At 43.1% G+C, this 57,671-nt stretch carries 40 protein-coding genes and 3 pseudogenes (1 of these 43 running past the window's edge); 17 read left to right on the forward strand and 26 right to left on the reverse strand.

Annotation, left to right across the window (positions count from 1 at the left end; translation table 11 throughout):
- Nucleotides 1-102: 102 nt before the first annotated feature.
- The 3 genes and pseudogenes from HMPREF1534_RS01615 to HMPREF1534_RS01605 form a co-directional block, all read left to right on the forward strand.
- A pseudogene (locus tag HMPREF1534_RS01615) lies at nucleotides 103-936 on the forward strand (discoidin domain-containing protein); the annotation flags it as partial.
- Between the two features lie 6 nt (nucleotides 937-942).
- Nucleotides 943-3,018, forward strand: coding sequence for a Sip1-related alpha-galactosidase (locus HMPREF1534_RS01610; RefSeq protein WP_005944758.1), 2,076 nt, complete (start codon nucleotides 943-945; stop codon nucleotides 3,016-3,018).
- 18 nt (nucleotides 3,019-3,036) lie between these two features.
- A complete protein-coding gene (locus HMPREF1534_RS01605; RefSeq protein ID WP_005944760.1) occupies nucleotides 3,037-4,590 on the forward strand; it encodes a sulfatase in 1,554 nt (517 codons plus the stop codon).
- A gap of 100 nt (nucleotides 4,591-4,690) precedes the next feature.
- Here the strand turns inward: HMPREF1534_RS01605 and rnc are convergent, their stop codons facing one another.
- Genes rnc through HMPREF1534_RS01590 form a run of 3 tightly spaced genes read right to left on the reverse strand, consistent with a single transcriptional unit; the run spans nucleotide 4,691 to nucleotide 7,128 of the window.
- The gene (rnc, locus tag HMPREF1534_RS01600) at nucleotides 4,691-5,605 is read right to left on the reverse strand and encodes a ribonuclease III (protein ID WP_005944763.1); all 915 of its coding nucleotides are present in this window, start codon (nucleotides 5,603-5,605) and stop codon (nucleotides 4,691-4,693) included.
- 2 nt (nucleotides 5,606-5,607) lie between these two features.
- Complete coding sequence (fabF, locus tag HMPREF1534_RS01595; RefSeq protein WP_005944765.1) at nucleotides 5,608-6,873, reverse strand: beta-ketoacyl-ACP synthase II; 1,266 nt, start codon at nucleotides 6,871-6,873, stop codon at nucleotides 5,608-5,610.
- Between the two features lie 18 nt (nucleotides 6,874-6,891).
- Nucleotides 6,892-7,128: an acyl carrier protein gene (locus tag HMPREF1534_RS01590; RefSeq protein WP_005944768.1), complete on the reverse strand. Its 237-nt coding sequence runs from the start codon at nucleotides 7,126-7,128 to the stop codon at nucleotides 6,892-6,894.
- 152 nt (nucleotides 7,129-7,280) lie between these two features.
- Between HMPREF1534_RS01590 and purN the strand changes: the two genes are divergently transcribed.
- Nucleotides 7,281-7,841: a phosphoribosylglycinamide formyltransferase gene (purN, locus tag HMPREF1534_RS01585; RefSeq protein WP_005944771.1), complete on the forward strand. Its 561-nt coding sequence runs from the start codon at nucleotides 7,281-7,283 to the stop codon at nucleotides 7,839-7,841.
- 201 nt (nucleotides 7,842-8,042) lie between these two features.
- On the opposite strand, the gene HMPREF1534_RS01580 is transcribed toward purN, so the two are convergent.
- From HMPREF1534_RS01580 to HMPREF1534_RS01540, 9 genes are all read right to left on the reverse strand, one after another.
- Nucleotides 8,043-10,322 (reverse strand): glycosyl hydrolase family 95 catalytic domain-containing protein, encoded by a 2,280-nt coding sequence (locus tag HMPREF1534_RS01580; RefSeq protein WP_005944773.1) that lies wholly within the window; start codon nucleotides 10,320-10,322, stop codon nucleotides 8,043-8,045.
- A gap of 523 nt (nucleotides 10,323-10,845) precedes the next feature.
- A complete protein-coding gene (locus HMPREF1534_RS01575; RefSeq protein WP_005944776.1) occupies nucleotides 10,846-12,999 on the reverse strand; it encodes an alpha-N-acetylglucosaminidase in 2,154 nt (717 codons plus the stop codon).
- Between the two features lie 33 nt (nucleotides 13,000-13,032).
- Nucleotides 13,033-16,185, reverse strand: a complete 3,153-nt coding sequence (locus HMPREF1534_RS01570) for a type 1 glutamine amidotransferase family protein (protein WP_005944779.1) — start codon at nucleotides 16,183-16,185, stop codon at nucleotides 13,033-13,035.
- A gap of 13 nt (nucleotides 16,186-16,198) precedes the next feature.
- Nucleotides 16,199-18,583 carry a hypothetical protein gene (locus HMPREF1534_RS01565; RefSeq protein WP_005944783.1) on the reverse strand — a complete coding sequence of 795 codons (2,385 nt, stop codon included), beginning with the start codon at nucleotides 18,581-18,583 and terminating at the stop codon, nucleotides 16,199-16,201.
- A 13-nt stretch (nucleotides 18,584-18,596) separates the two neighbouring features.
- On the reverse strand, nucleotides 18,597-20,195 hold the full coding sequence (locus HMPREF1534_RS01560) for an alpha-galactosidase D (protein ID WP_018451818.1): 1,599 nt from the start codon (nucleotides 20,193-20,195) through the stop codon (nucleotides 18,597-18,599).
- Between the two features lie 40 nt (nucleotides 20,196-20,235).
- On the reverse strand, nucleotides 20,236-21,375 hold the full coding sequence (locus HMPREF1534_RS01555; RefSeq protein WP_005944789.1) for an acyltransferase family protein: 1,140 nt from the start codon (nucleotides 21,373-21,375) through the stop codon (nucleotides 20,236-20,238).
- Between the two features lie 103 nt (nucleotides 21,376-21,478).
- Entirely contained in the window at nucleotides 21,479-22,972 is a 1,494-nt protein-coding gene (locus HMPREF1534_RS01550) for a RagB/SusD family nutrient uptake outer membrane protein (RefSeq protein WP_005944792.1), read from the reverse strand.
- A gap of 24 nt (nucleotides 22,973-22,996) precedes the next feature.
- Nucleotides 22,997-26,398 carry a TonB-dependent receptor gene (locus HMPREF1534_RS01545; protein ID WP_005944795.1) on the reverse strand — a complete coding sequence of 1,134 codons (3,402 nt, stop codon included), beginning with the start codon at nucleotides 26,396-26,398 and terminating at the stop codon, nucleotides 22,997-22,999.
- 252 nt (nucleotides 26,399-26,650) lie between these two features.
- Nucleotides 26,651-27,676: a FecR family protein gene (locus tag HMPREF1534_RS01540; RefSeq protein ID WP_005944798.1), complete on the reverse strand. Its 1,026-nt coding sequence runs from the start codon at nucleotides 27,674-27,676 to the stop codon at nucleotides 26,651-26,653.
- 146 nt (nucleotides 27,677-27,822) lie between these two features.
- Here HMPREF1534_RS01540 and HMPREF1534_RS01535 point away from each other — a divergent pair, with 146 nt between their 5' ends.
- The 3 genes from HMPREF1534_RS01535 to HMPREF1534_RS01525 all read left to right on the forward strand — a co-directional run bounded on the left by HMPREF1534_RS01535 (nucleotide 27,823) and on the right by HMPREF1534_RS01525 (nucleotide 32,439).
- Nucleotides 27,823-28,404 carry an RNA polymerase sigma-70 factor gene (locus HMPREF1534_RS01535; RefSeq protein WP_005944801.1) on the forward strand — a complete coding sequence of 194 codons (582 nt, stop codon included), beginning with the start codon at nucleotides 27,823-27,825 and terminating at the stop codon, nucleotides 28,402-28,404.
- 878 nt (nucleotides 28,405-29,282) lie between these two features.
- Nucleotides 29,283-29,771: a helix-turn-helix domain-containing protein gene (locus tag HMPREF1534_RS01530; protein ID WP_005944804.1), complete on the forward strand. Its 489-nt coding sequence runs from the start codon at nucleotides 29,283-29,285 to the stop codon at nucleotides 29,769-29,771.
- A gap of 52 nt (nucleotides 29,772-29,823) precedes the next feature.
- Nucleotides 29,824-32,439: a hypothetical protein gene (locus tag HMPREF1534_RS01525; RefSeq protein ID WP_005944807.1), complete on the forward strand. Its 2,616-nt coding sequence runs from the start codon at nucleotides 29,824-29,826 to the stop codon at nucleotides 32,437-32,439.
- A gap of 102 nt (nucleotides 32,440-32,541) precedes the next feature.
- On the opposite strand, the pseudogene HMPREF1534_RS01520 reads toward HMPREF1534_RS01525, so the two are convergent.
- Both HMPREF1534_RS01520 and pdxB read right to left on the reverse strand, forming a co-directional pair.
- Nucleotides 32,542-33,027: pseudogene (locus HMPREF1534_RS01520) on the reverse strand (PD-(D/E)XK nuclease domain-containing protein); the annotation flags it as partial.
- Nucleotides 33,028-33,128: 101 nt separating this feature from the next.
- Nucleotides 33,129-34,145 carry a 4-phosphoerythronate dehydrogenase PdxB gene (gene pdxB / locus HMPREF1534_RS01515; protein WP_005944813.1) on the reverse strand — a complete coding sequence of 339 codons (1,017 nt, stop codon included), beginning with the start codon at nucleotides 34,143-34,145 and terminating at the stop codon, nucleotides 33,129-33,131.
- A gap of 114 nt (nucleotides 34,146-34,259) precedes the next feature.
- Here pdxB and HMPREF1534_RS01510 point away from each other — a divergent pair, with 114 nt between their 5' ends.
- The 8 genes and pseudogenes from HMPREF1534_RS01510 (at nucleotide 34,260) to HMPREF1534_RS01480 (ending at nucleotide 41,668) form a co-directional block, all read left to right on the forward strand.
- Nucleotides 34,260-34,865: a DUF4254 domain-containing protein gene (locus HMPREF1534_RS01510; protein ID WP_005944816.1), complete on the forward strand. Its 606-nt coding sequence runs from the start codon at nucleotides 34,260-34,262 to the stop codon at nucleotides 34,863-34,865.
- A gap of 11 nt (nucleotides 34,866-34,876) precedes the next feature.
- On the forward strand, nucleotides 34,877-35,908 hold the full coding sequence (locus HMPREF1534_RS01505; RefSeq protein WP_005944818.1) for a glycosyltransferase family 9 protein: 1,032 nt from the start codon (nucleotides 34,877-34,879) through the stop codon (nucleotides 35,906-35,908).
- A 21-nt stretch (nucleotides 35,909-35,929) separates the two neighbouring features.
- Nucleotides 35,930-36,679, forward strand: a complete 750-nt coding sequence (locus tag HMPREF1534_RS01500; RefSeq protein WP_005944820.1) for a lipopolysaccharide kinase InaA family protein — start codon at nucleotides 35,930-35,932, stop codon at nucleotides 36,677-36,679.
- A gap of 6 nt (nucleotides 36,680-36,685) precedes the next feature.
- Entirely contained in the window at nucleotides 36,686-37,606 is a 921-nt protein-coding gene (locus tag HMPREF1534_RS01495) for a lysophospholipid acyltransferase family protein (protein ID WP_005944823.1), read from the forward strand.
- A gap of 2 nt (nucleotides 37,607-37,608) precedes the next feature.
- Nucleotides 37,609-38,718 carry a UDP-galactopyranose mutase gene (gene glf, locus HMPREF1534_RS01490; protein ID WP_005944826.1) on the forward strand — a complete coding sequence of 370 codons (1,110 nt, stop codon included), beginning with the start codon at nucleotides 37,609-37,611 and terminating at the stop codon, nucleotides 38,716-38,718.
- An 11-nt stretch (nucleotides 38,719-38,729) separates the two neighbouring features.
- A pseudogene (locus HMPREF1534_RS21310) lies at nucleotides 38,730-39,801 on the forward strand (glycosyltransferase family 4 protein).
- 108 nt (nucleotides 39,802-39,909) lie between these two features.
- Nucleotides 39,910-40,932, forward strand: coding sequence for a hypothetical protein (locus tag HMPREF1534_RS01485; RefSeq protein ID WP_005944832.1), 1,023 nt, complete (start codon nucleotides 39,910-39,912; stop codon nucleotides 40,930-40,932).
- Nucleotides 40,933-40,969: 37 nt separating this feature from the next.
- Entirely contained in the window at nucleotides 40,970-41,668 is a 699-nt protein-coding gene (locus HMPREF1534_RS01480) for a glycosyltransferase family 32 protein (protein ID WP_005944835.1), read from the forward strand.
- Between the two features lie 34 nt (nucleotides 41,669-41,702).
- Here HMPREF1534_RS01480 and HMPREF1534_RS01475 read toward each other — a convergent pair whose 3' ends face one another.
- The 7 genes from HMPREF1534_RS01475 to rffA all read right to left on the reverse strand — a co-directional run bounded on the left by HMPREF1534_RS01475 (nucleotide 41,703) and on the right by rffA (nucleotide 49,674).
- Nucleotides 41,703-42,488: a glycosyltransferase family 2 protein gene (locus tag HMPREF1534_RS01475; RefSeq protein WP_005944838.1), complete on the reverse strand. Its 786-nt coding sequence runs from the start codon at nucleotides 42,486-42,488 to the stop codon at nucleotides 41,703-41,705.
- Nucleotides 42,489-43,278: 790 nt separating this feature from the next.
- Nucleotides 43,279-44,340 (reverse strand): NAD-dependent epimerase/dehydratase family protein, encoded by a 1,062-nt coding sequence (locus HMPREF1534_RS01470; RefSeq protein WP_018451822.1) that lies wholly within the window; start codon nucleotides 44,338-44,340, stop codon nucleotides 43,279-43,281.
- Nucleotide 44,341: 1 nt separating this feature from the next.
- Complete coding sequence (locus tag HMPREF1534_RS01465) at nucleotides 44,342-44,971, reverse strand: lipid-A-disaccharide synthase N-terminal domain-containing protein (protein WP_005944847.1); 630 nt, start codon at nucleotides 44,969-44,971, stop codon at nucleotides 44,342-44,344.
- Nucleotides 44,968-45,699: a glycosyltransferase family 2 protein gene (locus tag HMPREF1534_RS01460; RefSeq protein ID WP_005944850.1), complete on the reverse strand. Its 732-nt coding sequence runs from the start codon at nucleotides 45,697-45,699 to the stop codon at nucleotides 44,968-44,970. Before HMPREF1534_RS01460 ends, HMPREF1534_RS01465 begins: the two co-directional genes overlap by 4 nt.
- Complete coding sequence (locus HMPREF1534_RS01455; RefSeq protein ID WP_005944853.1) at nucleotides 45,696-47,336, reverse strand: ArnT family glycosyltransferase; 1,641 nt, start codon at nucleotides 47,334-47,336, stop codon at nucleotides 45,696-45,698. The genes HMPREF1534_RS01460 and HMPREF1534_RS01455 overlap by 4 nt, the downstream gene beginning before the upstream one ends.
- A 96-nt stretch (nucleotides 47,337-47,432) precedes the next feature.
- A complete protein-coding gene (locus HMPREF1534_RS01450) occupies nucleotides 47,433-48,542 on the reverse strand; it encodes a TDP-N-acetylfucosamine:lipid II N-acetylfucosaminyltransferase family protein (protein ID WP_005944856.1) in 1,110 nt (369 codons plus the stop codon).
- Nucleotides 48,517-49,674, reverse strand: coding sequence for a dTDP-4-amino-4,6-dideoxygalactose transaminase (gene rffA, locus HMPREF1534_RS01445; RefSeq protein WP_005944859.1), 1,158 nt, complete (start codon nucleotides 49,672-49,674; stop codon nucleotides 48,517-48,519). The genes HMPREF1534_RS01450 and rffA overlap by 26 nt, the downstream gene beginning before the upstream one ends.
- Before the next feature lie 133 nt (nucleotides 49,675-49,807).
- Here rffA and HMPREF1534_RS01440 point away from each other — a divergent pair, with 133 nt between their 5' ends.
- Nucleotides 49,808-50,635: a glycosyltransferase family 2 protein gene (locus HMPREF1534_RS01440; RefSeq protein WP_005944861.1), complete on the forward strand. Its 828-nt coding sequence runs from the start codon at nucleotides 49,808-49,810 to the stop codon at nucleotides 50,633-50,635.
- A 76-nt stretch (nucleotides 50,636-50,711) separates the two neighbouring features.
- Here the strand turns inward: HMPREF1534_RS01440 and HMPREF1534_RS01435 are convergent, their stop codons facing one another.
- The 4 genes from HMPREF1534_RS01435 to HMPREF1534_RS01420 all read right to left on the reverse strand — a co-directional run bounded on the left by HMPREF1534_RS01435 (nucleotide 50,712) and on the right by HMPREF1534_RS01420 (nucleotide 56,405).
- Nucleotides 50,712-52,535: an LTA synthase family protein gene (locus HMPREF1534_RS01435; protein WP_005944867.1), complete on the reverse strand. Its 1,824-nt coding sequence runs from the start codon at nucleotides 52,533-52,535 to the stop codon at nucleotides 50,712-50,714.
- A gap of 24 nt (nucleotides 52,536-52,559) precedes the next feature.
- Nucleotides 52,560-53,186, reverse strand: coding sequence for a ribonuclease H1 domain-containing protein (locus tag HMPREF1534_RS01430; RefSeq protein ID WP_005944870.1), 627 nt, complete (start codon nucleotides 53,184-53,186; stop codon nucleotides 52,560-52,562).
- 33 nt (nucleotides 53,187-53,219) lie between these two features.
- Nucleotides 53,220-55,040, reverse strand: coding sequence for an arginine--tRNA ligase (gene argS, locus HMPREF1534_RS01425; RefSeq protein WP_005944873.1), 1,821 nt, complete (start codon nucleotides 55,038-55,040; stop codon nucleotides 53,220-53,222).
- Nucleotides 55,041-55,142: 102 nt separating this feature from the next.
- The gene (locus tag HMPREF1534_RS01420) at nucleotides 55,143-56,405 is read right to left on the reverse strand and encodes a peptidase U32 family protein (protein WP_018451824.1); all 1,263 of its coding nucleotides are present in this window, start codon (nucleotides 56,403-56,405) and stop codon (nucleotides 55,143-55,145) included.
- A gap of 71 nt (nucleotides 56,406-56,476) precedes the next feature.
- Here HMPREF1534_RS01420 and dusB point away from each other — a divergent pair, with 71 nt between their 5' ends.
- On the forward strand, nucleotides 56,477-57,460 hold the full coding sequence (gene dusB / locus HMPREF1534_RS01415) for a tRNA dihydrouridine synthase DusB (protein ID WP_005944880.1): 984 nt from the start codon (nucleotides 56,477-56,479) through the stop codon (nucleotides 57,458-57,460).
- Here dusB and HMPREF1534_RS01410 read toward each other — a convergent pair.
- A protein-coding gene (locus tag HMPREF1534_RS01410; protein ID WP_005944883.1) for a GIN domain-containing protein crosses the window boundary here: on the reverse strand, nucleotides 57,457-57,671 show its final stretch. Its footprint extends 727 nt past the window's final position; 215 of the gene's 942 nt are visible here — the last part of the coding sequence; its start codon lies off the right edge, out of view; its stop codon occupies nucleotides 57,457-57,459. The genes dusB and HMPREF1534_RS01410 overlap by 4 nt on opposite strands.

Here is a 57,671-nt window from a genome sequence, read left to right on the forward strand (position 1 = left end):
TGGCTTCACGAATAATCGGAAGCACGACTGAAACCCTTGTAACTCAATTCTATCACTATTTCTTTCCGCATTTCACTTTTTTGTAGTAACTTTGTGTATTAACTTTGCACCCGCTATGGAGATTTATATATGATTTGGTTTGATGGCGGAGCCGATGACCCACGAGGTGACGGTCCTGATGTAGAACCCATCGTCAATAAATACCAGCCAGACTGCCTGTTCTACCACAACATAGACCGTGCTGATTTCCGCTGGGGAGGTTCAGAAACCGGCACAGTGGGATACCCCTGCTGGTCCACTTTCCCGGCCCCCTGTTCACATCATAAACGTATTGAAAGCCAAAAAGACCAAATAGCCTTATTAAAACAAGGTGACCCCGAAGGAAAATACTGGGTACCGGCTATGGCAGACAGCCCCCTGCGTGGTGCCAACGGCCGCCACGAATGGTTTTGGGAACCCGATGACGAGAATAATATCTATCCATTGACAACGTTGATGGATATGTACGAAAAATCAGTGGGCCGCAACGCTACGTTAATCATCGGGCTGACCCCAAATCCCGATGGGCTATTGCCGGCAGGTGACGAACAGCGTTTAAAAGAATGGGGAGAAGAAATAAACCGGCGCTTTGGTACACCATTGGCGGAAACCCAAGGCCGGAAGCAACGGCTTACGCTGAATCTGAATGAAAAACAACCGGTCAACTACTGCATCATCCAAGAAGACATTGCCAAAGGCGAAAGAATACGCCAATACAAGATAGAAGCGAAAGTCAACGGAAAATGGCAGACAGTGTGCTCCGGCGAGTCTGTGGGACATAAACGCATTGCGCACTTCGAACCGGTAGAAACCACCGCCTTGCGCCTCACCGTAACCCAATCCGTTGCCGTACCCGAAATCAGACATTTCAGTGCCTATAACATAACCTTCAAATAAAAAATCATGAGAGAATATAAAGCAATATTCATTTGTATCCTGATTTGCAATGTATTTGTTTGTCCGAAATCCTTCGGGCAAACAGATTACACATATGAAAAAGGAAAGTCATTCAAGAACACAAACGCTTTGTCAATGACAGATACGATTGATTTAACTTCCATTTCTTCTCCCATACCCTATAAGAAATCCATACCCGGACAAACCCAGACTATTGCCTGTCCGGTACGGTTACCCGGGTACGTCCGAGGTATTTTCTTCAGCCGAGACTCCCGTCCGGGAGATTTTGAATGGCCCAACAATACCAACCGGCTCCTACCTTGGGTGTTCAACGATTTAAAAGAATTAACCGACACCCGCTATCCGGGAATACCTTCCAATGCAGCCCCATCTACGTTGGGAGATGCATTACTGCTGGAACTGACAAACGGAGAATACTTGTTTGCCAAAGCTGTTGCCGGCCGTAACAGTTTAAGCTGGCTGCAAGTAAACGATAACGGCTCTGTCACCCTATATGTATCCACCTTAGGAAAAGACTATCTGAAACCGGAAGTCCCTCTTCTACTCATCCGACAAGGAAAAGATATTTATTCAACCATTCGGCAAGCCTATCAAGCACTGATGAAAAATACAGAAACCGCCGACTTAAAAAGCCGTACAGCCAAGGAATATTTCGAAGCTTTCCGCTATCTCGGTTGGTGTACATGGGAACATTATCATGATGACATAAACGAATCCAAGATAATAAACGATATGAAAACGATAGAGGCATCCGGTATTCCTATCCGGTATGTACTGATTGACGACGGTCATCTCGCCCACAAGAACAGGCAACTGACCGGTTTCATACCGGATAAACAACGTTTCCCGTCGGGATGGGAAAAAATCATGTCATACAAAAAAGAAAATAAAATCAAATGGATCGGACTGTGGTACAGCCTTTCGGGATACTGGATGGGATTATCCCCCGAAAACGGATTTCCACAAGTCGTCCGACAAGCCCTATACCCACACGCCGGCAGCCTTCTGCCAGGAACGGACAGCACCCGCATCCGTTCCTTCTATCGCTACTACGTCAGCACCTTAAAAGAACAAGGATTCGATTTTCTGAAAGTAGATAACCAAGCTTTTACGCTGCCACTCTACATGGGAGGGCATGAAAGTATCCGCCAGGCAACCGACTGTAACCGAAGCCTGGAAGCCGAGACCCACCGGCAAAATATGGGACTAATGAACTGTATGGCACAGAACGTCATCAATACCGACCATACGTCATACAGCAACAGCACCCGTGTCAGCATAGACTATAAGAAATATGATGAGAATATGGCAAAATCACATCTATTCCAGTCTTATACCAATACCCTGTTACTAGGACAAACCGTATGGCCCGACCATGATATGTTTCATTCCTGCGATACCGTTTGTGGCACTTTGATGGCACGTTCCAAGGCCATTTCCGGAGGTCCGGTCTACCTGTCGGACGCCCCCGGGGACTTTATCAAGGAAAACATCTTTCCCTTAATTGACGAACAAGGCAAACTATTCCGCCCCGAAGCTCCTGCCGTACCTATGCCGGAATCTATACTGACCAATCCATTATGGAGTGGAAAAGCATATCGAGTAGCAGCTCCCTCAGGCAACGGAGCAATGACATTAATCTGTTACAACCTGAATGTTTCCCCCCGACATCAGCAAGTCCAGGCCACTATAAAAAAAGAAGATTATTCTCTTCGGAACAGTTTTGAGAAAATGTCTGCCACCCTCGAAGAACGCGTGCTGCTTTATAATTGGGAATCACAAAAGGCAGAAGAACTATCAGACAGCAGTACATTCGAACTTATCGGATTTACAGACAAACTGTTTCATCTCTGCCCCATACGGAAAGGATGGGCAGTCATTGGCATACAGGAAAAATATCTGTCCCCGGCCACCGTCCAAACTATCTCTTTAACAGAGAACCGCTTGGTGCTGAACGTACTATGTACGGGTACACTAAAAGTATGGATAGAAAAAGCCGGCAAGCAAGAACTGAGAAGTATTTCCATAAATACCCCCCAAAAAATTGTAATTGAAAAATAACTTATAAAACCAGCCGATATGAATAAAAAACTACTTGTATCTTTCGTTCTCGCTTCCTTAACAGGAATCTCAACGCAAGCAAAAGAAAAAATGTCTTCAGAAACAACCCAACAACGTCCCAATATCATCTTATTTATGGTGGACGATATGGGATGGCAAGACACTTCATTACCTTTCTGGACACAGAAAACACATTATAATGAAGCCTACGAAACTCCCAATATGGAACGTTTGGCCCAAAAAGGCATGATGTTTACACAGGCTTATGCCTGCAACATCAGTTCGGCAACCCGATGCAGCCTGATCACAGGTGTCAACAACGCACGCCACAGGGTAACCAATTGGACACTTGAAAGAGACAAAACCACCGACCGCCAAAGTGAAACGGTTCAATTGCCGGATTGGAATTATAATGGGGTCAGTCAGGTAGAAGGCACTCCGAATACCTTTGTCGGAACCTCTTTTGTCGATTTATTAAGACAAAGCGGTTACCACACCATCCACTGTGGTAAAGCTCATTTCGGCTCCATCGATACCCCGGGCGAAAACCCTAACCATTGGGGATTCGAAGTCAACATTGCCGGACATGCCGCCGGAGGACTCGCCACTTATCTGAGTGAAAAGAACTATGGTCACAAACGAGACGGCCAACCTTACTCACTTATGGCTATTCCCGGACTGGAAAACTACTGGGGAACAGGCGTATTTGCAACAGAAGCTTTAACCCGTGAAGCAATCAAGGCACTGGATAAAGCGAAAAAATATAATCAGCCGTTCTACCTGTATATGTCACATTATGCCATTCATATACCCATAGACAAGGACATGCGTTTCTATCCCAAATATCTTAAGAAAGGATTAACCGAGAAAGAAGCCGCCTATGCCTCGCTCATTGAAGGAATGGATAAAAGCTTGGGAGACTTGATGGATTGGCTGGATAAGAATGATGAGGCAGACAATACAATTATTATCTTTATGAGCGACAACGGCGGACTGGCTTCTGAACCGGCATGGCGTGACGGTGAACTCCATACCCAAAACTATCCGTTAAACAGCGGGAAAGGCTCTTTATACGAAGGGGGTATCCGGGAGCCGATGATTGTCAAATGGCCAGGTGTAGTCAGTCCCGGCACCCGCTGTGACAAATATCTGATGATTGAAGATTTCTATCCTACCATCCTCGAAATGGCAGGAGTCCAAAATTATAGAACTGTACAACCGCTTGACGGAACCAGTTTCATGCCGCTGCTAAAAGGAACCGGAGACCCTTCCAAAGGACGTGCAATCGTATGGAATTTCCCGAATATATGGGGAAATAACGGTCCCGGCATCAACCTGAACTGCTCCATCCGAAAAGATGAATGGAAATTGGTCTATTATTATGAGACCGGAAAAAAGGAACTGTTTAATATCCCCGAAGATATCGGAGAAAAACATGATGTAGCCGCACAACACCCTGATATTGTTAAACGCTTATCCAAGGAATTGGGTACCTACTTACGCAATGTAGGAGGGCAACGCCCCGGCTTTAAAGCCACAAACAAACCCTGTCCATGGCCGGACGAAGTGTAAAGAATTGATTAAAAACTCTATAAGAGTCGGAATTATTTCATTTCAAAAGAAAACAGGAAGGGAAATAATTCCGACTTTTTGCGTATATTCAAATAAGCAATTATTTCACTTCCTTAAAAGCCATCTCCTCGGCTTCACTGATAATTTGTTCGTTGAGTTCAGAAATACCGATTTCTTCGGACACAGCACTGATTACAGTCTCTACAGCTTCTTCCCGGGGAAGCATAACCTCCTCCTGCGGTGCCTCGCGTACCGATTTAGCCGCCAGGACACTTTCCATGAAAGCACTGTCCTTTATCTTGCCCATAGCCTCATGAGCCGCCCTTTGTTGGGATTCCTTCTTTGAATAGCCGATTCCTCTTCCGGCCGGAATACCCTCAATCAGCACTTCACTCTCAAATGTCGGACTGAAACATTGATCATGTGACTGAGTAATCAGTTCAAATGTAAGCTCAACACGGTTTTTTTGACTCCACTCAATCAATTTAGATTTGAAATTAACCTCTTTTCGTGAAAGCTTTTCCAAATTAATATAAGGACCGATAATACGATGCTCCATAAAATGCTTACAAGCACGGTACCCCCTGTCCAAATAAATAGCTCCGACCAATGCTTCAAACGCATTGCCACACATATAGCTGTTGTGAGACGACTGACGTGCAGAATATTTAATCAACTTATCCAAACCGATTTCTATAGCCAATCGGTTCAAAGTCTCGCGTTGAACAATTTTAGAACGAGTGTTGGTGAGAAAACCTTCACGTTTTCCCTCAAACTTCTTATAAACAATATCTGCTACCACTGCATCTAAAATGGCATCTCCTAAAAACTCCAGACGTTCATTATTAAGCAAACGCCCCTGCTCAGACTTTATAGACGAAGATTTGTGAAGTAAAGCCTGTTCATAGATGCTGATATTCCTGGGATAAAAACCCAACATCTTATAAAAACGAAAATAAGACTCCTTATCCTTACGAAAAAGAAGTCTTATCCTATCTGTTATATTGCTAAACACGATTATTCAGCGTATTTTTTCACGATTACACATGCATTGTGACCACCAAAACCGAAAGTATTGCTCAACGCAGCATTTACGGTACGTTTTTGAGCTTTATTAAACGTAAAGTTCAACTCATAATCGATGTTTTCATCGTTATCACCTTCTGCGTGGTTAATCGTCGGCGGAACAATGTCATTCTTTACAGCCAATACGCTTGCAATAGCTTCTACTGCTCCGGCAGCACCCAGCAGGTGACCTGTCATTGACTTAGTAGAGCTGATATTCAGCTTATAAGCATGTTCTCCAAATACGTCTTTGATAGCTTTTGCTTCCGAAACGTCGCCTACAGGAGTAGAAGTTCCGTGAACATTGATATAATCAATGTCTTCGGGCTTCATTTCTGCATCTTCCAAAGCATTAAGCATCACTAATTTTGCTCCCAATCCTTCGGGATGAGAAGCTGTAAGATGGTGAGCATCAGCAGAAGCACCTACACCGGCAAGTTCTGCATAAATCTTAGCTCCACGTGCTTTGGCGTGTTCCAGTTCTTCCAAAATTAAACATCCTGCACCTTCACCCATGATAAAACCATCACGGCTTGCGCTAAATGGACGAGAGGCATGCTGAGGATCGTCATTGCGGGTAGAAAGAGCATGCATAGCATTAAAACCACCTACACCGGCCGGGAAGATGGCAGCTTCGGCACCACCGGCTACAATCACATTTGCTTTACCCAAACGGATATAGTTAAATGCGTCAGCGATAGCATTTGATGAAGATGCACATGCAGAGGTCGTTGTAAAGTTAGGTCCATGAAAACCATACATGATAGAAATCTGTCCGGATGCGATATCAGCAATCATTTTCGGAATGAAGAACGGGCTGAATTTCGGTCCGATAGTATCTTTTGTCTGAGCATAGCCCAACACTTCTTCTTCAAAAGTATGAATACCACCGATACCTACACCATATATTACTCCGATTTTATTCAGATCTTCTTTTTCGAGGTCCATTTCCGAGTCTGCAATTGCTTCTTTAGCGGCAACAATGGCATATTGTGTATACAAATCCATCTTGCGCACCTCTTTGCGGTCGATAAAATCGGCTCCGTTGAACCCTTTTACCTCACAAGCAAACTGTGTTTTGAATTTAGACGCATCGAAATGAGTAATAGGTCCTGCTCCGCTGACACCGTTCACAAGGTTTTCCCATGTTTCGGCAACAGTGTTACCCACCGGAGTAAGCGCACCAAGACCTGTTACTACAACTCTTTTTAATTCCATATTATAAAATAAGGATAATTACTTAGCGTTAGCTTCAATATAAGAAACAGCGTCACCAACAGTAGCAATCTTTTCAGCCTGATCATCAGGAATAGAAATACCGAATTCTTTTTCGAATTCCATGATCAATTCTACAGTATCCAATGAGTCTGCACCCAGATCATTAGTGAAGCTAGCTTCTGTAGTAACTTCTGATGCTTCTACACCCAATTTATCAACGATGATGTTTTTTACTCTTTCTGCAATTTCAGACATAACTTTCAAATTTTAGTTAATTAATCGAATAATTTTATTTTCTTTGCGGTTGCAAAGGAATAAATATTTCTTGGGCTGCGCAAATATTCAGGCAAATAAATGCAAATTTTTGCACATTTTTTTGTTTTATGTGCACCAAAACCAGTAAAGTTATGAAGAGAATCGCAATTTTAGCATCAGGGGAAGGAACAAATGCCGAGAATATTATCCGGTATTTTTCAGAGAGAAAAACGGCAAAAGTAGTGGTTGTCATAACCAATAAAGCACAAGCCGGCGTATTGAATCGAGCTGATAAACTGGGAATTCCTACCGAATTTATTCCGGCTCAGGATTTTACAGAGGGTAGAGCTTTGGAAGTACTGCACCGCTATCAAACAGATTTTATCGCCTTGGCAGGTTTCCTGCTAAGAGTACCCGATGATATTTTGCATGATTATCCGAATAAAATAGTAAATATTCATCCCGCTCTTCTTCCTAAGTTCGGCGGCAAAGGGATGTATGGCAACCGTGTGCATGAGGCTGTCATTGCCGCAGCGGAAAAAGAAAGCGGAATCACCATTCATTTCATCAATGGACATTACGACGAAGGGGATACCATATTTCAAGCTACATGTCCCGTCATGCCCGATGACACACCGGAAACTTTAGCTGCACGAGTGCATGCGTTGGAGTATGAGCACTTCCCGCAAGTGATTGAAAAAATACTCATGTAATCCGTGCCTATGCCAATCAATGGGGATGTGTCAAAACATTGCTAATGTTATCATTTTGCTAGTAGGGGCGAGGTTCGCTCGCCCGAAAACAGCTTGCTTTGTGTATTACTCCCAAGGTCGTGCCCGTTGGTTCGGGCAGGCAAACCCTGCCCCTACAGTTGACGATAGGTCGTTTTAGTTTTGACACACTCCCATGACAGGTTATTTTTTATCTTTCAGCTTCTTTCCAAAACAGTGAATGGAAGTGTTCTGAATAGGACGAATAATCAAATCAGGTGAAGTACCTTCGGGATAAACCAGCATCTCCTCGCCTTTCTGTAAATCAACTTGATACGTATGCTCACCCAACTGTTTCACTTCCAGATTACGTTTGCCTTTAAAGAAAGGCCGTGCGATATCCGTTACAAGGATACAAGGTTCTCCGGCCAAACTCTTCACCTGTATAAATTCCGTTTTCCCGGCTTTCCGATTGGCAGAGACCTTGAAAGCTCCTTCTGTCCGCAACCCGTCAAAAGCCACATCCTGCCACGCATCCGGTACGGCAGGGAAAACCCTTATCTTGCCTCCCCAACTCTGCAACAACATATCGTGTATAGACTGCGCACCCGACAATGGTGTTTCAATAACCGGTCCAGATTCTCTATATAATGTATTCACACTCAAAAAACGTCCAAACAGCTTATTCAAATAAGCCAATGCATCATTCCCTTTTCCCAGTGCAGATGAGATGGAAGAAGCTCCGGTCAATGAATAACCCTGATGAGCTCCTGTCTTCGATTGCCAGAAATGAAGAGATCTCTCAATAAGATCCACATCTTCAGGGTGTTCTTTGTTTAATGTATACAATGGATAAGCCGCCAGGAGATGCGAATAATGCCGGTGTGAAAACGCATAAGGCGTATTCCGCCCGATAAACAGCCCGTTTTCGTCCATCGGATAGGGAGTCAGCTCCTCCAATACGGTTTTCCATTTAGGAAGTAACGGATCGTCTATCTTCAATCTCTCTGCCGATTGTATCAAAGTCAGACATCCCCAGCGAAGCAGGGAAAGGTCGAAATTACAATCCTCTGCACTTCCATATTCGGGAGAATAAGTAGCAGGAAGATGCAGCTTCCCGTCCTCTTCCTTCTGCAAGAAATGCAGGTAATAATTTACTGCCCCCTTCAATAGCGGAAACAACTTATCGCGCAGAAGTGCATCATCCATCTTATGACGATAAATCAACCAAAGATTGTGACAAGCCCAAGTGAGCAGCCCCACTTCGGCCGTTTTACTCACTCCGGGAATACCGACCGGCTCTGTAGCGCAATAGAAGTTGCTGGTACGTCCCAGTCCCAAAGCGTCATGCCGATACGCTTCCGGGATATTCTTTCGCAACTGTTCCACATTATTATAAAGAGCATTCTCCAAAGAAGCAGCCAAATCCAGTCTGTCGGAAGCATTCAACGGCCAGTAAGTCAACTGCACATTCAGATTCCACCACGCATTCGGCCACGGTGTCTTGGTGAGCCACGGACCGGTGCAATCTATCAACGCTCTGTCGGCACGCGTCGCCGAAGCTAATTTATACATCTGTATCCAATAGAAATTCTCCTTCACACCTTCGGGTAATGTAAGGAAGCTGGCAGGATAATAAGCATTCCACCATTGACGATGCGTCTTCTGCAAATTCTTATATCCACACCGCAATGCATCCTCCAGCTCGTTCCGGCTGATTTCACGGGCATTGGATTCGGGATAAGAATGAGTAAGATTCACCCACAACACACGTTCTCCTTTTTTCACGGTTTCTTTCCATGCAACCGCCGTCTCGCCTCCCGCCTGAAGTTTCTGATAAGACATTCCTTCCTTTTCTGTTCCGGTTACTTCGGGAGCCGGATTAAGCGGATAATCTTCGGGCACTTTAATCCAATTGCCCTCTCCTTTGGCAAACAGATACCTCGGGCTCTCTGAAGGAGCCGGCACCCATTCCCAACGGAAATCTTTTTCCTCGCCTTCGGTAGTGGTCTTGGTGACGATAATCATCTTATCGCTATGCACGAAGCTATGTAAATGAATTTTTCCTTTTGTAGTGACAATGTCGGCAGTAGTCTCGGCATTCCATAAGTCCACCCGCATCTTTCCATCCAAAATCTCACCTTTCGGATGCAAAGCAAAATGTCCGGTCAGCAGACGTCCGATGCTGAACAAGTCGTTCTTGCCCTTCCGATGGTCGTGTACTGCACAGTTTCCTGTTTCCAACCGAATATAGTTCTGTCCCGGTTCCTTATAAATCATCAGCCCCAACATACCGTTACCCATATAGGCTGATTCATACCAATACTCAGGAAGTGTTTCCCACACCATGTCCTGTTTACTCATAAACTGTGGCCAGTCCACATCCAGTTTCACCGACGAAGCGGCAGTGCCTGTCATTACGCACAAAGACACCACACATACAGCAAGTATATGCCGCAAATAACATTTAATGATAGAATACATTGCTCTAATAGTTTATAAATGACGTATTTTATTCTTTTTCATAGACCTTTCGACAAAGGTACAGACATTTTCTTTATAAAACTCAAACAATGTTTCTTCTTTTTACAAGACTGATAAGATTTTCTCTCATTCGATTAGCAGTTCAAAGCAAAAACAATAAACGTGACCTTCCATACGTTCGGCCAGGATGAAATATACATTAGTCCGAATCAATGTGTTTCCCTAATGAAACAACCTGTTTCAACTGCATGAAACAGGTTGTTTAACCGTATGAAAAACATCATGCGAACGTACGCTATGGAAAGCGGAAAAGAAGGTGTCTGCACATACTTACATAGGAAAAAACATACAAATAATGCAACTTTGGACAAAAATAAGAGATATGCTCTCACCTTTGAAGGAATCTCTCACCCCTATCTCTCACCCTGAAACGCCCTGTACATTGTCGTTTCGAAATAAGGGTGAGAGCAGTGAGAGATAAAAATCAATTCTGCATAGGGAAAGAGAATATTATAATGATAACCTATTCGGTAATCTTGGCATATACTTCCTTGGCTACCTCTATCACATCGCCTTCGGCTTGAGAAGAATAAGGATTTGTCTGCTTTGTCCACGGTTCCTCAATGGCATAAAAATCTATTGCCTTCACCGGCGCACCATTCAGCTGTGCCTTTTGCCGGTCAATCCACACCTTCCAACGGTTATAATAGAAATCACGCAACAGACCGTTCCATTCTTTGTGTGCATAGTCGCGTAGTCCGCCTTCATCAGCTGCCACACGATTTCCCCATGTAGTAACCTGCACGCGTGCGTTCCATTCATACAAATCTTTTTCCTCGGGAGTCGTGCCCAAGTTGCGTGCTTTCTCAATCCATGTGCCTACCTTGAATTCAGGACGGGCAGCCAATAATTTATCCTGCAAAAGAATCAAATCGAGGAAACGTTGTGAAGAGGCTGCAAACAGTTCCTTTTCTCCTGCCTTATATGCATCTATCATAATGGGATAAACCAAACGCCCCTTTTCTGCCACTGCCTGACGGACAATATCTATCAAGTCATACTCAAAATTATTATTCCCCTTGAAACGGTCAGCTGCCGAAAGCATTATGCCTGCCGCACGGATAATATCTTCCGGTTTATAATAAGGTTCCATCTCGCTCCAGCTGGACACCTGATAAACATCGTAATCCGGACGTCCGCAGAAAACGGATTCATGTGTCCCCTGCTGGGTATTCTTTGCCGGACAGTTATAAATGGTGTTACTCAATAGCAGCCATGCATCCTGAACCGCTTTGTCGGCCTTGCCATAACGCGCCACTGTATAGTTTTTCAACCATTCATCTTTATCAAACCGGGCCGGACGCCAAGGTAGTTCACACAACAGCTCGAACATTACCGGATTATTTTCCGAACCTTCCATAGTCATACCCACTCCTTTCATTGTCTTGCCGAAAGAAGATGTTTTTGCCTTATAGAACTCATCGATGACATGCTTCATCTTTCCATGCAGACCTACATTGCCACCATAGTTCAGCAGCATACAGTAAAGCCAGTCATGCTTGCCGAAACCTTCCTTACGATACCAGGTAGACTCAGGATCACCCCATTGAGGACGGCTCTCGGCAAAAAGGTCGAGCACAATCAAATCTCCGGCAGGAAGATTTTCAATCATCTTTTGGCGAGGATTCGCCTGCCATGCCTGAGCCACCCAGACAGCTTTCGGATTTGCCTTTTTCATTGCTCCCCAAATGGCCTGGCCTGCAGCATTCAAATCGACACCTGCCACATTGCCTCCTTCGTGGAAGGGGTCCATGCTATAAAAATCGGCTTTGCCGTAAAGACGACTCATCTCCTTATAATAAAGGTCAGCAATTTCGTTGAAACGTGGGTCGGTGGGCTGCAAGAAAGCAGGACGCCGATAACCGCACCACAAGCCCGGATCGGAAACATTCAGCCCCAAACGCTCTTTGGCATTGTGAGGAACCATGCCAGAATAACCCGGCAATACCGGCCGGATGCCATATTCACGCATACGCTTCAAGATTTGTTTCTGTAAAGTTTCACGTTGTTTATACCAGCTATCGGGATTAGGACCGCCCCAACCTTCCAGGTTATTCATTAACCACCATCCCTGAAAAGCAGGACCGGCAATAAATTCATTGATTTCGTCTTTGGTATAGCCCAGTTTGGTCAATACATTATACCACACCACATCTGCACCTACCACTGCCAAAGGAAGATTGATGCCATGCAATGCCATCCAGTCAATTTCCTTCTCCCAACGATCCCAGTCCCAAAATGCCATGGTATAGGAATAGGTACAATAATTAAAGTCATAACGATACTTCAAATCCGTTTCATGACGTTCTTTCTGAGGCACGGCCGGAAGAACGGCAGGAAGTTGCGCCGTCATCCCATTCCACGAAAGTTGAATACCTGCATAGTATTTCAAGTACCAGTTCACTCCTGTGGCAATGCTCACATAATTATTGCCACGAATCACTACTTTATCACCTTTTTGGTCTAATTCAAAGAAATCGGTCGGTGACTTCACCTGCTCAATGACAAACTTGCGCGAAGCTCCTTTATCAATGCGTTCCAATAAGCCTTGTATGGGAGAAGCCGCTTTAACAACCACTGCCAGACAGAGCATGCAAATAAGACAAATCGTTCTCATGTTCATTTTATGATTTAGAAGTTAATATGCTGTTTATAAAGACAACTTGTAAACGTGTATACCGGGAGAAGAGAAAGAAACTTCTTTCTCCAAACCATTGCTTGCAAACATAAATTTAACGGTATCGGGACCGGTAGTCTGAACCCTCACCGTCCATCCGTCAGACTCTTTCACAATAGAAAGTACATCGGTGGTATTACTTGACGGAGCTGCCGCCAACTGAGCCGCACAATGAATCGTGCCAAGTTGATAACGGGCTATAGATAAGCGGAACTTACCCTTTCCATAGATAAAGGTATAAGGATGCGTTTCCTCATCACTCTGCCAATCCGTATTCAAAACATAAAGCGTGCGACGTTCACCGTCCTGCCATGCCGTAAATCCTACCGACGGAGCTGCCTCTATCCAACCGTTCTCCGCCTCCGGATGAACTGTTGAAGCGGCAATATCCTGCATCACTTTTATATAAGCTGCCTTCAGTTTATCCTCTGCCGGATAAAGGGCTTCCGGGAAATAGATGACCTTTCCTTTGCCATAGTTCAATGTTGTTTGTTGCATCAGGCTCCGATAGTCTTCTCCCAACAGTTCACGAACGGGTGCATCATCCTGCGGAAAACAAGGCTTTTCATCCGGTTGCAGACAGGCATTGATATGGGCAGCAGACAAAATCAGTGTTCCTCCATGGAAGACATAATCGCGGATACGTTCAAAATCACCTTTGTCATATGTGTTCCATCCCAAGAAAATCATGGCTTTGTAGCGGTTCATTACATCTTGCGGAGCCTCAACCGGCAGCAAGTCCACCGGACCGTAAGGCGTAGAGGTAAACCATCCTTCGGGACCGCATCCGTCAATGATGTGGTCGGGATAAAACACTTTCAGCAAGTCAAAACTTTCGCAAGCCTTGTTGAATTTCCATTTCTCGCCTTCTTGTGACCACAAACTGCCACGCCCAAAAGATTTCCATGCATCATTCCGTCCCTGAATCACAGCAATATTGCTATGAAACTCTCCACGACGGCTATGTGTTTCAATAAAATCAAGGACACGATGCTGTGCTGCCAGATGTTCCTTGCCCGACGGAGAATAACGGTCGTTCATAAATTCATCTGTCCACAAAGCTTCTTCCGTATTTATATGTGAAGAACCGTGCATATAAGCCACAGCCAGTGAAAGATAGAGACGCAACGAATGTTTAGGGTCGGTGAAAGGACCGCTTCCCCATTGCATGGCATGCAACGAGCCGTATGTCGGACGACTGTATGCCAAAGACGCACCACGCAAAGCAGAAAGTATCGTCTCTTCAGGTCCATACATTTGTTCGGCTCCCACCCATTCATAACCTGCCTGATAAAAATAACGAAATAGAGAAGACGGACCTGTATGACGCACGCTTTCTCCTTTAGAGTAGCGCAAGTTGGATACCAGTTTGCGGGCTCCGTCCGCCATATCGGTCACAGCCTCCGTATCATAATGGATAAATGTGCCGTGGTCTGTATAAATAGGACGATGCTTTGCAAAGATACCTCCCCAGGGACGATTACGGGCAGCCATGTCCGAATGCAATCCCTGATATTTGAAATGTTGCCAATAATAGTAACCACCGTCATTCTCATGGGCTTGTTTTCCACGGAACATGGGGGAGGCAAGTTCTTCATTCGACGGATTCAGACGACTACCTGCCAAGGTTCTGCCTTCTGCCTGCCATGCGTATGGTATCTTCAAACCATCAAGCAAATGAGTATAATAACCAATTATTTCCGGGTCGGTGATACGGCATCCACTCCATTGGTAAGAGGGGCGGAACTGATACCAGTTGCCTACACGTTGCGATATATACCATTTAAAGAAATAACTGTATGGAGTATATTGCTTGTCGATATAGATTTCATCTCCTGAAGAAATATAGATGTTTTCGGGAGCCCGTTCCACAATCTGTTCTATCGCAGCAGACTCGCTACGGCTACCGTCGCTGAATTCCATCTTCACATCGGTCAGACAAGAATCCGCCCTGAACTCTACAACATGCAGTCCGGCTTCTTTAAATCGGACCTCTTGCGTGGCCGGTTGCAGAGCGGCATCGCTCTTTACTTGCAATTTCACATTCGGACGGTTTGTCTCAATCAACACGCCGAAAGAAGCGGACTTGGAAACATACTTAGGAACTGAAATAATTTCAAAGTCACGGGCAGTCTCTTCAATCACCTCCAACGTGCGCATTTCGTAAGGAAAAGCAGCCCGGTGAGGCTCTTTCAACAAAGAGAGCTTAAAACAGCCTGTTCCCTGCAGGTCTCCGGGCAACAGGATATAGAAATCGGACACATTGGAAGCACGGTCAAAGATATTTCCCTCGAATACTTCCCGACCATCAAATTCCAGCCTCCAGCGCGGCCAACTGCGAGTCGCCAGATTACATCCTACCCAATAATCCACCTGACTCGCTTTCTGTGCAAACTTGGTGAAAGGGACATGCCACACAGTTTTGCCATTCTGCTCCAAACGGGGCGCTTCCAGCCAACATTCACCACTGAAACCGCTTCCTCCTGCACACAGCAGAGCGCAAGCCACGTTATCGGGCAATGTAAAAGTATGGCTGACATCCTGATACTTTCCCGTGCCGACAGGGACAGGCACAAATAACACGCTGTCGGGAGTATCAAAAATATCCTGCGCCGCCCGTCCGGGTTTCTTGTAATAAAGTTCCAGTTCCAATCCGAACCGACCCTTAACGTCTACAGTCAGCTGCCGGCGACGAACCACCGGAAGATGCACAGTCAGCTTCCCCGGTTTAAGTGCCTCTCCCATGACGCGGAAGTAGGCATAACGCTCAAAAGCATCATTCTCTCCCTTGAAATAGAGGGAGTAGCGATCTTTACGAGTAACGACAGAATCCAAATTGTCATCAATAAAAAACTCACTTCGACGGAACATCTCTTCACCACGTTCCTGAAAGGGAGCAGGCATCTTGACTCCACCCGTTACACGCAGAAACTTACGAGTGGGGTAAGCACGTTTGGGAAATGATACAGTTTGTTCCAAACTATGTCCGGGCTGCAAGAGATAAGGTCTTTCCGGCGCTTCCGAGGAATAGATAACCCGGCGTTCTTCCTTGTAAGGTGTTTCCCCAAAAAGTGGAAACACCTGTACAAAAGACAGAAGCAATAATAGCAAAGAGTGTGTTTTCATATCATAGAATCAATTATAGATAAATGTCCTTTCCAAAAGCCCAACCCAAATACGATTGTTTCAGGTCTTGAGTTTTACCATTGAATGATACGGTATAGGCTTTTCTCAAATTACAGTGCAGATTGACTATCTGCTTTTCATTTGCTTTTACGGTCAGCTTGTTTCCCTGACGGGTTACCCGGCAGTTATAGCCTATCACTTCGCCATCGGGCCGTTCTACAACAAACGCATTGGTCAACATTGTCTCACCGATACATTTAAAAAGCTCGTGCACATCATTATCCTGTGTATTGACTGTCTGCCAATCACTAATCATATTTACATATTGCTCACCAATCACAAACTCACGGGTATCATATAATTCGGGATGCGGATTGCCAAAACTCAATGAATCTTCCGTCACATGAGTATCGGCACTACAAGCCTGCTTCACTTTCAGATACGGGTCGACCACAAAAGCCCAACGTAAATCTCCCGTACGGAAATCAATCAAATTGGAGAAAGCTCCCATGGCATTAAATGTCTCTTTCAACCAACGTTCTTCACCGGTCAACAGATAAGCATAATAGGTGGCATAAGCACGCCAGCCACTCCAGCCGTGAGGCGAGTTGAACATATTAGGCAACATCTGCACGTCATATTGAGCCTCCCAATAACGCATGGTTCCTCCACGACGGCGGGCATCGGGAACACGCAACTGAGTCAGACAATCATGACTGTTCAATATCTGTAACATGGCATCCGTATAATGTTTGCGCTCCTTTTCATCCTGCTGCATCAATGCAAGCATACCAATCTGAAGCGCCGAACAGGAAACCATCCCATCCTCAAAAGTCAGCTCACCTTCGGTCTCAAAATCGCCTTGTGAGGCCACCAACTGGTCGATGGCACGTTTGGCAGAAGCATAGTGACGGTCGGCAGCCTCTTTCCACACACTCTCCGTCTTACCCAGTTCACGTTCGACCAAAGTAAGTTCCAACATACTTTTCGCTACATAAATAACGCTGGTATACACCGTATTATGGTTTACGTAAGCTCCGTCTTTACGCTGCCAGGTATTCATCAGCCAGTCCGCCAGACGAGAAGCCTTCTTCAAATCCTCTACATCGCCATAGGCTTCATATTTATCAACCAACAATCCTATTGTTCCCGATGTATTCTGAATACGTGAGGCATGATATAACGGCACCATCTTTGTCCGGTCGTGCAACAGCCCGAACAAATAATCAAAACGACTGCGCAAAGCCTCATCCAGTTGCTTTTCAGGGAAATACCTGGCTGCAATAAAGGAAGAATGGAAACCATACCAACTCTCGATATGGGAAGTTGCTTTCTGATGATATTTCAATGCACCTTCTCTGGCACGCTCCATAGTCCATTCCCAAGAAGCGTGGGCAGACAATACACCTTGCGACTGCTTGTCACCGTCTGTAACCTTCACTGTATACAGTCCCACCGAGGGAAGCATACAAGATACCTCCTTCACATGACCCGATTTACTTTTCACTGTAACCTTCTGAAGCTTTCCTTCACTATCTGTCACTTCGACAGTCGGAGCGGCTGCAAGTACTTCAAATGTTGCAGTCTCCTTAGGCTGATACACCGTTTGAGGCATACGAATCATAGGCACACCGGCCACCTTATGAATCGTTTCTTCAAATTCGCCCGGAGTATTGATATCAACAAAGGCAATCGTCCACGTTTTACGTTCCCCTTGTTTCAAAATCCACAAATCTTGCGGACAATGCTGAGGCAAAGGCAGTGCATTCATCAAATCAAGGTTCAGGGATTCGATACGATGTCCCATAAACCAATGAGGAGCGGGGTCTTGATATCCCAAGTTATAATCCACGCTCCATGATGCAACAGGCTGCGGTGAGACAACACCCAATGTATGTCCCGACGGAGTCTGAAGATAACCATAGAAATGAGTTTTCTCGTTCATCATCAGCGTTGGGAAATACTTACCGAACCAATCGGGATACTTATCCATATAAGTATCAATCCCCAATTTCAATCCTGCCTTTACGGGTTGAAAAGGAACATTTCCCTTGTTTTCCAATATAACCTCCATAGCAGGCTGTCCTTTCCATTCTTTATAAGTAAGACGGCACTCTACACCATCGATGGTTGCACGGTAAGACCGATATCCATCCGGTATCCAGTCCGCTTTTATATTCCCGTTACCCATATTGGCGTAGAAACTGGGCCCCATATTACTCTTATCATGGAAAAAAGGCACCGTATCATTACGCTGACTGCCTTTAAAAACAATCTGCTCCAATGTCCCTTTATCCGAAATACGACATTCCCATCCACTGCGTTTCCATATTGTAGTCTGTGCAAAAGCACTCATTCCCCATAACAAGGTTCCTATAATCAAACAACTTTTCTTCATGGTATAAATCCTATTATTCTATTTTCTTCAGAGTAAAGCAGTCGATATCGGGTGCCCAGCAATAAGGACTTCCCATACGGACTACATTATTTCCCGGCTTCAAACGCACCTGCACTGTTACGGAAGCAAGCTGCTGTCCATCGGTTCCGGCAAGGTCTTTCAGCAGGATACTCTTTTCATTGTTTACTTTAATTTCCAGTTTGCGGTCTGCATGAGGCACATATTGGATGGTCATTTCATACATTCCGCCCTTTTCACTATATACTTTATTCCATTCGGCATAGTTTTCGGCACGTCCTCCCAGATAGCTGACCTTCATCCCCCCGGACGCTTCCTTCATCGGTGCATACAGAATGGTTTTCGGGCGCAGTCCCAAATCATTAAAACAAGGCAAATAAGCCCACTCAGCCTCATAACGCACAGGTTCAAGACGCTGCTCTGCTTCCATACGCAAAATCAGGACACTATGTGCAGGCAATTGCCGGTTCAGTGTCCCCTGAACTGCCTTAAGGTCTTTTTGCTTCACCAAATCACGCATCTTCACTTTACCTCCCATTTCCAAAACACTCATGGGAACAGAGAAATCACAAATACTGTCCGAAGGGTTATACAAAGCCACCGCACGCACTTTGCCGCGTTCCTGTTCTATATCCTTTACCAGCACATAGCCCTTATTCTCATGCTGCACCACATAGGCCTGTAATCCCAACGGGTCTTGATTTAAGGCAATCAGTTCCTTATTCTTCAAGAGTTTCAAAGAAGCCTCGGGAATCGTTGTCAGGTCACAGCCTATCAACAAGGGAGAACTCATGATACACCACATACCGAAGTGCACCTCTTCTTCCTCCGGTTTCAGTCCACGGCCAATCTCCAGCATATCCATATCATTATAATGACCGTCTCCGGCATACGCAGAAAGATACAGATTCTTATCAATGATATATTTCACCGACCCCCATTCCGGGCGGATATCACTACTGATACGCCAAGAGCAGCCGATATTCTTTGCCCATGTACCCGGAAAAGCCCATCGGCACACATTAATGGAAACATGGTTACCCGCCACTTTATCAAAAGCACGGCGAATCTCCGTATATCGTTTTTCCTCATCCAGACTCAACTCCTGAGAAGCACCGCAATAATCTATCTTAATGAAATCGAACCCCCATTCATTGAAGTATAAATCGGCATCCTGATGCTCATGACCATACAAGCCCGAACCTACTCCGTTGACATCCTTATCCCAAATGGAACCGCAAGTATTGCTTCCGGCATCCGAATAAATACCGGCTTTCAGTCCCAAAGAATGAATATGGTCTGCCACCCCTTTCAGTCCGTTCGGAAAACGTTCCGGATGAGTCTGCATCGTGCCGTGCTCATCACGCCAACCAAAAAATCCGTCATCTACATTGACATAATTATAACCTGCATCTTTCAAACCTTTCTGCACCATGGCATCGGCCTGCTTCTTTATCAAAGCCTCATTGATATTCACCCGATAGGTATTCCACGAGCTCCAGCCCATAACAGGAGGATCAAATACATTTTCATTACCGGCAAAAGTCATGGAAGACATGCCCAAAGCTAACACACATAACAATAATTTATTCATAATAAATAACCAACCATTAATGAATGCTTTATTAATTCCATCAGATCTTTATATAAATCTTCTTTTTATATAAATATGCTCCGACCAACCATACAACTCCCACAAAAAGAAAAGCATAGACAAATGAAGTAAAGGCATTATCACCCAACCAACCGGATAAACCGGCATATATAATGTCGTGCATATTCTGTTCTTGCAGTGGTAAACTGTCAGCTAATATATATAATATCTCACTAAGTACATAGCAAAACAACGGATTTACACCAAATATGGCAAAAATCCAAGTCTTCTGATATTTCTTCGTCACATCGATATACCACAGCAGAATAGACAAAAGAAGAGCAGAAAAACCGCAAGTAACCAACACAAATGTAGGCGACCACACCTTTTTGTTCAGAGGACATACATCCTGTAGCAGAAAGCCCGCTATCAGCCCCATAGCTCCATAAAGGAACAAACGGTTCAACTTATCTTTCATATCGGGGGTCTCCATGCAAATCTTTCCAAACCAGAAACCTATCAGAACTTGGGCAATAGAAGGAATCGTACTCAACACTCCCTCCGGGTCTATTCCCCGGTCATTATACATGTGTGATAACCCCAGTACAGACTTATCCACATGAGAAAGAATATTCTCCGGGCCGTATACAAATCCATTGCCGACCAACAAGATTCCATAATATACAATCAAAATGACTGCCACCAGATAAGGGATATAACGATGGCGGACCGTAATGACCAGCAATGAGCCTATTCCATAACACAATGCAAGGCGTTGCAACACACCCAATATGCGTACATGAGCCAGCGATGCAAAAGCCGCCTTCCAAGGACTGCCAACAAAATCGGGTTGCAGAGACGCCTCACGCAATGTGCCCAGAAAAGTAGCGGTACCATAAATAAATGTACCGATAATAAAAATAAGAAAAGTACGACGAATAATTTTCAGAAATAACGCCTTATCCAAAGTAAAGGAGAATTTCTTCAGAGAAATATACATGGACATTCCCATCATAAACATAAACAAAGGATAAATGACGTCCGCCATCGTCAAACCATTCCAGGAAGAATGTAATAAAGGGGGATAAACATAACTCCATGTTCCGGGACTGTTCACCAGTATCATGCCTCCTATCGTCAGTCCGCGAAGCACATCCAAAGCCAACAAACGCTGTTTCATAATAATGAGATATTAGATTAGAGAGTCAAAGGTATAAATAAAAGATATAGTTCTAAAAAAGGCTGCCGGATTTATTTTCCCAGCAGCCTCTTTATCTTAATTATCAGTATCCGGGATTTTGGATAATCTTACCTTTACTCTCGTCTATTACACTTTGCGGCAGCGGCATCAGGGTCATATAATCCTGTGCTGTGGGCGACTGTTTGTATTTGCGAGCATACTCAATATATCTTCCATAACGAATCAAATCCGAACGGCGAACACCTTCAAACCATAATTCATGTCCGCGCTCTGTCAGCACCGCTTCAAGGAAGGCATCAGCTCCGGCAAAGTCAGCCATAGTGTAAGCAGGAAGTCCGGCACGTGTATGTACCATATTCAGCAGTTCTACAGCTTCCGGAGTCACAGTATTACCTTCGCGAACAATCGCCTCAGCCAACAAAGTAAGCACATCGGCATAACGGTATACAATCCAGTCAACCTGACTTTCTTCGCCGGTAGCATCAGGATCTTCACCATACTTAACAGGCATTGCGCCTTTTATCAATACAGAACCGGGATTTTCTTCATTATAGTGAGTTCCGTCTTCTGCAACAAAGTCGCCTACCAATACTTCCAAACGCTTGTCAGCCGAATCGAAAGTATGATAAAAATCCCAAAGAACACGATAGCCGCCCCATTTCTGGATATTTGGATTTTTAGTCGGGTACTCGCTGGAAATAACATGAGCCAGCCACATCTGCTGATTCACACTGCGACTGCAAACACATGCCCAAATTGTTTCAGCATTGCCTTCATTCTCCAATGTAAAAATATCCTTATAGTTATCCATCAACCTATAACCATATTCCGGCTTCATCAATTCACAACCACATTCTACAGCTTTTGCCCAATTCTGTTCATGCATATAAAGTTTCATCAATACAGTATAGGCCAACCCTTTGGTAAAGCGGCCATAATTCGTATCCGATACTTTATAAGTTGCCGGAAGAACAGCAATGGCAGCCTTCAAATCATCTTCAATGAATTTCACCATTTCCTCCCGCGATACACGAGGAGCTACTTCATCAGACAATGGATTATTCAACAAATCCAAAGAAGCAATCTGAATAGGACCATACATATCATAAAGGATATAAGCCAACCATCCACGTCCACAATGCAATTCTGCATCCAAACGTGCTTTCACTTCCTCATTCATGGGAACATTGACAATACGCTCCATAGTCAAAGTCATTTTACTTATATCGCGGATATAAGTACTGTAAGTAGTAGTCAGCCCACCGGAATTGGCTGTAAAATTCATCTGAATCATATCCGGCCAAACTGCATCATCCCACTGACAATCACCGATATCAGTACTCATATCACTGATGACATGAATACCTCCCTGCGAAGAAGCATACAATCCGCTATACCAATTCGAACGGAAAGGAGCATAAGCGGCAGAAGTCACCAAAGCCTTCGCATCTTCTTCATTTTTAGGAAATATACCGGGATTAATCACATTATACATTTCAGACTCCAGATTAGTGCAAGAAGGACAAAATGCAGTCGCAGCCAATACTACGGAAAATATTGATAATATCTTTTTCATTTCAATCTTATCTTTTATAGGTTATTAAAATGTAATATCCAATCCTAAGCTAAAGCTTCGTACGTTAGGATATGCCCAAACAGAATTATCTGTCTCAAGGTCGAGACCGTCATACGGAGTAATAGTAAACGGATTATTGATATCTGCATAAACACGAATGCTCGACAATGCCTTTTTAACCGGGATAGTATAACCCACAGTTATATTACGGCAACGTACAAACCAGCTTTTTTGCAGATAATAGTCACCAATTCCCCAAGTACTCTTGTTCTGGAAATAACCGGGACGAGAAGCAGACTGATTATCATGTGTCCATACTTCCGCTGCACTGGTAGGCATATTGTAGCCACGATACATATTTACAATACCTGTCATACCGTCAGCACCTGTCAACCAAAGGTCTTTATAAGAACCGGCATTCAAGACATTGAATTGTCCATAGAAATAAATATTAAAATCAAAGTTCTTATAACGGATAGTGTTATTCAATCCCATCAAATAACCCGGGTCCGAACTTCCGTATATTACTTTGTCGGCATCATCCAATTTACCATCAGGTTTACCGGACTTCAAAGGAATACCGTGTTTATCTACCTGAACAGAACCATCCTCATTATATACATAACCATTAATATCTTTAATCTTTACCTGTCCCGGCAGTGAACCCGGCATATAGTCTACTGTTTCTCCGGGCTGAATCAAACCGTCTGAAAGATATCCGTACATATAACGGATAGGAGCATTATACTGTGAATAAGCAGCAGGCTTCCAGCTTGCATCACGAGTATTCCATTTATCACGATAGAATGAGAAAGTAAAGTCTGTATTCCAACTAAAATTCTTTGAGTTAAAGTTAGTAGTGTTTATTGTCAATTCAAATCCCTGACTTTGGGTTTTACCTATATTGGCGGCAATTTTATCTGCCTCATTAAAAGTGAGCAAACTACGTTCAGCCAGCAAATCGGAAACTACCTTACGGAAATATTCAGCAGTTACGTTCAAGCGGTTATTGAAGAATCCCAAATCAAGACCAACATTCCATTCTGTAGTAGTTTCCCACTTCAAATCAGGATTACCCATCTGACTCAAATACACGCCAATAGACTCTGTGCCACCGAATTCATTGTTATTACCGGTCTGATAGTAACTGATAGCACGGTTACCGATATTAGAGTTACCGGTCTGACCGAAACTGACACGTAATTTACCATTAGAAAGAACAGAAGTCATCGGTTTCATAAACTCTTCTTCGGTAAATCTCCAGCCCAAAGCTACCGACGGGAAATACCCCCAACGATTATTTTCTGCAAAGTTGGAAGCTCCATCGGCACGCAACGTAGCAGTCAGCAAATAACGATCTTTATATGAATAATTTACACGACCAAAGAAAGATGCCATTTCATCTTTTGAGGCCGAAGAGCCCACAGAAGGTTTCGGATAAGCTCCGGCTCCCAAATTATTATATAAGAAACCGTCAATCAAGAACTGGCTGTTGCCGGCATACAATGACTCATCTGTAAAACGTTGGAATGAATAACCTGCCAAAACACTGAAATTATGATCTCCCAATCTCTTGGTATAATTAGCAGTAAGTTCCATCAAATAATCCGATTTGTCATATTGAGCAATATCGGCTTGTCCGCCTTTCTTCTGACCATACAAAGTAGTCTTGGGCATATAAACACTACGCTTCTGGTAGTTACGGTCAATACCGAAATTAGCCTTCAAAGTCAAATCCTGAATAGGCTTCACTTCAACAAACGCAGTAGCAAGCAATCTCTCTTTCATTGTTTTGTCTGTGATTTCCAGCAATGATACCGGATTAGGCAAGAAAGCAGCCTGAGAGTTCAATGTGTAATCCCCGTTTTCATCTTTGATCGGTAACAGCGGATTAAACTGTGCAGCAGCCACCATAATACTTGCATTCTCATTCTGTCCCGAACCTAAAGGCACGTTATTGGTTTGATTTCTGGACAAAGTCATGTTAACACCTAAATTAACATACTTACTAACCTTCTGTTCCAAATTAATACGACCCGTATAGCGTTCCATATCATTATTCTTCACTACACCGTTCTGCTTGAAGAAGTTTCCTGAAACCAGATATTTGGTTGATTCAGTACCGCCTGTAACAGATATATTATGTTGAGTCTGAAAACCTGTACGGGTAATTTCGTCAAACCAATCTGTATTATGGGCAGGAGCATTGATTTGAGCATCTGTATAATAAGGCTTATAAGCAGTAGAAGCCTCACCTTCGGTTTTTCCACCATATACACCGATACCGTTCGCTCTCATCCATTCTTCCTTGGCATAGCGATTGGATTGTATCATAAAGTCTTGAGCACCCAACATATCATAATCACTTGCCAGTGTCTGAACAGTAGCCGTACCGGAATAAGTCACTTTCGGAGCACCTGTTTTACCCTTTTTAGTAGTGATGATGATTACACCATTACCGGCACGTGCACCATAAATAGCTGTAGAGCTGGCATCCTTCAAGACCTCGATAGACTCAATATCATTCGGGTTGATAGAAGCCAAAATATTATCCGAACTACCCGCATCATATTTACCCGTTTTAATAGCATCGTCCGAAGTCGGATTTACCGGAAAACCATCGATAATCACCAACGGATCGTTACCGGCATTGACAGAAGCAGCACCACGGATGCGGAAGTTAGAACCACTACCCGGCTGTGCACTTACCATATTTACTTGCAAACCGGCTGCCTTACCTGCCAAAGCGTGACTGATAGTAGATACCGTACCCACAGGAGCATCGTCCATCTTCACAGATGCAACAGCACCGGTTAAGTCTTTTTTCTTCATTGTACCATAACCGACAACAATAACTTCATCCAACATTTCCGTATCTTCACTCATAGTAACAGACAATGGCTTGCCGGCCTGAGATTTCAAAGTCTGTGTCTTATAACCAATATAAGAAACTTCCAATTCCGCTTTAGCCGAACTTACAGTCAAAGTAAATTTACCATCCATATCGGTAACAGTACCGTTTGTTGTACCTTTTTCTACTACACTGGCACCGATAATAGGTTCACCGGTCGCATCCAGTACCGTACCACTTACCACTGTAGAAGCCTGTTTAACAGCTTTAGTTCCTTCTGTAGAAAGAATTATTTTTTTATCTAAAACAGAATAAGTAACATTCGTTCCGGCAAATACCTTCTCCAGAACTTCAAACACATTTCCTTGATTAGCCGAAACAGACACACGACGATTCAAGTCTACATGTTTATTATTGAAAAAGAAATCAAAACCGGTTTTTGCCTTAATCTGATTCAATACTGTTTCAACTGTTTGATTACTAGCATCAATGCTGATTTTTGTTTTTTGCGCATACGTTTCTGCTGCATGAGTCAAGCTCAATGAGCAGGCAAGAAATAGAACACATAGTCTCATAAACAAAGGGATTTTGTTAAATGATAGCCATAACGACTTTATCATCCAGAATACTTGGATGCTAAAAGGATTTTGCATAATTTTGTAAAGACTGAGGTTAATAAAAATGTTATCTTAGCTTGTCGCCAAACAAGCTTTAAAAAGTTTTCATTTTTCCATGCGGTAGATACGCCAATATCTTCCGCATGTTTTTTGTTTTAAGGCGCTCTTTTCTGTTTCATAATATTTTCTAAAAGGTTAATAAGGTTTTATTTAATATATCTCTATCCGCTGTTTCTTATCGGAAATTTCATCACTGTCCAAATAACGCCAATTTATTTTGGACGAGATTTTAAAATATTCCAAGATACGTTCCAAACGCTGTGTAGAGAATGTTCCTGTAAACGAATACTCCTTAATACGATTACTCTTCACAACAAAGTCTACATTATAACGTTTGCCTAACATATGGAGAATATCCTCCATAGAGGTATTTTTAAATACTATTTTACCATCTTTCCAAGCAATCTCCGATTCGCAAGAAGTAGCAAACATTTTCGTCTCACCCGATTCCGGAGTATACACCAGCTTATGATAAGGTTTCAACTTTATCATTTTAGCTTCTCCTGCTTTATCTTTAAAGAAAAAGCCGACACTGCCTTCCACCAGTGTAGTCGATATCCGACCATCGGCAGCATAAGCTTCCACATTAAAACCGGTTCCGTATACTTCTATTTGTGACTGATGTGCAGTAGAAACCACAAAACGTCTTTCCTCATCCTTCGTCACATCAAAATAAGCCTCACCAATCAATTCCACCTCACGGCTTTCGCCCACAAAGCGGGAAGGATAACGCAATGAAGACTCAGAATTCAAATAAACAACAGTGTTATCGGGCAATACAACCGAGGTAGTCATTCCCGGATTTGTCTTTATTTCAACCATTTGAGCCACCTCCTGCTGCTCATCCTTATCCTGATACATCCACAAAACAGCAATCAATAGCGGGATGGACAACATCGCAGCTATTCGTTGTGTCCATTCCCACCAAGAGATTCTTTTTTTGTTCATCCTACCTTTTACCTTCCTTAATGCCTTTTCCGTATCTACACTTTTCATCACATGCAATGTATCGGTGGCCAGATAAAGCGCATGAATCTGATTCATTATTTTACGATGAGATTCATCTTGTTCTATCCATTCTTCCACCAACCGACTTTCTGCCGCTGTTGTCATTCCTTCACAGAAACGAGGCAACAGCTCCTCTATGTTGTTATATGTATTATCTGTATCTGTCATTTTTGAGAGCTCATTTATTATTAAGACAAACCCCGAAGAAAGATTCCTAAACAAAAAATGGTATTTTTTTGAAAAAAGATGTTTTAGTATTAAAAGCATAAATGAAAAACTTATCTTTGCAGACGAGTTAACGAGGAATAATCAAGATGAAAACAGACAGAAATATGGAAGATATGGCTCTATTGAGTTCCCTCCGAAAGGGGGAACAACAAGCATTCGACAGTCTGTTCAGGAAGTATTATCCGATGTTATGCGCTTATGCCCGCCGCTTTGTTGAGCTGGAAGATGCGGAAGAAATTGTTCAGGAAATCATGCTTTGGATATGGGAAAAACATTCGGAGCTAATAATCGAATCTTCCCTTAGCCAATATCTTTTTAAAATGACCTACCACCGGGCATTGAATCTGATAGCCAAGAAAGAAATCATCAACCGGGCAGAAGCAGTTTTCTATACCAAGAATCAGGAAATGCCGGAAGATGTGAATTACTATCAAATAAAAGAACTGACCAAAAGAATTGAAAAGGCAATAGCCGCATTACCCGAATCCTATCAAACGGCATTCATTATGCATCGCTTTAAAGGCATGAGCTATAAAGATATCGCCGTTACTTATAATGTATCCCCCAAGACAATAGACTACCGCATTCAGCAGGCTCTGAAATTATTGAGAGAAGACCTAAAAGATTATTTGCCACTGACGGTATTGCTGGCATTGCATATCGGCTGATTCAGACTTATAATCTTTCCTATATTGCCTCGGTTAAAAACAGCCTCAACAAGATTAGTTGAAAGTAGGTTTCACACATATCATGAAGTCAACCTGTTGCTACACAAAACGTTAGCGTGAAAGGAAATAAGTAAGATACAAAAATACGAGGAACAAGTGAAATAAATAGGTCGAAACGTCTTAGAAAAAAGACCAAGGTCTTTTTCTAAAACACTTAAGTCTTTCTCAGAAACTCTTTGGTCTTTTTTTAAAACCTCAAGGTCTTTTCATTACGATACGTTGACATCTGTTAAGATTCTCAAGTTGGATATAAAACGAAGACAATGTTTCCGCCTTTTCTTTAATTAATGAAAGTAAAATCTCCGTTAACCAAGACCGAGGTTAAGCAATCGCAATATGCTTTTCGAGATGAGCTATCACTCTTTGAAAAAGCTTTAAATCCTTCTCAAAAACAATTAAGTCTTTTCAAAAAATGCCCGAGTGCTCTTGAAAAAATTGTTTTGCACTTTTTAATACTCACGAGATAGGGAATAAATACGTATCAAACGGGTAGTAATAACCTGATAATGTGAAATATATATTTTCATGAGAAAAGAAGAAATCGGTAGATCTCTTAGTAAGAGATACACTTTTCGCTGCAAATTTACACAAAGTTTTGATAATTAAAACTTTTTGAGAAGAAAATTCATAAGACAAATGCAAAAATATCTTTAGTCATGAATTATAGGGCTTTTTTAATGAGACTTAATCTATTGGTTTTCATCTTATTAACATAGCACTGTGTATCTCTTACTAAGAGATCTACCGATTTTAACTCTTTAGAAAAGGGTGAAAATATGCGTATTTCTCTTGTAATGAGGTGATAAAAATAGAATACAATGGACTATCTGTTTCTACACCGCGACAAGCGCACCTTTACTTCCGAAAGGCAGAAAAATCTGCTTTTCAAAACAGCTCATCTTTATTGGGAGCAAAAATTCGCAAATCAGGGAGTAGAAAAAGTAAGAAGAGTCGATTGTGAGATATATAAATATGTATTGTACTATTTGGAAGTGCGCCAGGTATTCCTCGACCCAAAGCTCTCTTTAAAAAAATTGAGCGAGATGATTGAAACGAACCAAACTTATCTATCCAACGTGATAAACCGCTATTTCGGTTGCCACTTGAAAGATTTGGTGAACACATATCGGGTGGAATATGCCAAGGAACTGCTTCGCTCGGGCAAGTGTCCGCTGGAGGAATTGCCTCAACGTTGCGGATTCCTGTCGCGAAGTGCCTTTTATGCCTCATTCAGTAAGTTGGCAGGCGTATCTCCCAAACGTTATCTTTTGCATGAGAAGAGAGAGTACATCTCTCATAACCAATAGATTATGTATAACCAATTTTAGTTTTTAAATTTATAAATTTAAAGTTTTTATTATGAACAAAAAGTTTTTAAGTGCAATCCTGTTCGGAGCCTTAATGGTTTCGTCAACAGGAACATTTGTGTCTTGTAAAGACTACGATGATGACATCGATAACTTGCAGGGACAAATTGACAAGCTGGCAACCAAAGAAGATATGGAAGCCAAATTAGCTCAGATGCAAGCTGCCATTGACGCTGCTAAAGCAACAGCCGAAGAAGCTTTAAAAAAAGCAGAAGCAGGTGGAAACGCTGATGAAATCGCTGACCTGACAAAACGTATCGAAGCATTGGAAAAAGCTACTATCGATGTTGAAGCATTGAAAAAAGAACTGAAAGATGCTGTAAACGAAGACATCGATAAATTCCGTGGCGAGATGGAAGAGTTAATCGGCGAAGTAGAAGGTCTTGTTGGCAAAATTGCAGATTTGGTAACCAGCGTAGAATTAGTTAAATCTTATGCTATTGATCAGGAAAGTGGTTTTGCTCCTATCATGCTGAGTACAGCTATCGAACAAGAAAATGTATTCAGCGAAGGCATTAGCAACAAGATTACCTTTACAAAAGATGCTGAAGTTCAAACTCCGGGACAATTCTTGGTTCGTGTTTCTCCTACCAACGCTGTTCTGACACCGGACATGATTTCTTTGGTAAACAGCCAGGGTGAAAATTTGGACGGAATCTTGGAAGTAGTAAAAGTTGAAAAGTCTGAGGTACTGTTGAGCCGCGCTGCCAACGAAAGCGGTTTGTGGAACGTAACTGTTCAACTAAAGAACTACGGTGACGGAAAAGCTTTCGATGCAGCTACCAGCAATGAGGGTAAAAAAATCTTGTTCGCCGCACAAGTAAACAATACTTTAAGCACTTCAGAAACAAGATATGTAACTTCTTCTTATGATCTGACTTTAGGTTGGAAAGAATTTGAAGGAGCTAATAAATTGAACTATTTTGTTGATACTAAGAATGTAGCTGAAATCAACAACCGTTTTAGTAATACTAGTTTGAGTTTGAAAGAACAAACAGCTACTATTGATTACAAGGAATTAGAATGGAAAGACAAAGCAGCTGTCAAACCAACAGCTGATAACACAATAAATGATGATAATCGTTCTGCTGAAGAAGTATATCCTGCAGTACAAGGACAAGCTTTAAAAATTGCTCTGTCTTCTTCTAACGATGAAGTAGTTGCTCCTACAAATATCAGAGCTATCTATGTTGTATTGGATAAACAAAATGCTGTTGAATCAGCTCCGTCAGAATTGAACGCATGGAACAGCTATACTTATACAGGTTTGAATACCGTAGTTGAAGGAACTTCTACAGAAATTACTATTGACAGCAAATCAGCTATCAACGATATCATCGGTTTCCGTGTATTCGCTGTTAACTACGATGGTACTTTGGTTGACCCGGACGGTAAAGCATTCTATGTGAACTTGGGTGACAAATCGGCTGATTGGAACGCTGTAGACACTAAGATTACCGCATTAAGTCCTGATGCAGTTACCACCACTAAATCTGAAGAAATTACAGTTTCTTTAACTAAGCTGACTGCACCTACAACTGCTGAGTGGACAACTGATAAGATTGATGAGACTACTCCTGTATTCCATGCTTATTTTGTTGACAAGGACAATCAGGTGATATACAATACATTATCAGCCAACAATCTATCTGATGTAGACTTCAGCAAAGTAGCTAAAGTTTATACTATGCCTGCTCTTCCTGACTGGACTAGTTATGAAGATAATAAGGCCTATAACGGAACATTGACCATCAAGAATGAAAGCGGTCATGTATTGGCTACAATGAACCTGTCTATGACTAAAGTTTTGCCAACCGGTATTCCTGAAGGCTTCTCTATCAAGACTGCTCAGGTAGCTGAAGGCATCTACAACTGCTACATGATACCTGATACTTGGGCTGCAAGCCAAGCTACAGAAGGTACTATGGAAATGTCAGAAATATTCAACTTCGGTAAGGGAACTCCTGCTCAGTACAATATTTCATTCGCAACTTCCACTGTTGATAAAAACAACAAACCTGCTGCAATCACAGTCAAAGGTGACGAAAAATTGGTTGTAAATAAAGACTATATCAATAACAACGATAAACATGTCACTACGGTAGTTTATAATTACGGTAAGATTTCTTCTGTAAAAGAAGGTGCAGAATACGTAGATGTAACCAGAGCTGCTGCCGAATTCCAAACTATCTACAACTGTATCTATAACAATACTTACAGCTGGCATTGGGCAACTGCAGAAGAACTAAAAGTGGATAAATTACCGTATTATACAGAATTGACTTATGGTACAGATGCAGATCTGAAAGCAGATACTTACATCTATGGTGTAAGTACATGGGATGGTCGTTACAGTGCATTCTTGAATGATACTTATAAATCTAGTTTAGTGATTGAAGATGCTACCCTGACATCTGACGCTAACGGTGAAGAAGAATATTTCGATGTAGAAATAGCAGATGGTCACATCGTTAAATTTAACGCTGTTGCAGAATCTTCTACTACTAATCCGACAGCTCCTGTTCAGTCTACATTGACTATCACAGCGAAAGATATGTACGGACATGACGTAGTTATCAAATTGCCGATGACTGTAAACAAACGTTAATCACACAAAAAAAATAAGAGCGCTCTCTGCAAAGAGAGCCCCTTATATAATAGAAAAACTTTAAAAACTAAAATCCCCGGCTTGTGATAAGTCGGGGATTTTTTACTCTTCCACTATCCACTTCTCTATATTCCTCGTCTCCGCACTGAAGTTAACTCCTACTTTAAACAGTTTACGGCCGTCAAGTTCAAAAGGTTGTGCATAACGCTTTTCATTAATCTGTCGCAATGCTTCTTCTGCCGTTCCATCCAGTTTAAACTCCATTACATAAATAAAACGGTCTGTCTGTAACACTAAATCCACACGCCCCCTCACGGTGTGATATTCCACTTTTACATAAAAGCCTACCAGCTTGAAGACAATAAAAAGAACATTCTGATAATGAAGTTCCAATTCACGCACCATCTCGTATGGAGTATCTGCAAAGAAACTCTGCAAACGACGGAAAAAAGAATCATAATCACCAACTTCTACCTCACGGTTTGGAAAACCTAAACGGTAAATGCCAAAACGCTCGTCATACCCTTTAATAGTCAAATATCCGCTTTGATAAATCACCGGAATAGGATTGGTCGATTCTGAATCAAGTCAATATGTAGAATAGGATATAACTTGTTGCCCATAACTCATTGTTTTAACAGATAACACACAAAGATAAACAATTCCTTCTCACATTCAAGCCTTTATAGTCATAAAAGCTCTCTTCTCACCGGATAATTCCCTCTGAACTGTTCAAACTCTTCCGGCCGTTGCTTCAGCCAATCACTATCCCGCTGCGGATTATAAACCTGTAAGAAAGCTTCCTCTTTATCAGCCGACAAAGTCATAGGCGGCATGTCTGGAGGAACAATCTTGAATGAAGCATCTATATGGAAAAAGCGACAAACAGCTTCCAAAGCCATGCGGGTGGCATTCGCCTTCCCGTCGGCAGAATAACCGGCTATGTGAGGCGTCCCCAAAAAGACGGCTTGCAACAACTCACGGTCTATATCGGGCTCATGCTCCCAAGTATCGATTATCGCATCGCTTATCTGCCCTGTTTTCAAGGCACTCAACAGTGCCGGAGTGTCAATGACCTCTCCGCGACAAGTATTTATTATCACAGGGCGGCGTTGCAAAGAGGCAAAAAACGAAGCATCCGCCAAATGGAAAGTCTTATACATCCCCGTGCGATATAAAGGAGTATGGAAAGTGATAATATCACATTTGCGCATCAAAGTCTGCAAATCGGTGAAACCCTGCTCACCGTTGTCCTCACGGGGAGGGTCGTTCAGCAACACATTCATTCCCAAAGCCTCAGCCATTCGCCGGATGCGGCTACCTACATGGCCTACTCCCACAATGCCCATACACGTATCTTCTGGTTTCATTCCGCGCAGGCGCTTGAGCAGCAGAAGTGCAGCGTGCACATATTGCTCCACTCCGCCGGCATTGCATCCGGGACAATTGCTCCATGCGATACCCGCCTCACGGCAATAATCCACATCGATATGGTCAAAACCAATCGTTGCCGTCGCAATAAATTTCACAGAACTGCCCTCCAGCAATTCGCGGTTACAACAGGTACGTGTACGGATAATTAAAGCATCGGCATCTTTCACGTCCCGAGGGGTAAAAGCAGCACCCGGCAAATATACCACCTCATCGGCTATCTGCCCTACAGCTTCTTTAATATAGGGGATTTTATTGTCTACAATTACTTTCATCTTCTAAAAAAACTAGGATTAGGGCAAAGGTAGGCACTTTTACCGAATAATAATTGGTTGATTAGAAAAGTTTGCATAGATTTGTCTTTCCAATAATTTTAAAACGAACAAGGTATGAGTTTTACAGAACTATGCAAGCCCATTTTTGTGCAGTCTATCAATGACTATCACAAGACAGATAATGTTGATACTCCCATCAACAATCCATACGAAGTGAAAAGCATCGAGTATTATCTTTATCTGAAAAACTGGATTGACACAGTACAATGGCACTTTGAAGACATTATTCGCGACCCGCAGATTGACCCGGTGGAAGCATTGGCACTGAAACGCCGTATCGACAAGTCCAATCAAGACCGTACTGATTTGGTGGAACTGATTGACAGCTATTTCCTTGACAAATATAAAGATGTAAAAATACAGCCCGATGCAACGATTAACACCGAAAGTCCTGCATGGGCCATCGACCGGCTTTCTATCCTTGCACTGAAAATCTATCACATGCGTCAGGAAGTGGAACGCACCGACGTGTCTCCCGAGCATCACGCACAATGTGAAAAGAAACTGAACATCCTGCTTGAACAGCAAAAAGATCTCTCATCTGCCATTGACCAATTGATAGCCGATATCGAAGCGGGACGCAAATATATGAAAGTATATAAGCAGATGAAGATGTATAACGATCCGGCATTGAATCCCGTTTTGTACGGAAAGAAATAAATTATCTCCTCATGGCTAAGATTCTGGTAATCCGTTTTTCTGCAATCGGCGATGTGGCGATGACCATTCCGGTGATTTATTCGTTTGCCGTTCAGTATCCTCAACACCAAATTACAGTGTTGAGCCGCAATACGCTTGCACCTTTGTTTGACGGATTACCTCCCAATATCACTTTCCATGGAGTGGATTTAAAGGGAGAGCATGCAGGAATCATGGGATTGGAATGGATATACAAGGATCTGAAGAAAGAGCATTTCGACGCCGTAGCAGATTTCCATGATGTATTGCGCAGTAAATATCTGCGAATAAGATTCAGACTGGCCGGCGTGAAGGTAGCGCATCTGGACAAGGGACGCAGTGGAAAAAGGAAATTGGTACGTGCCAGAAACAAAGTGATGGAATGGCAAAAGTCGTCATTCCAACGATATGCCGAGGTATTCCGGAATATAGGTTATCCGGTAAAATTAAATTTCCAATCGCTTTTCGGCAAGGGCAAGGGAAATATCTCGTGCATGCAGCCGCTGACGGGTGACAAAGGCACGGACAAATGGATTGGCATTGCTCCGTTTGCCGCCCATGTAGGCAAGATTTATCCCTTATCCAAGCAAGAGCAGGTAATCAGCTTGCTGTCTGAACGCAAGAATACGAAAATCCTGCTGTTCGGAGGAGGAGCCAAAGAGATTGAAGTACTGGCAAAATGGGAACGTCAATATCCCAACGTTATATCCACGGCAGGTAAACTGACACTGAACTCGGAACTGGCACTTATGAGCCATCTGGACGTTATGTTGTCTATGGACTCTGCCAATATGCATCTGGCATCATTGGTAAACATTCCGGTGGTCTCCATTTGGGGTGCCACACATCCATACGCCGGATTCATGGGATGGAAACAATTGCCCGACAACGCCGTACAGGTGGATTTACCATGCCGCCCCTGTTCCATTTTCGGGAATAAACCCTGTTGGCGCAAGGACTATGCATGTCTGCAAGGAATCACTCCCGAAATGGTAGTGCACCGTATTGAACAGGTTATCGTTTAAAAAAAGAATAAACCATACTCTATGAAAATTGTAATTCATCCCGATTTTATGCAAACTGCCGATTTTATCAAGCAGCTACCCCAACATTTCGCACAAGAAGGAGAGCTGCTGTATGAAGGTAGAAACGAAGTCAGACGTTATCGGGTGAAGAACGAATGGTTGGTAGTAAAAAAATATAAGCAACCTAATATCATTCAACGGATTGTTTACACTTTTTTCAAGAAAAGCAAAACGGAACGGGCTTACCTTTTTGCCGGCATGCTGCGCAAGAGAGGATTTGACACCCCGCACGAAGTGGCTTATATTGAAAAGAAAAGAGGAGGATTGTTTCTGGACGGCTATTTTATCTCTACCCAATGCGACTTCCCTCCCCTGTCCAAAGTGCTGTGGCAACGCCGGTTCGACAAACATGCCGCAAACGAGTTGGCTGCGTTCATGGTGCAACTGCACGAAAAAGGAGTATTACATGGCGACTTAAACCTGACCAACATACTTTATTGCACAGACAATGACGGTCATTATCATTTCACTTTAATTGATACCAACCGTTCCAAGTTTAAATGTGCTCTCACCCGAAAAGAGTGTCTGGAGAACTTGAAGCGTCTCACACACAGCAAAGCACTCCTGCGATATGTGGTAATGCAATATGCCAATTTAAGAGGATGGCCTCCAAGAGAATGTGCTTTGGAAGTATTTCAATTCCTTCTCCAGTTTGAACAGAAACGACGAAGAAAACGCAGGCTTCAGGCATTAATCGGAATAAAAAAGTAACAGACAATGAAGGTAGTATATTATATTGTATTTTTCTTTTGGTACTTGCTTTCGCTTTTACCATTACGCTTCTTATATATTTTTTCCGATGTACTCTACTATCCGCTCTATTACTGTATTCGCTATCGACGTAAGGTGGTTCGGCAAAACCTCACCGGCTCTTTCCCCGATAAGAATGAAAAAGAACTTATCCGTATCGAGAAGCAATTTTATCACTTCTTTTGCGATTATATGATAGAGACAATCAAGTTGTTTTCTATCTCGAAAAAACAATTAAAGCGAAGGATGACTTTCGGAGGAATAGACGAGATAGTAAAGAAACTGGAAGAAGAGAATAAGAACTTCTGCTTTATTTATTTGGGACATTATTGTAACTGGGAATGGATTGCCTCTCTGCCCTATTGGGTACCGGAAGATATACTGTGCGGACAAATATACCACCCGCTATACAACAAAGCCTTCGACCGGCTCTTCCTTCGCCTGCGCAACCAGTTCGGCGGCGAATGCATCTCGATGAAGGAGACGCTCCGCCGAATCATCGAATTGAAACGCGCCAAGCAGAAAACAATCATCGGCTTTATCTCCGACCAAGCTCCGAAGTGGAACAGCATCCACCATTGGACAGACTTCTTCCATCGTGAAACTCCGGTATTCATCGGAACGGAGAAAATAGGTAAACAGGTAGATGCCTTGATTTATTATGCCGATGTGAAACGGATAAAGAGAGGATATTACCATTGCGAGTTCAAACAACTGACCGATAACGCCAAAGCTGTGCCCGATTTCCAACTGACAGATATGTATATTCATAACTTGGAACGTATGATAAGCGCAGTGCCTCAATATTGGTTATGGAGCCACAAACGCTGGAAACGTACCAAAGAAGAGTGGATAAGAAGACAACAAGAAGAAAAAGAAAAGAAGTGACAATGAAGGAGTATGATTATTTAATAGTAGGCGCCGGATTGTTCGGAGCCGTATTCGCACACGAAGCCCGATGTGCCGGCAAGCGTTGCCTTGTCATTGACAAGCGCGGCCAACGCGGAGGCAACTTATACTGCGAAGACGTGGAAGGCATACATGTACACAAATACGGCGCGCACATTTTCCACACAGACAATAAAGAAGTATGGGATTATGTGAACAGCTTTGTGAAGTTCAACCGATACACCAATTCTCCTTTGGCTCGTTTCGGAGATAAATTATACAATCTTCCTTTCAATATGAATACTTTCTATCAGCTATGGGGAGTAAAAACCCCGGCAGAAGCGAAGGAGAAGATAGAAGAGCAACGCCGGGAGTTTGCCCATATCACCGAGCCTGCCAATCTGGAAGAACAGGCTTTGAAACTGTGCGGAAAAGACATTTACCGCTGTCTGATAAAAGGGTATACAGAGAAACAATGGGGCAGGGCGGCCACCGAATTACCTGCATTCATCATCAGACGTATTCCTTTCCGCTTTGTATATGATAATAATTATTTCAACGATGCTTATCAGGGCATCCCCAAAGGCGGATACAATGTATTGATTGATGCCCTGCTGGAAGGTATTGACGTGCGCCCGGGCACAAACTACTTCGAGCATCGCGAAGAGTTAAATGCATTGGCAGACAAAGTGCTCTTCACCGGATGTATCGACGAGTATTTTGATTTCTGTTGCGGCCGTCTGGAGTACAGAAGCCTGCGTTTCGACCATCAACTGTTGGACACGGAAGACTTCCAAGGCAATGCAGTGGTGAATTATACCGAACGCGAAGTTCCCTACACACGCATCATCGAACATAAGCATTTTGAATACGGCACACAGCCCGTCACTGTCATCACTTATGAGTATCCTGACGATTTCCAACCGGGCAAAGAGCCTTATTATCCCGTCAATGACAAACGAAACACTGAAATATATCAGAAGTATAAAGAGCTGGCCCAACAACTCCCTAACGTTCTGTTCGGCGGACGGTTGGCGCAATACGCATACGCTGACATGGACGATACGGTCAATGCAGCACTTACATTATGGAGAAAACAAACAAGGAACTAAAACTTTAACTTATGAACAAAGCAAAAAGGAAGAATATTTTAATCGATCTATCCGACTTAAAGCATCCTAATTGCGGATTCGGACAAATAGCTATTAATTACTCAAAACGATTTGCAAACTTACCAATAGAAGGGCTGCATTTTTTTTATTTGCTGCCCAACTGTTACCCAAAAATCCATAGCAAAAATGTAACATCCGTACTGGTAAGAAACAGAAAAATCAGGAAATGGTTTCCATTCACTCTTCCCAAAGTAGATATATGGCATTCTGTAAACCAATATAATAAATTATATCGACAGAGTCCAAAATTTATATTTACCATACATGATTTAAACTTCTTATTTGAACAAGAAGGACAGAAGAGACAAGAATTTCTTCAAAGAATACAACAGAAGATAGATAAAGCAACTATCATAACAACTATTTCTCATTATGTTGCAGATGAAATAAAAAAAATACACTAACTTAAATGGAAAAGAAATCCGTGTTATCTATAATGGAGTAGAAAGAATAGATCAACAAGAAGGCAAACAACCGAAATTTGCAACAGGTCGTCCTTTTTTCTTCACTATCGGAGAAATACGTACCAAAAAGAACTTCCACTTGTTGGTAGATGTTATGAAGTTTTTACCCGAATATGATCTCTATATCTGTGGAAAAGACAGTTTCCAATATGCAGACGAGATAAGAACACAAATCAAAGAGAAAGCAGTCGGAAATGTGTTTGTAACAGGTATGATAGAGCAAACAGAAAAAATATGGCTGTATCGTAATTGCCAAGCCTTCTTATTCCCCAGTAGAGGTGAAGGATTCGGGTTGCCGGTCATCGAAGCCATGCAATTCGGGAAAGCTGTATTTATATCAAACTACACATGTCTCCCGGAAATCAGTAACGGTTTTGCTTTTATTTGGGAAAAGTTGGAACCGGAAGCAATGGCAAAAAGCATTCGGAAGAACCTACCCTTATTTTATGAACAAAAAGAAAAAATTGACCAAATGAAAGAACATGCATACTCTTTCAGTTACGAAAAACATATAAAAGCATACATAGATTTATACCATGAATTACTGTCAGCAGAATAATTCTGTGTATTTACTGATATTCTTTAAAGAAATCGTCGTAAATACAAAAAATCTCTGTAATTTTGTTCAAATAAACTTTCAGAGAATTAAACGAAAGGATAAATATAGATGAACTGCTACCTGTCACGCAATTACAAAGGACTGTCCAGTGCCGGAAATAAGGCAAAGACAGATATTGAACAGATTATGAAAGACCTGTCTTTCAAAAATGTAGGACTTAAGCAGACAACTTACAGAAACAAGGTGCTTTCATTCCTCTTCACTTTAGCCGGAGTCTTGAAAGCCCCTTTCTGCCTACACAGAGGAGACTATCTGGTGCTTCAATATCCGTTAAAGAAATATTTCACCTTTGTCTGCAACATGGCCCATCAAAGAGGAGCTAAAGTCATTGTGATTATTCATGACCTAGGCAGTTTCCGCCGTAAAGCATTGACGGTAAAACAAGAAATAAGCCGATTGAACCATGCCGACTACATCATAGCACACAACGAGAAGATGAAAAAATGGCTGGAGGATAACGGATGCAAGGCTAAACTTGGCGTCTTGGGAATCTTCGATTATCTGTCGGAGACATCGGCTGCTCCCAAACAAAACACAGAAAAACCATACAGCGTATTATATGCCGGAGCGTTGAGCCCCCGTAAAAATGCATTTCTTTACGAAGTGGGAGCGTTTGTGCATTCTTTCAGCCTGAATTTGTATGGCAACGGCTTTGAAATAAATCAGGCAAAAGGGAAAGAACATTTCAACTATATGGGATTTGTGAAGTCTGATGATTTGATAGCCACAGCCCAGGGAGATTTTGGCTTGGTATGGGACGGCACTTCTGTCTCTACCTGCACCGGAGACTTTGGAGAATATCTGCAATACAACAATCCTCATAAAACATCCCTGTATATCCGGTGCCAATTGCCTGTCATCATTTGGAAACAAGCTGCATTAGCAGATTTTGTACGCGAGAACGGCATCGGAATATGTGTGGATTCTCTAGAAGAGCTGGAGAAGATTTTAAATACATTAAGTGAAGAGGAATATGCAGAAATGAAAAAAAGGACGGCAAAGATAGGAGAACGGTTAAGTCAAGGCTATTTTGTACGAAAAGCCTTACAGGAAGCTATTGAGCGTCTTTAATATGTTCCTAAAGAAATAACTAATAAAACAATATCTCATGATACCTAAAATTATCCATTTATGCTGGTTCAGCAATGACCCTTTCCCGGTAGAAATAAAAGTTTGCCTGGATACATGGAAACGCATACTACCTGATTTTCAGGTAAAACATTGGACGTATCAAGATGCCAAAGCCATAGGTTGCCGTTTTATAAACGAAGCATTAGAGGCCAGAAAATGGGCTTTTGCCGCCGATGCCGTACGTTTTTATGCTATATACAATGAAGGGGGAATCTATATGGATAGTGATATCTTTATCTTGAAACGCTTCGACCATCTTATACCGGAGCATGGCTTTGTCACCTTTCAGGAAAATGAGATGACACAGTTGCAAGCGGCTTTCTTCATGGGAGAGAAAGGAAACGCATTCTGCAAGGAAGTCTTTGAGTATTACAATTCAAACCCCTTTTTAAATCCCGACGGCACTTATAATACCATTATATCTCCCATCACAATGTACGATGTTGCCAAGAGAAGAGGTTATCTGCCCGAAGACAAGGAGCAACATCTGCCCGATGATATCATTATTTACCCGGCGCATTATGTAATCCCGCGACACAAATATCCCACTACCCCCGATACGTTCGCCGAGCACCGGATTTTCGGTAGCTGGAGAAAACGTAAGCCGGGTAGAAAGATTGAACTCTTTATCAAACATGCAATAGCTACCGTCAGATATGCAGTATTCAGACGGTAATACACCTAAAAATGTATTACACGTCTGTTGCCAATTAAAGATATTGATCGATTCCTTCAGGGCACTTAATGACTCCATTCCTGTTGTTTTCTTCGAATATCTTTTCATTGGCGCTCATGTCTTTTTTGGTGGAAGCAGCTTTATGATGGATATGGTATTCTATAGCTTTGAATTTTATGAAACGCTTTTTTATACCTAAACGACGCAAACGTGCCGGAAGATCAATGTCCTCATATCCATACCCCAAGAAGCGTTCATCATAGCCATTGACATTTAAAAGGTCCTGCTTCCAAAATGAGATATTACATCCTCTCTCTTTCTGATTCTGTTTGTAAAAAAAGAATAGAGGCGTAAGCCACGGCAAGCGCAATACATTCAGTTTCCGGCACACGCCTTGAGTGAAAATAGATAACTGATAATCTTGCCGTTGAAGTAGCCGCTTCAACAGTTTCTCATTTATTTTGCCCCGGCTTCCAACTAAAAAACATCCCGGAGTAGCTTCGGTAACATGGTCTTCGATGAAATGCGAATGCATGATGATATCTCCATCAATCTCTATTATATAGTCACCTTCGCAAACTGCAAATGCTTTATTCATGATAATGCACTTACGCCATCCATTATCTTCGTGCCATACATGTTTGATGGGACAAGGAAAATGATTCTTAAATTCTTCAATCAGCAACTTGGTATCCGAACGTGAACCATCATCAGCTATTATAACTTCTGTGGGTATTACAGTCTGTCGCGTTACACTTAACAGACACAAACCTAGTGCTTCTTTCCAATTATAAGTTGAAATAACTAAACTTACTTTCATGCTTTTATTGTTTTATCGAGCCATTAACCTTATAGCAACATACTATTAACCTTGGAGTATTGGCATGACTAAAGAATTTAAATAATTACTATTCAAAACAAATATATCCAACTTACGTCACTACAAACATCCACGATATACGAAGAAGTTCTACACATAAGCCCCCTTTTTCATCATCTACTCTTTGAATACCAACAGCAACAAAGTTATCAATAAAAAACAACTAAACCATTATTTACCATTATTTTTTATATAGAAACGTATCCATAAACGCCGACATGCCCTGTTGCATCCCGTTCCGCCGCGTTATCCTCCGGGATTCCTATCCCTAAGCACTCCGTTCCATATCCCTAAGTACTTTCACTTACTATCTCTCAACGGTTGAGAGATAGAACATGGGGCAGAAAAAGGCTTAGGGAAAAGCAAACGGGAGCTTAATGGGAGGGAGAGGAAGGCTTAACAGGCAATGCAGTGCATCAGTGATGTTGCGTATGCATACGAATACATAAATATGCCAAGATTCATTCATCGGTGCTATTTTAGGGGTGGAAGAACCTACAGATGAACAACTTCATGTACTGATGGAACGGTTGGAATAGCTGCGCATGAAAGTTCTCGTCGTGCAGAACTAGAGCTTAAGCGTAGGATGAGCTGTCAAAAAAATTATTGAAAGCATATACTAATTAAACATGGAAAAAACTCTTCCACTGGTTGATAGAACTCATGCTTATGATAATTCTGTTGAAAACCAAACACCTCTATTGTTATTCCGCACAATAGATGGTTCTCTTTACAAGCAACATGTAGAAGGAATTCCCGAATGGGCACCGTTCTTATTGAAATAAGATTCAAACCACTCATACATCCGTTGTATCCCATCTTGTATCTCCGTACTGGGAGCATATTGGAAATCTTCTTCCAGACGGGTGGTATCTGCATACGTGCAAGTCACATCACCCGGCTGCATCTCTTCGTACCGGCAAACAGCCTCTTTGCCCGTGGCACGCTCTATGCAGTGTATAAAGTCCATCAGCTCTACCGGACGGGAATGTCCGATATTATAAACCCTAAAGGGAACTTCCGCCTCGTAAGGCTTACTTCCGATGATGTGTACCACTGCCTGAATAATGTCATCGATGTAGGTGAAATCGCGGCGCATCTTTCCATGATTGAACACGCGGATGGGCTCTCCCTTCGTAATTGATTTCATAAAGAGATACGGCGCCATATCCGGTCGACCCCACGGCCCGTAGACGGTGAAGAAGCGAAGACCGGTGGCGGGAATATGATAAAGATTGCTGTAAGCATGCGCCATCAGTTCATTCGACTTCTTAGTGGCAGCATACAGACTGACCGGAGTATCGGTCATATCAGTTTCGCAGAAAGGCACTTTCTCATTCATACCATACACACTGCTGGAGCTGGCATAGACCAAATGCTCTATATGGTGATGACGACAGGCTTCCAGAATATTAAGGAACCCCATCAGGTTGCTTTCTGCGTATGCATAGGGATTGACAAGGGAATAACGCACTCCCGCCTGTGCCGCCAGATTACATACAATGTCGAAGTGTTCCGCATCAAACAGCGCAGCCAGCAAGTCACGGTCTGTGATATCGCCTTTCACAAAACGATAGTTGGAATATAATGTGCTGACAGTAAGTCGGCCTTCCTCTATGTTCTCCCGCTGGATGCCACATAACTCTTTCAGACGGCCATACTTCAGATTGACATCATAATAATCGTTCAGATTATCAATGCCCACCACTTCATTGCCTTGCTCTGCCAATGCCTTCACCAGAAAAGAGCCGATGAAGCCGGCTGCTCCTGTCACTAATATTCTTTTCATCATCTTATTCTTTTATTTTCTGACTTTTATGACCAATCATCAAGTTGCGGATATAGGACAAGAACCCAAAGGATTGTCCCAAAATCAAAATGGGGTCATGGCGCAGCACACCATAAATCACTATCATGCAAGATCCTACGAGGCTGATTACCCAAAAGGTAGGCGGAAGCGCCGATACCTGTTTACGGCTGGAATAAATCCACTGATAGATGAAACGGAAAGTAAAAATAAACTGTCCCGCAGTGCCGAATACAATCAGCCACACAGGTATATCTTCATTCTTCAAAAAGTTCTCAACAAAATGGCTGCTGTCCTGCAATGTACCGATAGCTGCCAATAAAGGAGTGACTGCCAACAGTATCCTGAACAGGACGGGAATACGCCGCCACACGCCTTTCAGACGCAAATTGCCGATATAGATATAAAACGAAATGAACTGCCCCACGATGATAGAAAAATCATTGCGCAACCAGCCATAATAAAACATCAAATAGGAGCCTATCAAACTGAACACCCAAAACAGTGTCGGCGAAATGACCTCATGTTTCTTTTCCGAAAGAAACCATTGTATCAGGATACGGGCGGAAAAACAAGCCTGAGCCAATAAGCCGATACAGAAAATCAGTATACTCATAGGTTATTCTCTCCCACTTGGTAGTTGATATATCGATGTGCCATCCAGCGGAAAGCAAAACAGTCCTTGAACGGCGAAATCAGTCGGTTCCACAGATGATACTTCGACACGCCTGCCTGACGCGGATAATGCCTCACCGGTATCTCATAAAACTTGCCTCCGTCCTGCAACTGTATCAATGCCGGAAGGAAACGGTGCATGCCGGTAAAGAACGGAACACGCTTTGCATAGTCGGTATGAAGGATTTTCAGCGGACAGCCCGTGTCGGTCGCTCCGTCGTGCGTCATCATACGGCGGAAGGAGTTGGCTATCTTGGACTGCATCCGCTTGAACGCAGAATCCTTGCGCCGGGCACGAATCCCCATCACCAAGGGATACTCAGGAGCATACTTCAATAACAGGTCAAAATCACGCACATCGGTCTGCATATCGGCATCCATATAACCGACATACTTTGATTCGGCCGTATCGATACCTGCTTTCATGGCGGCAGACAAGCCTCTGTTTTGTTTCAGACTGATATAATAAAAATGCGAAGTGTCCTTGCACGCTTCCTGAATAAGTTCCAAGCTTCTGTCCTTAGAGCCGTCATTCACAAAAAGTGCACATGCAGGCACGGGACATGCCGGCAGATAAGCACCAACTACTTCCTGCAAACGTTTTATATTGTCTTCCTCATTATAAACAGGAATAACAATAGTCAATGAATAATTTGCTGTCTTGTTCATTTTTTCTTCAATAAAGTTATATGATAAACAAACTTATCGTTGTAGCGGCTACTGCTTTTTGCCCAGCGATTATCATCATATTGTCCAATATATGTTGTATCAATACTTCTCAAAAGTTTTACCGGCAATTCTTCTTCCGCTCTGCCGTGAGTGAGTATGGCACAAGGCAGAACCGATTTTACAGAATCCGCATGTGCCATATCCAACGGACGAATCTTCCGTCCGGCGGCATAAACGAGCTCTATTCTTAATTCATCCTTTTGATTATAATAGAAAGGAACATCTTTCAGTTCTTCCAAATCCCGCGTCCGGGAAACACTCTTCATCTCCGGGTTGTTAATGACATTTCCCAATAAAGGAAGCATAAAGCATTCTGCCGACAAGAACAGAATCAGCACTCCGCCAACCAGTTTAATCGGCTGTAATCTTACTGCCGACCGGATAAGGCAGGCAGCTATCCCCCAAATCAGAACCGAAAGTACAGCCAGCGTCGGCAAGGAGACATAGCCGGGACGATAGACAAACCAATATCCGGCTATCGGCAAAACAGCCACCACCACTGCCACCAGCCATGCATTGACCCGATACACCGCTTTATCGGCTTTCGATGCTTGCGGAGAGCGCAACCGGTCTGCCCAGACTATAATCAGATACCCCATTGTATAAGCAGCCGACATTAATACCGGTAACAAATACCTGTTTTTCTTTTCCGGCAACAACGACAGCAGGACAACGGTGGAGAGCATCCATAGCAAAGGGAAAAGATATTCTTTCCTTTTTCTGTCTTCTTTAGACCATAACGGGAGAAACAGGGAGGAAAGCAATAGTATTGCCCATACTCCGGTTTCGAGGAAAAAGCTCCAATAGTAATACCACGGACGGACATTCCGGTTAATCCATGCTGCCGACTCCTTATCTGCCACGTATGACATGGCATCGCCATGAAACAGATAGATAAACGCATACCACCAGCAACCAACAATCAGACAAACAACAATCATCACCGCAAGAGCTTTCCACTTCCCTTTCATCGACGGCCGGTAGATATAACAATAAGAAATGAGGAACGGCAACAACAAGGCATAGAAGGAGACAGGACCTTTACTCATAAACGACAGCCCCATAAATACGCCTGCCCAAGTAAAGTCTTTCCAAGAACAGGCTTTGGCCGCAAATGCCCTGATAAGGAAATAAATCGCCCCCATCATAAATGCATGGCAATAAATGTCCCACGAGGCCGTACGCCCCATCAGAATAATATTGTAACAGGTGCAAAGCAAAATGGTGGAAATAAAGGCATAACGCTTATTACGCATCACTTGCACAGCCGTGAGATAGAAGAAGGCAACCAGCAAGATGGCTGCAAAACCTGCCATCGCACGCTGAAGAGCCAGATTGTCGGGCGAAATCATCTCCGCCACTGCAGTCAGCCACGTCGGTAAAGGTGGTTTCTCTAAACGCAAATCTCCGTTCATGGTCGGTACCAGCCAATTGCCGTCATGTACCATTTCACGGGCGGTTACCATGTTGCGTGCTTCCATGATATCCGGCACAACAACCCGATTATTAATAAAAAAGGAGATGATACATATCAATAATATCACCCATCCTTGCTTGCTTAGCAATTTATCTTTCATGCTCTAAATCAAGTTCCAAGTTGAGATGGGTACAAAATTAAGTAAAAATACAGAGACTTCTCAATAGTCTGCCTAGAAAATAAGATAGAATAACAATCAGACGGATAAGTCCTTTATCAGACGGTACATTCTCTCTTTGGTATAGAGCGACAAAAGTATCTGCCTGTTTTTCAACTTCGTTTCACGGTCTAAGGGTGTATCCAGCTCTTTTTGTGACAGTTTCTCCAATTCATAAACAGTCAGCCCGTGAGACTGTGCCCATTCATAAACCGGATTTACATGCGAAAGAAATACTTTTGCTCCCAAATAGAGTGCTACAATAATATTTCCGATAGCTTCCTGCCGCCAATTGCCGAACAAGGCAACACTGACATCCGACTGAAGACGATTATACTCGTCCAACGGCATAAAATCCAATAACGGCGAAAAATTCTCACCCAAAAGCAATCTGCCTGATTGAAGAACATGGTCCACATATCCTTTCTTACCCGAATAACTCAACGGAACAATCACTCGTCGCGAACCGATATCCAGCTTAGACAGAATACGCATCACATACTCATGGTTGTTAGTGCCGGAAGCGGAGTTGCCAATCATGATGCTGTTGCCGCAGACTTCGCTATTCATCAGCTCTTTACCCAAAATAATGTCCAAAGGATAGTAAAAGAAATCTTTCCAAGGCTTTGATTGCAATTCCGGATAATAGCGCATTAAATACTGATAATCGTTTTCTGTCGTATCAGTAACAATATAATCCACTTTCTGCTTGATGAAGCGTATTGTCTTTCGGGCATTCCATTGCTGTTTCCATCTATCAAACGGACGCCACAACATATTCTGCCGATTTTTTCTTTTATAATAGGAAGTAGTGGGATCAATCATACGGAAACCTTTGGGGACCAACAGCTTATTATACAAATCCATCCCCCATACAATCCAATAGACAACCGCTCCCTGCAAATCCAGTTTATTAAGAACATCCATCTTACGCTTATTGAGCAGATGAATATAGACCTCAGAGAACGAAAACTCATCCTTGCGGGCAAAAAATTCTGTCCGCGAAAGTACATTGGTTTCCTTTCTTACCCATTTAAAGGAAGAAGTGCGATTGGTCACAACAAACAGATTCTCCCCCGGAAACACTTCTTCGAAGGCATCAATCGTACGATTGATAATCTTCTCATCGTTCACCAAATGAAGCTTCATCTCTCTCTGATGTATAAAAAGACTTGATTTGTTCACAGATATACTTCACTTCATCGGGCTCCAAAGCATAAAACAACGGAAAACGCACCAGGCAGTCTGTGTATTTATCTGCCTGTGGCAACTCTTCTACCTCCCACTTTTGATTCTTCACAAAATCACTTTTGTGCAGACTCAAATAATGGAATACAGAATAGACACCATGAGATTTCAGATAACGGATTAATGCCGTTCTTTCTTCGGGAGTGGCACACACAGCATAAAAGGCATGGGCATTATTTGTTGCATAATCGGGCAACACAGGCAACGACAGGCTCGAAATGCCTTGCAGGTTCTGATAATACATATTCCAAATCTCTTTCCGCTTCTGCTGGATGGAGTCCAATGCTTCCAGCTGTGCCCACAAGAAAGCAGCCACATACTCGGGCGGAAGAAAAGAAGAGCCTGTATCCACCCAGCCGTATTTATTAATCTCACCCCGGAAAAATTCGGCACGGTTCGTTCCTTTCTCCCAAAGGATTTCGGAACGCTTCACAAAGCGGGGATCATTAATGGCCAATAAGCCACCTTCGCCGCACTGGATATTCTTTGTTTCATGGAATGAGAAAGCGGCCAAATGACCTATACTGCCTAACGGACGCCCTTTATAGAAACTATCTATTGCCTGCGCCGCATCTTCTATCACCAGCAAATTATGGCGTTCGGCCACTGCCAGAATAACATCCATATCGCAAGCTATTCCGGCATAATGTACAGGAACAATGGCACGGGTACGAGGAGTTACCAGGGCTTCCAGCTTCTGCTCGTCAATACAGGGGTTATCCATACGGCTATCGGCAAAAACAATCCTGGCTCCCTGCCTCACAAAGGCAAGGGCTGTAGAAACGAAAGTATAAGAGGGCACAATAACTTCATCACCGGGCTGAATGCCGGCCAGCATAGCACACATTTCAAGTGCATCAGTACAAGAGGTGGTCAGTAAACATTTACAACTTCCAAGCTTTTCCTCAAAGAAAGACTGACATTTATGAGTAAAGTTACCATTGCCACATGTTTTTCCTTCTGATAATGCCTGAGTTATATAATTTTTTTCATTACCGGTCAGCCATACCTTATTAAAAGAAATAGTTTTCATTATATCTTTTTCTAGTTTATTAGTTCTCCCATATTGGCTTACAGGCAACAAAAGTAGTAAAAATAAGTAGAACCCTTTATTCTTTTCAAAGAAATAATCTATCTTTGTCCACATTATATCATAACAATAAATTATGAAGCAAACTTCTGCCTACAGTATCGGAGTAATTATCTCTACTTACAACAACCCGGCATGGCTTGAAAAAGTCCTCTGGGGCTATCTTTTTCAAACACATCCTGCGGATGAAATTGTCATTGCCGACGATGGTTCCAAAGAAGACACCCGCCGGCTGATAGAAAGTTTTAAAGACAAACTACCTATCAAGCATGTATGGCATGAAGATAACGGCTTCCAGAAATCACGAATCCTGAACAGTGCTATTCTGGCTTCCGAATCTGATTATCTGATATTCACGGATCAGGACTGCATTCCGCGCAAAGACTTTATAGCCACACATGCCGCATACGCCGAAAAGGGTTATTTCCTATCGGGAGGCTACTTCAAATTGCCGATGGATATCAGCAAACAGCTTACTTATAACGATATAAAGAGTGAGAATGCCTTCTCTCTCTCCTGGCTGAAAGAACAGCACATGAAATGCAACTTCAAATGTACCAAGCTTATTAAGAATAAGACTTTTACGCGTTTTATGAACGCCATCACCCCGACCAAAGCCACATGGAACGGTTGCAACGCCTCCGGATGGAGAGAAGATATATTCACCGTCAATGGATTTAACGAAGAAATGCATTATGGCGGACAGGACAGGGAGTTCGGAGAACGGATGTTCAACTTGGGAATCAAATCCAAACAGATACGCTATTCTGCCATCGTACTCCATCTGGATCATAAACGCCCTTACAAGACAAAGGAATCGATAGAAAAGAATATCAATATCCGTCGTAATACACGTAAAACAGGTATCACGGAGACACCGTTCGGAATCAAACAATTACATTAAAAAAGCTGCCGGGCTCTCATGTCCTACACATGGGTACCGGCACTCCGGAGAAGGAGGAGAAAGGATAACAAACCGTTTATCGTCTTCCCAAATCGTCGTATACACTTTGAAGAATTGCTTTGCCTTTGTCTATACGGGTATTGGTTCCGGCAGGTTCCTCCAGCAATATATTTCCCGAATTATTATCAACCACTGTCACTCCCGTACTGTCACGGAAAGCAAAGCCATTATTGAAACTATAAAAAGCAAACGGGTAGGTGTAATCACTGCCCAACACATTACGGCTGAAGTTGAAAGAAGAATGATCCAAACCCAGTTGCCCCAACAAAGTAGCGGCTAAATCGGCCTGATTCATAATCTTGTCTATTTTTACCGGTTGCTTCACTGCTCCTCCAAGCCACAGCATGGGTATGTGATAGAATCGGGGGGAAGTGTTCAGCCCTTCACGGGGATAATAAAAACCATGATCGGGCAAACAGATAACCAGTAAATCTTTCCACACCGGAGTCTGTTTCAATTTCTCTATAAATTTGCCCAGGCAATCATCTGTAAAGGCAAAGGCATTGGGAATCTGTTCGTCCAAGCGATGATAAGGAACTTCAAACGGTTCGTGACTGCTCAGAGTAAGAAAAGCCGTGTGCCACGGAGTTTCTTTTCTATCTTTCAATTGATTGTACAGATACTCAAATGTAATATCATCATTTACTCCCCATGCATTACTGGTCTGTTCGGCTAAAGAGAAATCTTTGTCGGCAGTAAGACGCTGATAGCCCTTACTCAACAAATAGCTCTTCATATTGGTAAAGTTGATATCTCCTCCATAAAGAAAATCGGTCTTATACCCCGCTTTCACCAATTCCTCTGCAATGGAAGGCAAAGTGCGGCTCTTTGCCGGGATTTTCATGACCGAGGCCGTCGGAAGTCCCAGATATCCACTGAAGGTACAGACAGTACCGCGGTCAGTCCGAAAACTGTTGGCATAACAGTTGGTAAAGAAAACGCCCTCTTCTGTCAAGCGGTTGAAATGAGGAGCTACATCGGGAATACCGCCCAGAGGTTCGATAAAAGTACCTCCATAACTCTCCATCAAAATGATAAGAATATTGGGGCGCTTTGTATTCAACACCTCAATGATACTGTCTCCATCTGTCGAAGGATAAAGCCCGTCAAACAACCCGGCGCGTTTTTCTTCTTCGAAGAAATTAAATTCAGAAGCAAAGTCCTGCGATTTCCCCATAGAAGAAAGCAAACTGAAATCAGGATTGACAGCCGAATGATTCAAAAACTGCTCGCTGCTGAAATACACCTGACCGACGTTGGAAGTCGACTCGGTAACTCCCCCACGGATAATGATAAACAATACGCCGCCTATCAGCAACATGGCTCCTGTGGCTGCCACCCTCTTCCGCGCAGCAGTTAATACCGAAGGAGTTATTTTCAGCAATATCCACGTATTCAGCACAATAAGCAATACTATCGCCAACACCCGCAGCAGGATGAAACCAATCGAAACACTTGCCAAAGCCTCTTTGGGAGAATCAATATAAAGAAAAACAGATGCATCCAGTTTAAAGCCCCAGAAAGGATAAAGCCCCATGTCTGCCACAAATATAACAGAGACAAGAGTGGCAACAAACGCATAATATCCCCAAAGGATTTTCTTCAACGGAAACCGCCGAAACCAAATACTAATTAATATAAGAAGGAAAGGAAATGCGGTCAGATAACCGGTCATGGCCGCATCAAGACCGGCCCCGTGAATCATCACGTGCAGAAAATCAGTAAAGCCGAATCCTTTTTCAATAGCGCCATTATAAAGCATAAATAATGGCTTCTGCAAAATAAATATCAGTAAGACCGTAAAGAAATACAGGCTGATATAAGCAATCCGTTTCTTCATATCCTTAAATTATTATAGATATCTTTATTTCCGCCCGAAGTCTGCGGGAACCTCTCCCCACCGGTCGGTCTCCCATTTCAACAAGGGAGTGGTATAAGCATTATTTTTCAACCAATTCTCGGCCCGCTCTATCATCTGAAATAGTTCCTCGGTCTTTGGCGTACGTTCGAGCTTGGTCTTGCATTTTTTCTGTTTCACCCAACTCAGGGCATTCCGGCTATCTGAGTAAACAGGCATATTGATGTTTTTTTGCTTCATCAATGCCAATGCATGCACAATGGCAAGAAACTCACCGATATTGTTGGTTCCATATACAGGACCGAAATGAAAAATTTCCTGTCCGGTAAGAAGATAAACCCCACGATATTCCATAGGACCGGGATTTCCGCTGCAAGCGGCATCGACAGCCAAACAATTCATATCAAAGTTCTCGGGAAGTTGCCGGGGAGTTTCTTCTTTCTTCACCGTATTCTTTCCCACATAATGGAACGCAGAGGAAGCAAATGCCTGTTCTGCTTCTTCCCGGGTGTCAAAGGATTTGTAGAGTGCACCTTCATAACCCTTAATCTGTAACTGGCAATCAGTCCAGGAATGATATACCCCCGGACTGACTCCTTTCCATACTACATAGTATTTTTGTTTTTTTGCCATCTGCTTTGAGATTACACCCTGCGTGTGAGCTGCTTACATGCGCTCCGGCACTTCAATACCCAACAGACCCATCGCACTCTTTACAATCTTACCCACATTGGCGCTCAATGCCAGACGGAAAATCTTAAGTGCTTCGTCTTCTTCACGCAAAATGCTGAAATCATGATAGAACTGATTATACTCCTTCACCAAATCGTATGTATAGTTGGCAATAATAGATGGGTTATAATCCGTACCTGCTTGCTTCACAACTGTCTTAAAGTCAGCCAACATCTGAATCAAGCCTTCTTCTTTTGTACTCAGTTGCAATCCTGCCGGAATCACTTCGGGAATAGCGATACCTGATTCGGCTGCTTTACGCAACACCGACCGAATACGGGCATAAGTATATTGGATGAAAGGTCCTGTATTGCCATTGAAATCAATGGATTCCTTCGGATTAAACGTCATGTTCTTACGTGCATCCACTTTCAGGATAAAATACTTCAAAGCTCCCAAGCCTACAATGCGGGCAATATCATCGGCTTCTTCTTTAGACAAGCCATCCAGCTTACCCAGCTCGGCTGAAGTTTCTTTCGCAGTCTCAATCATAGCTTCCATCAAATCATCGGCATCCACCACGGTTCCTTCACGGCTCTTCATCTTACCTTCCGGCAATTCTACCATACCGTATGAGAAGTGAACCAATCCTTTGCCCCATTCAAAGCCCAGCTTATCAAGCAAGATGGACAATACCTGAAAATGATAATTCTGCTCATTTCCCACTACATATATCATCTTATCGATAGGATAGTCCTGAAAACGAAGTTTGGCAGTACCGATATCCTGAGTCATATACACCGAAGTTCCGTCTCCACGGAGCAGCAGCTTGTGATCCAATCCTTCCGCAGTAAGGTCGGCCCATACCGAATTGTCTTCTTTGCGATAGAAGAAGCCCTTTTCAAGACCTTCCATCACTTTATCCTTTCCTTCCAGATAGGTATTCGATTCGTAGTAAATCTTATCAAAACCAACCCCCATCATCTTATAGGTCTCATCAAAACCGGCATACACCCAATCATTCATCTTTTTCCAAAGCGCACGGATTTCGGGGTCGTTAGCCTCCCACTTACGCAGCATTTCGCGGGCTTCCTGCATCAAAGGTGACTCAGCCTCAGCTTTTGCTTTAGCTTCTTCCTCGTTCATCCCTTCTGCCTGATATTGAGCCATCAGCTCTTTTACTTCCGCTTTGTAATGCTTGTCAAAAGCCACATAATAATCGCCAATCAGGTGGTCGCCTTTCTTGCCTGACGATTCGGGAGTTTCGCCATTACCATATTTCAGCCAAGCCAGCATAGACTTGCAGATATGGATTCCACGATCGTTCACAATATTGGTTTTCACCACCTTATTGCCATTTGCCGCCATTACATTTGCCAACGCATTACCCAACAGGTTATTGCGGACGTGTCCCAAGTGTAAAGGCTTGTTCGTATTCGGAGAAGAATACTCAATCATCACCAGCGGAGAGTTTTCAGTAGCTTTCTCGATGCCATATTCCGGTTGAGCCTGAATGGAATTCAACAGCTCAATCCAGCAATCCGAGGCAATAGTCAGGTTCAAGAATCCTTTTACCGCATTATAAGCAGATATCAGCTCAGGAGCATTTTGGCACAAATATGCACCGATTTCCTGTGCAGTCTGTTCAGGGCCTTTCTTAGACATTTTCAAGAAAGGGAAAACAACCAATGTGAGGTGTCCTTCAAACTCTTTCTTGGTCTTCTGGAGCTGTACCATTTTTGCTGGTACTTCCTGTCCGTACAGCATGTTGATAGCGCTGATAATGGACGCGGTAAGTTTTTCTTCTATATTCATAGCGTGTAAGTACTTATTTGTTATTGAGTTGCAAAGATAAACATTTTAGATGAAATCTTTTCTATCATCCTCTATTTACTATACCAACGTTGATAAACCCGTTCAGTTCTTCTTCAAGCTTTCGGGAGATACCAACTTATAAAGCTTGTCGCTGGGGCGTATCTTTTCGGGAACTTTAAATGAAACATGCTGACCTTTCCGCACCACATCTACCGGCTTCAAATCGACTCTTGCCTCATCCAATGTGAAGAATACGGCACCTGTGGTAGGCCCTGTTATCAACAACTTGTCACCCACCTTCATTTCGGCCGCCTCCACCAGAAACTCAGCCACACCGATATTGGAGAAGTATTTAATGCCTTTTCCCACATATACTTTACGTTCGGTGGCTTCGGAACCATAATTCCTGCTCCATTCACCCAATCGCTGTCCCAGATAATAACCATTCCAGAATCCGCGGTTAAAGACTGTTTTCAGGCGCTCATCCCACTTCTGTTTCTTTTCCTCTGTAAACGTACCTTCCAGATAAGAACGGATAGCATCTTTATAACATTCCACCACCGTGCGTACATACTCAGGGCCGCGGGCGCGCCCTTCAATCTTGAACACACGCACACCGGCCTCAATCATTTCATCCATGAAATGAATGGTCTTCAAGTCTTTGGGAGACATGATATATTTATTGTCTACTTCCAGCTCTATATCACTTTCTTTATCCTTCACTTCGTATGCACGGCGGCAAATCTGCATGCAAGCGCCACGATTGGCGGACGCATTCATCTCATGCAGACTGAGATAGCACTTGCCCGACACTGCCATGCATAACGCTCCGTGACAGAACATTTCTATCCGGACCGGCTCACCTTTCGGCCCTTTTATCTGTTCATTCCGGATAGTATCATAAATCACTTTCACCTGTTTCAGATTCAATTCACGTGCCAGCACCACCACATCGGCAAAGCGGGCATAGAATTTCAGAGCCTCTGCATTGCTGATATTCAACTGAGTGGAGAGATGTACCTCCTGTCCAATCTCATTACAATAAGCCATCACAGCAACATCGGCAGCAATCACAGCACTGATTCCGGCTTCTTTTGCCGCCTCCACAATTGTACGCATCAAGGCAATATCCTCGTCATAAATAATAGTATTGATGGTCAGATAACTCTTGATGGCATGCGCATCACAAATCTGCGCTATCTCACGCAAATCATTAATAGTAAATGTATTGGCAGACCGGGCACGCATATTCAGGCTTTCAATACCAAAATAAATGGAGTCCGCACCTGCCTGTATAGCGGCAGCCAACGACTCACGCGAGCCGACAGGAGCCATTATTTCAAAGTCTTTTATAGAAGGTTTCATTATTCTTTTGATTATGTGTGTGCAAAGGTAGGCTTTTTTCCGTATTTTTGCAGCCAAATAACTGTTAGAATATGAAAATACGCCATATAGACTTGGGAGAACACCCCGTTTTATTAGCTCCGATGGAGGATGTGACCGACCCGGCTTTCCGCCTGATGTGCAAAAAGTTCGGTGCCGACATGGTATATACCGAATTCGTGTCGGCCGATGCCCTGATACGTTCGGTAGGGAAAACCATGCAAAAGCTGAACATCAATGACGAAGAACGCCCCGTAGCCATCCAGATTTACGGAAAAGATACGGCAACAATGGTAGAGGCCGCCAAGATAGTGGAAGAAACACGTCCTGACATTCTGGACATTAACTTCGGCTGCCCCGTGAAGCGCGTCGCAGGCAAAGGAGCAGGCGCAGGCATGTTGCAGAATATTCCGCTGATGCTGGAAATTACCCGCGCCGTGGTGGATGCAGTAAAGATTCCCGTCACCGTGAAGACACGCTTGGGATGGGACAACGACCATAAAATCATTGTCAGCCTGGCCGAGCAGTTGCAGGATTGCGGCATCGAAGCGTTAACCATCCACGGACGCACACGTGCACAGATGTATACCGGTGAAGCGGATTGGACCTTGATAGGCGAGGTAAAGAAGAATCCGCGCATACATATTCCTGTCATCGGCAATGGAGATGTAACCACACCGCAACGTGCCAAAGAGTGTTTTGACCTCTATGGAGTAGATGCCATCATGATCGGACGTGCCAGCTTCGGACGCCCCTGGATATTCAAAGAAGTGAAGCATTATATAGAAACCGGCGAAGAACTCCCACCTCTGTCTTTCGACTGGAAAATGGATGTCCTCCGCCGGGAAGTGTTGGACAGCGTCAATCTGCTGGACGAACGCCGCGGTATATTGCATGTACGCCGCCATCTGGCTGCATCTCCCATATTTAAAGGAATTCCCAACTTTAAGGAAACGCGTATCGCCATGCTTCGTGCCGAAACAGTAAAGGAGCTTTTCAGTATCCTTGACTATATAAAAGGCAACTATACTCTTTAATCATCATTGGAATGCCGATGGTGTCTGCCCTTCGTGCTGTTCTTTTCTACAGTACGGGGGTTTCCGCTGTAAGACACATCGCTATTCTTGCCTTCTTTATTGATGATTATCTTTTCGGAAGCATAGCACGAAATGTCGCCGGTACTACGCGGAGACGTATAAACCGTAGCTTGTTTTGCTTTCAAGTAAGAACCCGCAATGTCACCGGAAC

The sequence above is a fragment of the Phocaeicola massiliensis B84634 = Timone 84634 = DSM 17679 = JCM 13223 genome (genome assembly GCF_000382445.1).
Taxonomy (GTDB): Bacteria; Bacteroidota; Bacteroidia; order Bacteroidales; family Bacteroidaceae; genus Phocaeicola; species Phocaeicola massiliensis.

Bases quoted from the DNA above. Each gene is read 5' to 3' on its own strand.
- HMPREF1534_RS01540 (WP_005944798.1), bottom strand. From the start codon at position 27,676: ATGACAGATACAGATAATACATATAACAACATAGAGGAGCTGTTGCCT.
- pdxB (WP_005944813.1), bottom strand. From the start codon at position 34,145: ATGAAAGTAATTGTAGACAATAAAATCCCCTATATTAAAGAAGCTGTA.
- HMPREF1534_RS01480 (WP_005944835.1), top strand. From the start codon at position 40,970: ATGATACCTAAAATTATCCATTTATGCTGGTTCAGCAATGACCCTTTC.
- HMPREF1534_RS01475 (WP_005944838.1), bottom strand. From the start codon at position 42,488: ATGAAAGTAAGTTTAGTTATTTCAACTTATAATTGGAAAGAAGCACTA.
- HMPREF1534_RS01560 (WP_018451818.1), bottom strand. From the start codon at position 20,195: ATGAATAAATTATTGTTATGTGTGTTAGCTTTGGGCATGTCTTCCATG.
- HMPREF1534_RS01455 (WP_005944853.1), bottom strand. From the start codon at position 47,336: ATGAAAGATAAATTGCTAAGCAAGCAAGGATGGGTGATATTATTGATA.
- HMPREF1534_RS01555 (WP_005944789.1), bottom strand. From the start codon at position 21,375: ATGAAACAGCGTTTGTTGGCTTTGGATGTGCTTCGCGGACTGACGATA.
- HMPREF1534_RS01465 (WP_005944847.1), bottom strand. From the start codon at position 44,971: ATGAGTATACTGATTTTCTGTATCGGCTTATTGGCTCAGGCTTGTTTT.
- HMPREF1534_RS01580 (WP_005944773.1), bottom strand. From the start codon at position 10,322: ATGTATTCTATCATTAAATGTTATTTGCGGCATATACTTGCTGTATGT.
- glf (WP_005944826.1), top strand. From the start codon at position 37,609: ATGAAGGAGTATGATTATTTAATAGTAGGCGCCGGATTGTTCGGAGCC.
- HMPREF1534_RS01460 (WP_005944850.1), bottom strand. From the start codon at position 45,699: ATGAACAAGACAGCAAATTATTCATTGACTATTGTTATTCCTGTTTAT.
- HMPREF1534_RS01530 (WP_005944804.1), top strand. From the start codon at position 29,283: ATGGACTATCTGTTTCTACACCGCGACAAGCGCACCTTTACTTCCGAA.
- HMPREF1534_RS01450 (WP_005944856.1), bottom strand. From the start codon at position 48,542: ATGAAGCTTCATTTGGTGAACGATGAGAAGATTATCAATCGTACGATT.
- HMPREF1534_RS01550 (WP_005944792.1), bottom strand. From the start codon at position 22,972: ATGAAAAAGATATTATCAATATTTTCCGTAGTATTGGCTGCGACTGCA.
- HMPREF1534_RS01505 (WP_005944818.1), top strand. From the start codon at position 34,877: ATGGCTAAGATTCTGGTAATCCGTTTTTCTGCAATCGGCGATGTGGCG.
- rffA (WP_005944859.1), bottom strand. From the start codon at position 49,674: ATGAAAACTATTTCTTTTAATAAGGTATGGCTGACCGGTAATGAAAAA.
- HMPREF1534_RS01495 (WP_005944823.1), top strand. From the start codon at position 36,686: ATGAAGGTAGTATATTATATTGTATTTTTCTTTTGGTACTTGCTTTCG.
- HMPREF1534_RS01470 (WP_018451822.1), bottom strand. From the start codon at position 44,340: ATGATGAAAAGAATATTAGTGACAGGAGCAGCCGGCTTCATCGGCTCT.
- HMPREF1534_RS01575 (WP_005944776.1), bottom strand. From the start codon at position 12,999: ATGAGAACGATTTGTCTTATTTGCATGCTCTGTCTGGCAGTGGTTGTT.
- HMPREF1534_RS01420 (WP_018451824.1), bottom strand. From the start codon at position 56,405: ATGAAACCTTCTATAAAAGACTTTGAAATAATGGCTCCTGTCGGCTCG.
- HMPREF1534_RS01440 (WP_005944861.1), top strand. From the start codon at position 49,808: ATGAAGCAAACTTCTGCCTACAGTATCGGAGTAATTATCTCTACTTAC.
- HMPREF1534_RS01565 (WP_005944783.1), bottom strand. From the start codon at position 18,583: ATGAAGAAAAGTTGTTTGATTATAGGAACCTTGTTATGGGGAATGAGT.
- purN (WP_005944771.1), top strand. From the start codon at position 7,281: ATGAAGAGAATCGCAATTTTAGCATCAGGGGAAGGAACAAATGCCGAG.
- HMPREF1534_RS01510 (WP_005944816.1), top strand. From the start codon at position 34,260: ATGAGTTTTACAGAACTATGCAAGCCCATTTTTGTGCAGTCTATCAAT.
- HMPREF1534_RS01590 (WP_005944768.1), bottom strand. From the start codon at position 7,128: ATGTCTGAAATTGCAGAAAGAGTAAAAAACATCATCGTTGATAAATTG.
- HMPREF1534_RS01525 (WP_005944807.1), top strand. From the start codon at position 29,824: ATGAACAAAAAGTTTTTAAGTGCAATCCTGTTCGGAGCCTTAATGGTT.
- HMPREF1534_RS01570 (WP_005944779.1), bottom strand. From the start codon at position 16,185: ATGAAAACACACTCTTTGCTATTATTGCTTCTGTCTTTTGTACAGGTG.
- HMPREF1534_RS01545 (WP_005944795.1), bottom strand. From the start codon at position 26,398: ATGAGACTATGTGTTCTATTTCTTGCCTGCTCATTGAGCTTGACTCAT.
- dusB (WP_005944880.1), top strand. From the start codon at position 56,477: ATGAAAATACGCCATATAGACTTGGGAGAACACCCCGTTTTATTAGCT.
- HMPREF1534_RS01535 (WP_005944801.1), top strand. From the start codon at position 27,823: ATGAAAACAGACAGAAATATGGAAGATATGGCTCTATTGAGTTCCCTC.
- HMPREF1534_RS01605 (WP_005944760.1), top strand. From the start codon at position 3,037: ATGAATAAAAAACTACTTGTATCTTTCGTTCTCGCTTCCTTAACAGGA.
- HMPREF1534_RS01430 (WP_005944870.1), bottom strand. From the start codon at position 53,186: ATGGCAAAAAAACAAAAATACTATGTAGTATGGAAAGGAGTCAGTCCG.
- HMPREF1534_RS01435 (WP_005944867.1), bottom strand. From the start codon at position 52,535: ATGAAGAAACGGATTGCTTATATCAGCCTGTATTTCTTTACGGTCTTA.
- fabF (WP_005944765.1), bottom strand. From the start codon at position 6,873: ATGGAATTAAAAAGAGTTGTAGTAACAGGTCTTGGTGCGCTTACTCCG.
- HMPREF1534_RS01610 (WP_005944758.1), top strand. From the start codon at position 943: ATGAGAGAATATAAAGCAATATTCATTTGTATCCTGATTTGCAATGTA.
- HMPREF1534_RS01485 (WP_005944832.1), top strand. From the start codon at position 39,910: ATGAACTGCTACCTGTCACGCAATTACAAAGGACTGTCCAGTGCCGGA.
- argS (WP_005944873.1), bottom strand. From the start codon at position 55,040: ATGAATATAGAAGAAAAACTTACCGCGTCCATTATCAGCGCTATCAAC.
- HMPREF1534_RS01500 (WP_005944820.1), top strand. From the start codon at position 35,930: ATGAAAATTGTAATTCATCCCGATTTTATGCAAACTGCCGATTTTATC.